The sequence below is a fragment of the Microcoleus sp. AT8-B5 genome (assembly GCF_036705565.1).
In the GTDB taxonomy this organism is placed as follows: Bacteria; Cyanobacteriota; Cyanobacteriia; order Cyanobacteriales; family Microcoleaceae; genus Microcoleus.
Window position 1 is genome coordinate 57,672 of sequence record NZ_JAUBUY010000019.1, and the last position, 57,671, is coordinate 115,342.

Genomic DNA, 57,671 nt, shown 5'->3' on the forward strand with positions numbered 1-57,671 from the left:
TTGCTTCTTTTCGTTGCTTGTCGATCAGTTCATTGACCCGATCGTTATAATAGAACGAACCCTGACCTTGGCTAGCACCCTTTTCACAGCCCCCAGCCGCCGAACCCGTCGCACAATCTAAAAACGGCTGAATGTAATTATCGGCATCGAAAAAGTCGGCGTACCAATCCACTAAAACCGCAGGATAAATTCCCTTCTCTATGTTTTGAAACAAAGTCGGAGATTCAACGCTGTTAATTTCTACCTGCATTATCCCGTCCATTTTGAGTTTAGTTTGCGCCTCGATCAGACTCGCGACTAAAGCTCGTTTTGTGGAAGCTGAAGGATACCAAAGTTGCAGAACAAAAGGATTGGTGGCTGAGTATCCAGCTTTCGTTAAAAGTTCCTTAGCCTTTGTCGTGTTGGCATCTCCGTACAGTTCTTTAAAAACCGGTTTTTGAACGTCGAAGGTTGTAGGGATCAGACTGTAAAGCGGTTGTGCTTGTCCGCGCAGTACGCGCTCATTAATCAGGGGGCGATCCATCGCTGCTGCGATCGCCTGTCTCACTTCTAACTTATCCAACGGTTTAGACTTAGTATTCAGCGTCATGTAACTAACCGTACTGCTTTCCCCCGCAATTTCCTGCCATTTCCCTTGTTTTGCTCCCTCGCCCAAGCTTTGAACTTGGTCTGCATCCAGAGACAAATAAGCCACATCAACTGCACCAGTCCGAAAACTATTGAACAAATTTGACGAACTAGAAAGCAGCAAAAGGTCAATTCCTTGATTAACTGGTTTTTCGCCCCAATACTTGTCAAACACATCAAACTTGAGAGAATCGCTGCCGTAAGTTGCCAACTTGTAGCGTCCCGTTCCCACAAACGTATCGGGTTTAAATTTACCCTCCCCAATCTCGTAAGCTTTTGGAGAAACTGCACAACTACCAGCGAATGTCAAGAGAGAAGGAAAAGCAGCAAAAGGCTTTTTGAGTTGAAAAGTTAATTCGTATTCGCCCGTCGCTTTCACAGATTCTACGGCATCGCTCAACAAGAAAGCCGGACGACCGCCATTTTTGATAAACCGCTGCAAGGAGAACTCCATTGCTGCGGCATTAAACGGTGTGTCATCGTGAAAAATAACTCCTTGACGCAAGGGGATGGTATATGTCAATCCGTCTTGGCTAACTTTTGGCATTGCTGTGGCTAAATGGGGGATTAACTCAGTAGTCCCCGACTTGTAAGTATAGAGAGTGTCGCCCAAATTTTGCAGCAGTTGCCCTGAGATAATTTCGTAAGCGTCCGCAGGGTCGATCGTCCGCAATTTCAAGGTTGTGCCAATAGTAACGCGGTTATTAGCATTTTCGCCGGTCGCAGTGACCGATGGACGTGTTCTTTGTCCACAACTTGCAGTTAACAAGCAGCACAGAAAGAACAGAGCTATCGCTTTAATCACTGAAGGTTTTATATGTATTCTAGGCTGCTGCTTGTTAATTCCCATCGTCTTTTTTTGACACTCCAAATTATTGATTATATTATCAGGACTTACGCACTATTAGACTAGAAACCGGATTTATTGATAGATTCTCCTGTAATATCACGTCCGAGCGATTGACCATAATATCCCGGCCGGGCGGGTTTTTGAGATTGTCAATTATTGGCAGATATGGTTGTTGAACCCGCCCCTACCTCATTTCGGGCGAAGCGAAGCGGAGGGAATCGACCGGACAGAAGATAATACAAATATCGCTCCCTAACCACAGCAACTTAAAAGCTTGGTAATGTTCGATCGGTTGGAACTCCTTCGCATCAATCCTTAGAGCTTGCTGGGCCATCAGTGTTCTTGCTAAGAAGTGCGACGATCGTCTTAATTAATTCATCCGGTTCGATCGGCTTTGCCAGATGTCGGTGAAATCCAGCTTGCAAAGCTTGCTGTTGATTAAACTCACCCGCATAAGCAGTCAGGGCGATCGCGGGAATCAGCCCACCCCGTTCTGGCGGCAGAGCTCGCACTTGTCGCAACAGCATATAGCCATCCATTCCCGGCATACCAATGTCGCTCAACAGGACATCTGGCTGGAAATTAGTCAACGCTGTGAGGACTTCTTGAGGGACAGCAAGAGTCAGTACCTCTGCACCTGCATCTTCTAGCAAAAACGAAATCAACTCTCGCATATCCGGCTCATCATCAACCACAACTATCCGCATCCCCGATAACGGTTCATCCGCAGTCGATCGTTCCGAAAGTCTTGCAAGAGAGTTTTCTTGTCTTACCTTCGGTGATAGGGGCAGTCTTACGGTAAAGGTAGCTCCTAACCCTTCACCGGCGCTATCTGCCCGAACCGTGCCACCGTGCAGTTCGACTAAATGCCGCACGATCGCCAGCCCCAATCCCAAGCCACCAAACTTGCGGGTTGTAGCGCCATCTTTTTGGCGGAAGTAGTCAAACACGTAGGGTAAAAACTCCGGTGCAATGCCAACCCCTGTATCCGCCACCGTAATTTGAGCGCGATCGCCCACACGAGTTAAGCGCACCTCAACGCGCCCCCCGGCAGAGGTGAATTTGACCGCATTGGAAACAAGATTCCAGACTATTTGCTGCAAACGGCCCGAATCTCCCAAAATTTGTCCGATCTGAGGATCTAACACAGTCCGAATGTCAATGGATTTGGCAACAGCAGCCAAATTGACAGTTTCGATCGCCGATTCCACAGTTAAAGCTAAATCAACTGGACGAATATTCAGACTGAGCTTACCTTGGAGAATTTTCGAGACATCAAGCAAATCTTCAATCAATTCAGTTTGCAGCTTGGCATTCCGTTCGATCGTCGCTAACGCCTGGGCGGTTTTCGCCGCATCCAGCTTGCCAGTTTGCAGCAGCTTTGACCAGCCCAAAATAGGATTGAGGGGCGATCGCAATTCATGGGATAGTACCGCTAAAAACTCATCCTTGATCCGATTTGCCTGTCTTAGCTGTTCCGCTTGCTGCTGCAGTGAATCGTTCAGATTTGCCCGTTCCAGAGCGATCGCGATTTGGTCACAGATAGATCCCAGCAGCTCGATTTCAGCAGGCGTGAAGTGCGTCCGAGTCAGACTGGCAAAGGAGAGCGTTCCTAATAACCGTCCTTGAGCGATTAACGGTTGACCCACGTAAGCCGTGATGCCCAGTTCATAGAGGGCTTTACCATTCGGATGAGTGGAAAGTTCGGCTTGATTCAAGACAAGTTGCTGCTGGGTTTGGGCAACCAATCCACAGAGATATTGCCCTACTTCGATCCAGGCGATCGCCTGCGCCCTTTCTTCAGAGATGCCATCATAGTTTCTCAAATGCAGCATCGGGCGGTTGTCTTTTTCTTCCACCATGAAGTTGTAGTAACAATCCAGATCGAGTAGCACTGCCAGTTTGCGGAATAGCGTGTCCATCAAAGCCAGAGGCTGTTCTGTCTTCATCAGATCGCGGGTAGTTTCATACAGCAATTGCAGGCGCTCACTTGCTTGCCGTTGTGCAGTCTTGTCCTGCATGATTTTGACAAATCCCTGCGGACAATCCGCTTCATTAAGCAGGGGCATCATCAATCCACTGGCCCAAAAGTGATTCCCATCTTTGCGGACGTGCCAGCGTTCGTCTTCGACCCGTCCTTGCAGTAGAGCCATTTGCCTCTGGTACTCGGCTTGTCCTTGTTCGTTATCTGCTGGTGTGAAAATCATCCGACTGGAGCAACCAATTGCTTCTGTCTCGGTATAGCCCAACAACCTTTCTGCCCCTGAGTTCCAACTGGCAATGATGCCGTTAAGGTCGAGGGTGAAGATGGCATAATCTTTGGCGCTTTCAAAGATCAGACGGAGGCGGGATTCATTCTCGCGCAGGGCTTCCTCAGCTTGTTTGTGGTCTTCAATATCAACACAGGAGCCGATGTAGCCCAAGAACTCACCTTCCAATCCGTAGCGAGGAACAGCTTCATCCATAATCCAACGGTATATGCCATCACAGCGTTTCAAGCGATAGTCCATCTTGAACGGTTGACGGGCATCAAAGGCAGTCACATAGGTGTCTAAACACCGCTCAAAGTCGTCGGGGTGGACTCCTTCTGTCCAACCATTGCCCCTTTCTTGCTCGATCGTCCGTCCCGTAAAGTTTAGCCACGGGACGTTGAAGTAATAACAGAGTTTATCTGTGCCCGACATCCAAATCAGCACAGGGGCGGCATCTGCCATCAGTCGGAACCTTGCCTCACTCTCCCGTAGTGTGGCTTCGGCTTGTTTGCGATCGGTGATATCGTTGACGAATGCTACAAACCCTTCAATTTTTCCCTGGCTATTGAAGCGGGGAACATAGGTGGCATTGATATAACGGGTTCCACCATCTTTGTAGGGAATTTGGCTTTCAAAGGTCACTTCCTGTCCTGCCAAGACTTGCTCAACATAACGACGAATCCCTTCATAGCCAGTTTCGCCTAAAACCTCTTGAAGGTGCTTGCCATAGATTTGCGCTGCCGAATGTCCAAACCATTCTTCATATGCTCGATTGTTGAAGCGATAACGCTGGTCTGAGTCTACAAAGGAAATCAAGGCAGGCACGGCATTGGTGACTAAACGAAGTTCTGCTTCTCGTTGTTGCAATACCTCCTCGGCCAGTTTTCGATCGGTGACATTTCGGAAATAAATGGTAATCCCGTTGGCTGCAGGGTAGGTGCGAACGTCATACCACCGATCGTGATCGGGATAAAAAGCCGTGACTGACAAAGCCACGCGCTCGTTTGCCACGCGCCGATAAACCTGCTCAAACTCGCTGCCATTAAGTCCGGGGAATTCTTCCCACACATTTTTCCCAATCAGATCGCTGGCAGTCCGGTCTAGCAGAATTTCCGCTGACCGATTCACATAAGTGAAACACCAATTCTCATCAAGGGAAAAGAATCCATCATCAATACTCTCTAGAATGTTGCGACTCTGCTCTTCGCTTTGACGCAAAGCTTCTTCTGCTTGTTTACGATCGCTGATGTCGATTAATACGCCCCGCGTCGAAATTATCATGCCCTCAGCGTTATAGGCGCAATCGCCCTTTGCCAAAATCCAACGAACGGTGCCATCTGCCCACAGCGTCCGATACTCAATTTCAGTATGCGGTTGATTCGCTTTGAGCTCATTGAGTACGGTGTGAACGAATGGACGATCGTCGTGATGCACCGCTTCTAAAAACACCTTCATGGAAATTCCCCGATCCACGGGTAAACCAAACATCCCTTTGGCTATGTCCGTCAAACTCAGGGTGTCAGTTTCCCTATCCCAATACCACAAACCCAAATTGCCGCCTTCGGAAGCCAGTCTGAGCTGTTCTTCGCTCTCGCGCAACGCCTGGAACGATCGATCGCGCTCGAAGACGATGCTGGCAACTTGGGTGCCGAACTCCGCGAGTTTATGTTCCCAATCCGTCGGCATCCGCGCCTCGCTAAAGCAAAGCATCAGCGACCCCATAGGTAGATTGTCCTGCCTGAACACGGGCTGAGAATGACACGCTAGAATGCCATGAGCCACGCATAAATTTCGCCATGCTTGCGACCAGCGATCGTCCTTGGCAATGTCGGCGCAGGTCACGGGCTGACCGCTATACACTGCTTCGCCGCACGTTCCAATGCACAAATCGTTAATCGGAGCATTTTGGAGTCCTTCAGCAAAAGACGGTGGAAAGTCTGGAGTAATCGATCTGTTAAAAGTCAGCCCCTGAGCATCCGCTAGCATGAAGCCCGCGCGGGTACCCGGATTCAGCCTGGATACTGAGTCACACACGGCTGCCAGACAGTCGTCTAGTGGCTGTCCGAAGGCGATCGACTCCAGCAGTCGTTTCTGCTCGATTAGGAGGAGTTCCGCCTGTTTGCGATCGGTAATGTCAGCAAGCAAAACGGTCAGTCCACTGGGCGAAGGGTAAATTCGATGGTCATGCCAACCTTTCAAAGGTGAGTACAGATAATCAAACTGGAGTGGCGTTTGTTCCCGCATTGCCCGATGAAACTGCACGTAAGCATCGGTGTCAACGGCTGCGGGAAATAGCTCCCAAACGTTCTCACCCAGAATCGCTGACTGCGGCATTCCAATCATTTCACAGTAGCGATCGTTGGCATAGGTGTAGCGCCAATCGCGATCGAGGATGTAAAACCCATCGTTGATGCTAGAAAGTACCGTTTCTAGCTGTTCTTTTGTCTCCCTCGCCGCAGCTTGTGCGACTTGGCCCCGAACCTGGGCTTTTTGTTCTAGGAACCTTGCCTCCTGTAAATTTTGCAAGGCTGCTTTCGCATTTTTTAGAGCATTGCGCCACGATAAACTGAGTGAAGCGCTCAATCCTGCGGCGATCGAAAACATACCCAGCCGAACAATTGTCTCTACATTAACTATCTTTAAGGAATAGAACGGCTCAATAAAAAAATAGTTGATTGCCAGCGTGGATAAAATTGTTGCCAGAAACCCAGCCCCGAAACTGCCATACCACGCACTCACCATCACCGCGATGAAAAACAGGGGCGTCGTGGTTGGGTAGAGCCACGGTAAAAGCGATCGGGTTAGCGCCAGTGCCAAAGCCACGGAGAGGGTGGCCACACCATAGGGAAGTAGTCGAATATCTCTGAAAATGCTGTTGATTTCCTCTACACTCACCCTTTGTACTCCTTATCCGAAAAATATCTTGCTCGCAGCGCCTTACTGCATTCGCCAAGCGTTGCATCTGGGGAATTACCTAACTCATCCAGCAATATCTAAATTTGCTTGAGTGCCAAGCGAGAAGGCTTAGCCTGTCCATTTTCCCAACGATTAATCGTGGGAAAGGTCATCCGTTCTGAAAAACTTACCCATAGCTACCCAAATCTTGACATAGCTGAACATGAGTGCTTGTGGTGTTAACTTCCTGTTTCACAGTAGCGACAACATGACTGCTGTCGGGTTTGTCTACTCCGCAGGCTGACGGGAGTGGAACTCACCGCCAATTCTGAACGTTCTGGAATAAATATTCCTTCAAACCAACGTTCTATATTTTTCGACGCATTCAAGTCACGGTCTTGAATATTTCCACAACTGGGACATTCAAAGGCTCGGACTCTTAATGGCATTTTATGCCGATGATTACAGCAATTTGAACAGATTTGACTGCTAGGAAAGAATCGATCTATGAGCGTCAATTTTGAGTTAAAATTTTCGGTTTTATATTCAAGTTGACGCTTGAATTCGTACATGGCGCAGTCGGCGATTGCACCAGCTAACTTGTGGTTCTTCAAAAATGCCTTAACATTCAAATCTTCAATCTTCACTTCACCGTGGTTTTTGGCGAGGTAAGTTGTTAGCTTATGAATAGCATCTTTTCGGATGTTTGACACTTTTAGGTGCAGCTTGGCTAGTTTAGCGATTGCCTTTTTGCGGTTGTTAGACCCTTTGACTCGCGCACAGACACGCCGTTGCAGACGTTTCATTTTACGGTTCATCCGACGATAGGCTTTAGGGTTGGCAAAGACTTCGCCGTTAGAACAAACAGCTAGCTGCTTGATGCCGATATCAACTCCGACAGTAGGACGGTCACGTAGAGTTGCGGGCTGCTCAATTTCGTATTTAAAAGCAATGAACCATCTGTCAGCTTTTCGACTGATTACGCAGTTGTGAACTGCCGTAATTGGTAATGGTTCGTGCAGCCTAACCCAGCCAATCTTAGGTAACTTGACACGCTTGCCGTCGTTATTAATTCCTGGCTTTGCTTTGGTTCCTTGTTCTAGGTAGAAGGAGTCCCCCGATACACCTTTCTTTTTGAATCTAGGTTGTTTAGATACCTTTTTGAAGCATCTATCCCAAGCTATTCTCAATTCAGTTAGAGCCTGTTGTGGGCTGGCTTTGGAAGATTCGTAATACCAGGGATGCTCATGTTTGACTTCTGCCACTAAACGCTTGTGTAGATCAATTGCAGAAGGGATCTTAATAGTTTTATCCGTCTTCCTGAGTGTCAATGTTTCAAGGATGATTGAATTTGCCCAGTTGTAAGCGTGTCTTGCTACTCCGCAATGCTGCCGAAATCTAGTCACCTGTTTGTTATTAGGTTTTAATTCCGTCTTGAAACTAAGTAACATTTGCTTTTACCTCATTTCTGCCTTACTCTTATTGTATGCGGAATTAATACGGAACAAGAAAATGCCTAGAAAAAAGATTTACAGCGAGCCTAAGCGTAAGGTCAACCTCAGCCTAACCGAGACTGCTACTAAGTGGCTAGAGGAAAAACGAGTTCAGCTTACCGCAAGCAGTCTTAGTGACGTTATCGAGAGACTTGCTTTCTTAGTTACCCAACAATTCCATCAATGGGTAACTTTGTCCAAGAATCACGTTACAGCTTTAAACCCTAATTCATCCGCCAACTTTTTCTGAGACAGGTTCTACCCTGGCCACCGTTCTGGCACCAAATTACCGATCGCTGGTTTTGCCGCCCTCAGCCGTTCTATTTTGAGAAGCCTCAGAAGTAACAGGTATAAAGCTATTTATATTTTACCAAAGAACTGGGTCTAAAGCCCCGTCCTTCGCTTGACGGCTTTTCCTCTTTAAGTGTATCAATCCAGTCCTCTACAAGCTGGGTCATTGTTTTTTCTTTCTGTTTGGCAATTCTCCGTAACTTTTTTAACCGACTCACGGCAATGCGAATACTTAATCTTTCTTTAATCATTTTGCTACCCAATCGCTACCCGTTATGAGATCATGGTTAGCATGAAAACATTGAAGTTTAAGCTATATCAAAGCAAGCGAAATAGACATCTCAAGCGAAGTATCAATGCTGCCGGGGTGATCTACAACCATTGCATTGCACTCCATAAACGGTACTACCGGATGTGGGGCAAGCATTTGAATTGCAGCAAGCTTCAAAGTCATATTGCTAAAATCAGAAAGCGTAAAGCGTTCTGGCAGCAGGTTGGATCTCAGGCTGTACAGGATATCTGCCAGCGAATCGAGAAAGCCTACCAACTGTTTTTTAAGCATCACCAGAAAGGAGTTAGACCTCCCGGTTTCAAGAAAGTTCGCAAATACAAATCGTTCACTCTCAAGCAAGCTGGCTATAAATTTTTAGGTGGTAATCTAATTAAAATTGGGAATCGCGTTTATCAGTATTGGAATTCCAGAGAGATAGCGGGGAAGGTCAAAACCTTAACCATTAAGCGCACTCCATTGGGAGAGTTATTCATGGTTGTGGTCGTTGACAGCGTTGAACAACCTGAAACCAAAGTCGAGACGAGTAGAATCGCTGGCGCAAGATTTCGGCTTGAAAACGTTTCTCACCTGCTCAGATGGAACGAAAATCGAATCACCACAATTCCTGAAACAATCCCTCGGCGCTATTAAGAAAGCGAATCGTCAACATTCCAAAAAACGGAAAGGCTCAGCTAACCGGGAAAGAGCAAGACTCAATCTAGTTCGCAAGCACTCCTGACGTAGTAAATCGTCGCTCTGATTGGTTCTGGAAATTGGCTCACGAATTAACTGATAAGTTTGACGTGCTGTGTTTTGAAACGTTGAATCTAAAAGGAATGCAACGGCTTTGGGGACGTAAAATCTCAGACCTTGCATTTGGCGATTTCCTCCAAATTCTCAAATGGGTTGCCAAAAAGAAAGGAAAACAATTAGTTTTTATCGACCGCTGGTATCCATCTAGTAAAACTTGTTCCCACTGTGGACACGTTCTGAAAGAATTGGATTTATCAGTTCGTGAATGGCGATGTCCGTCCTGCCAGAAGGTGAACAGCAGAGACGAGAACGCTGCAATAAATAACTTGCTTGTTTTCCTTGGTGGGGCGTCAACCGTTAAGTTAGGCGATGTTAGACAGGCTGTGCCTGCAATTGCTGTTTGAGCTTAGAATCCCCTCGCCTTGATAGCTGGGGAGTATGTCAAACCTTTGACAGATTCCAGAGGTCAGTCATCACTCTTAAGATATATATCAATCCTTACAGGAGTCGTAAATTTTTTATCCCACCCCAACCCTCCCCGAACCTGCGGGGAGAAAGTAAGAAATTCACAAGTGATGCGAGAATTGCTATATGGAGTCAATCTAAAATCTAAAATCGAGTAAGCTGCTTTAAATTCCTTTGAGGAGCGATCGCCAATCCCGACAGCGTTTCAGGTAAATGCGAGCTACATGATCGCTGGGATTTGTTCGCAAACACTCTTCAAATAATTTTCCTGCTTCTCGGAATTCTTTCCGCTCGCACAGTAACATAGCTTCATTATATACAGACAAATTTGCTAGCTTTGCCGACAAACTTTCGGGCGGATCTGCATCAAATACCTCATAGACTACGACATATTGAGATTTTCCTTTTACCTGTACTTTATCCACAATTCTAATTGCATAATCGGTGGGATTTCGCAACCGTTCCAAAGTCTGCTGAGAAATTAACAGAGGTACGCCGTAATCTTTGGTCAATCCTTCAATGCGAGATGCTAAATTAACAGCATCGCTAATCACAGTGCTGTCCATCCGGCTTTTACCCCCGACTGTCCCCAGCATCAAAGAACCCGAATTGATGCCAATGCCAATTTGAATCGGGACGTAGCCGACGCCTTGACGGTATTCGTTGTAAGTTTTGAGGATATTTAGCATTGCAATACCCGCTTTCACTGCATCATCTGCAAAGTCACTAAACAAAGCCATAATTGCATCGCCGATGTATTTGTCAATAAACCCGTTATTGCTAGTAATCGCAGGCTCCATCCGCGAAAGGTAAGCATTGATAAATTTAAAATTTTCTTGGGGAGTCATAGTTTCTGAAAGCGTCGTGAAGTCGCGAATATCCGCAAATAGCACCGACATTTCCTGCTGCACTTGGTCGCCTAAATGGACATCTATAATACTTTCATATCCCAACAAATTTAGAAATTGGTGTGGCACAAATCTACCGTAGGCATCAGTTAAGTCTGATTCGACATCCAGGGATTTTTCTAAATTTTGGTTAACGTCAAATAGTTCCTTAATAAATAAATGGCGCTGGGATTCAGCTTCTTTGCGTTCCGTGACATCTTGAAAAACTGCGATCGCAAAAGCAACTTTGCCACCATCGTCAAAAATTGGCCTTCCCCAAATTTCTAGGGGAACTTTCTTGTCGGTTCGATGAATTTCCAGATCGTCAGCAGTCGCGTTTTCGCCCCTTAAAGCTCGGACGAGTGGCAAATTCTCGAAAGGATAAATTGTCTCCGTTCCCGCGATATAAATTTGATAACTTTCTGACAAATCCTCAACAGAATTTAAGGGCAAAACTCCTTGACCGAGTAACTGCTGTCCGGCGTGATTTACGTAGTAAGGTTTGCCTTGAGAATCGAGCACTACCACGCCTACCGGAATCGCTTCGAGAAATTGAGCCAGCTTGATTTCGCCTTCGCGCACCGCCTCGAATGCGCGAGAGCGTAACTCAGTTTCAACCGTATCGGAATGTTCAGCAGTAGTTTCCAGCAAGATTTCCAGATCCGCTTTTTCCTCCTTCAAGTCTTCCACTTGCTGGCGCAATCTTTCTATCTCTAAAAGTAGCTGTTCTCTAGATGGTTGTTCTTCCAGCATAACTCGAGAATTTGCGCCTCGACTAACAAAAAATTACTTAACATTTCGCACCCTAAAAGTAATCGTGTTTTTATAGAAAATCCAACTGCAAACCAGGCATCAGGCGCTGGAAATTCCTCAAAGATTTACCATGCCAAGCTATGCTTTGAGAGCCTTGTACCGCCATTTGCACCCTGGCTGTTTTGCGGATCTCGATAATAAACTTCGATAGCATATTGATGCCAGAACTGTTCAAAAATTCTAACTGCTGCAAATTGAGGGTAATTTTCGTCGGTTCCACCTCGGCAACCTTCGTCAGCAATTGCGCTATCGGCGCGTACTCAGCAGGCCCGCTCAGCCTTAGAGATCCAATAAAACTCACGGTTGCCGTTGCTGGATCGTAACAGATCTGGTAATCTTCTGTATTAATTTCCATAGCCACAAAAAAAAGTCCCTTAGATATTATCGATCGCCAGCGTTGCTTATACTGTTAATTGCACCATAGTTGTCACCGCAATTACTTCCGGGTCTTTGTGCACGGTCTGGAATTTCCAGCCAAGTTTGGCGGTATAATCGGTGAGCATGGTCAACAAACCCAATCCCGAATTGGTACTGTTGTCGTCAGCAGCATTTTTTTCCAACCGCTGAAGGTAAAGTTCGCTTGGCTCCGAGGCCAGCAACTCCTGAATATAAGCCTGAAACTTGTCCACAGCTTGCGGAGAGATGCTGTTAGCCACTGAGACAATCACTCCCTCGCTCTCTAATTGCAGTTTAATATCGATCGGGTAGTCGGAGGTTTCATCATTAAACTTCATGGCATTTTCCAATAACTCGTTGGCAATGTAGCTAACAGCACTTTTTATTTCAGCTTGTCTTTCAATTGTCGAGGGTTCATCTTGGTTGCCCGGAAAAAAAGTCGTCAGGTAATCAGCCAGAAAATCAGCAGACAAACCGTTGTTCCGCCACCGCTGCTTGAGAGGAACCGAACTCGGAGAAAATCCAATTATTAAGTATTCTTGGCTAGCGGGCTGCTCGATGAAATCTCCGAAAATCTGAGTCATATCGATGTGAGAGCTAAAGTTTGAGATGAGGGGATCACTGAATATATTTTAAACTTTAGGAGGGATATTCAAGTAGTTATTTTTGTTTGAGTACCAGCAATGTGATGTCATCAAAAACTTTTTGTTCGCCGATGTGCGATCGCACGTCCTTAATTACAGCGTGCCTAATTTCGGCAGCAGAACGCTGCCAATGAATTTTTATTACCTCAATTAACCTATCTAAACCATAAAGCAGTTTATCCATATTTTTAGCTTCCGTAATCCCGTCAGTGTAAAGCACAACCACATCTCCTGAATGCAAATGCACAATTTTCTCAGCAACAAATTCAGCAATATCTACATCCAGCCCGATCGGGAAACCCAAATCGATTGTATCAAACCGCTCTACACAACCGTTACACCGCACAACAATCATTTCTTCGTGCTGGCCGCTCAACTTCAGCATCCCCTCCTCATAGTCTAGCAAGGCAAGGCTAGCATTTTTGTCGCATTTCATCCGCTGCACGTTATCATAAATTACACTGTTAATAGCACTTAAAAATCTTACTGGGTCTGGTTCATTGTAGGCGAGCAAAGTTCTTACTGCCGTTTGCACCATAATCATTAAAACACCGCTCTCCAATCCGTGTCCCGTCACATCTCCAATGCCAATTTTTACTCTACCTTTGTGTTGGAGTACGTCGTAATAGTCGCCCCCTACTTCCTCAGCAGCTTCCATAAATCCCGCAATATCTAACCCCACAACTTCATTGAGTTCTAAGTCTTTGGGCAGCAGCATCTGCTGAATCTTGCGAGTAACGTCTAGTTCAGCGCTCATTCGCATATTTTCTGCTTTTAGGCGATCGTTGAGAACAGTAATTTCTTGATTTGCACCAACTAAGGCATCGGCAATTTTGTTAAAAGCACCCACAACTTGCCCCAGTTCATCTCTGTTATCCAAAATAATTTTGTGGTCAAGATTGCCGCTTGCCATCTTTTTTGCAGCTTCGTCAAGGACAAACACAGTTTGCATAACGCTTCTATAAAAACTTACAAATAAATAAATAACTATGGCTAAGGTTATTAACACAACAATAGAAATTATGCGTTTCTTGGCAACGAAACTATCAATGCGTTTTTGCAGGAGAAAGTCTAATTCCTTGATAGTTTTATCCCACAGTTCAAAACTATAATTCAGAACTCGATCGCTCCCATCAAGATAGGCAGAATATTCCACTAATGCTGTGGGCTTAATCAGTTTATCTAGTTGCTCAGTTAGCTGCTCTACTACCGAGTTAAAGTTTGTTAAATACTCCCTTAATTTCGGGATCAGATTCCCGTGAGGATTATTGCTAAATCCTACCTCCATATTGATAGCTAAATCCTGATTAATTTCTCTCAATTTGCCTGCCAAAGTAATCAGTTTCGCTCTTTCTTCAGGTGTGGCATCGGAACGCAAGTTTTTTATTTGAGAGATCAGCCTAATCTCTGACAATATTTTTTGGATTTCTGGAAGTTTCAGCAAAGTAGCATCCATCAAATAATAGGTATCTAGATCCGGGTCTAAAATTAGATTAGAAGTATCGCCGACGCGAGCGCTCAGTCTATCAATGTCTGTAGCTAAACGTTGATAGAAAAAATCGTAAGTTTCTAAACTCCAATGGCTGTGGCGAAGTTTGAAATTGTGCCAATCTTGATAAATATTATTAAAATTTTTACTGGAAATTAATGTGTTTCCAAGCTGGCTATCTGTATTAGCTATCGCTTGAAATTTATGATCTATCTTGGCTTTTAAATCTGTTCTGAATTCTGAATTGCTTAAACTAGGATTTAACCTCTGATTCGGATAATTTAAGAGTTGAAGTTTCGGTATATATTCCCTCAACTGGCGCAGTCGCCGCAGGTATTCATTTCCGTAGATTTCTTTTTGGGCAAAATCAACTCTGCTGTTAATTTCGGAAATTAGCAGGTACATGACCAAGGTTAACGGTATTGCAAATAGAAAACCAATTAAGGTAAATTTTTGAGGATAGCTCAGCCGATTCATTAAATGGATTCCCAGGGATTTTCTGTTCATAATCGATAGATTTTAAGAATATTGTACTAAAAAAGTAGCGATCGCTACTAAAGTAGTTGCGGGGACGATCGCTCTAGAAAACCCGAATGCTAATATAATTAATCAGCGATAAGCTGTGGAGCATTTAAACCAGTAACGAGGCTTGTAGGTGCGTCAGGAGTAAACACTTACGCGCTTATGCGAGAAACAATTCTGTAATGACGCACCCTACTATCCTCTTTTAAATGCCGAACAGCTTAGCTGATTTAATTTCTAATGCGTTTTCGTCCAGTGGCAACAATTTTTGTGGCATCCCTGTGATATCCTTGGCTGAGCTCGCCTCCCCCAGTCTAAAACACGTTTAGCAGTTTTGGAACGAAGAATAGTAATTTGTACTGAGATTCGGGGGCAGGAGTAGAGGCTTTTAAGAATATTTACTTAAGCATAAATTTTTCTTAATACCCGGAGACAACAAGTAAAAATTAAGTAATAACTGGGTAGTGCAAGTTTCCTGAAACACAACTGCCGACAGCGAGTAGAAAATACTTGCCCCCCACGCACCAGCAGTCAAATCGGTTCTGCACAAAGGAACCAATAGCACCAGCAATAGTGTCTAAATAAGTATCTGCAGTTGAGTGTTCAGGAGCGATCGCGCATTGTGTAAAGTGAGGCAGAGGGCATATTATGAAAAGAATCTCCCAAAATAAATTTCAAAAAAATAAAAACCGAGACCAAAAGCAGCCCAATCCAGTAATCTTGGCTTTGGTGCTCACAGGAATTCTGGTATGGGAAATGTATCCGGCACTAAGACACACCGCAGCAGCTAACGCGGGCGCCATCAAAGATTCCCTTGCCCAGTTGGAAAGGCAACAGCAGCAAACCGCGCAGCAATTTTCCTCAGCCGCAGTGCCCCAAAACATCAGCTATTCGGTATTGGCACTCGATACTCTCACTTCCGAACCGGGGAATTTTGCCGAGGGTACGCGCAAAAATCCCCCGAAGCAATTGCCCGCAACCGTAGCAGAAGCAGTTCGCCGAGAGTTGTCGGACTCCACTGGCATTGCTGCTGACAAGTTGAAAGTAACTGAATCAAGCGGACAAAGTTGGCCGAATACTTGTTTAGGACTCGCGAAAGCGGATGAAATTTGCGGTCAAATGATTGTCGAAGGTTGGCGGGTTGTGGTTTCTGATGGTAGGCAAACTTGGGTTTACCGCACTAATGTTAGGGGAAATGTGTTGCGTTTGGAAAAAAAGTTACCTAGGTAAATGTACGTGAAAGGAAATATAAGTTTCCTTTTGGAACAGGCTTTTCGGCCTGTTCCACAAAGAGTGAATTTTCTTGTGGGCTTCTGGGAACAGGCTTTTCGGCCTGTTCCACAAAGAGTGAGTTTTTTTGTAGGTGGGTATCACAAGCAGGCTTTTCGGCCTGTTCCACAAAGAGTGAAGTTTCTTGTGGGCTTCTGGGAACAGGCTTTTCGGCCTGTTCCACAAAGAGTGAATTTTCTTGTGGGAAGTTTCTTGTGGGGAGTAGGGGTTGGGCTTCTAGCCCGCCCCTTGCCTTAATTTGGGACTTGGTTTCTTTCGATAATGCCACCGCCCAACAGCACATCGCCGTCATACCAAACAGCCGCTTGTCCGGGGGTAATGCTCAACTGCGGTTCGTCAAAAATCAACTTAACTCTTGTACCGCCGACTTTTTCCTCTGCTTGGGATGGTTCCACAGGAATAATTGTAGCGGGGACGGGGCGCGATCGATATCGAATCTGTACCTGAGCCCGAATCGGAGTCGTCGGTGCAGCTACAGAAACCCAATTCACTTTCTGGACTGTACATTCAGATTCTACTGCCAACTGTCGATCGCCCACAATTACCCGATTGCCAGCAGCATCAAGTTCAATCACATACAGCGGTTCCGGTGCAGCAATCCCAAGTCCTTTCCGCTGGCCGATGGTGTAGTGGTGAACACCGTCATGCTGTCCGAGCACCCGCCCTGACTTGTCCACAATGTCACCCTTTTGTGGCGCAATGTACTTATCCAGAAAAGCCCGCATCGAACCGTTACTTTCCACCAAGCACAAATCCTGACTTTCCGGCTTATCCGCAGTTGTCAAGCCAAATTCTGCCGCGATTCTGCGAGTTTCTGTCTTGGTAATTTCCCCCAAAGGAAACTCCGTACCCGCCAACAAATCCTGTGTTAGATCGTACAGGAAATAAGACTGATCTTTCGCAGGGTCGATCGCCCGCAGCAACTGATAGCGACCAGTAGCAGCATCGTAAGTAATCCTAGCGTAGTGGCCTGTAGCGATTTTTTCAATTCCGAGTTCTTCGCGAGCAAACTTAAGCATCGGCCCGAACTTCACAGTTTTATTGCACTGCGAACAAGGCAGAGGTGTAACTCCTGCACTGTAACCCTCCACCAAATAATCAATAATACTTGCCTGAAAGACCTCGCGGCTGTCAACAATGTGGTGGGGAACGCCCAAATCTTCGCAAATTTTAGCGGCATCGACCATTCCCTCAGAGCAGCACTGGCCTTTGCCCTTCATCAACCACAGCGTTAAACCCACCACTTCATATCCTTGATGGTGTAAAATTGCGGCTGCTGCGGAACTATCGACCCCGCCGGAGAGGCCTACAACAATCTTGTTCATGGTTGGGGAGAAATTGCTATTTTACTGTTACTTTGTTCGATCGAGCTAATTTATTATACCACAAGTATACTACAAATTGCCACTGCTGCTGTTAGCTGAAATTTTAGCATTAATATGACCATTCAAAAATTTGTTGTCACCGCCGACCAAATGCGGCAAATAGAAACGAGAATTTTTGCTGCGGGAATGCCAGTCGCAGCTTTAATGGAAAAAGTCGCGGGACTGATTGCTAGACGCATTCAGCAGCTTTTGAAAGCGGAAGGAAGTTCGGCAACTAGCAGTGTACGGGATTTAACGGATAGAAGGAAAAGGGAAGAAGGGAAAAAGCTTGTTAATTCTCTATTGCCAGTTATCGGCGTATTGGTTGGGCCCGGACACAACGGCGGCGATGCTTTGGTTGTTGCCCGCGAATTGCACTTTCAAGGGTTCCAAGTAGTTATTTACTGCCCGTTTTCTAAACTTAAGGAACTCACGAAAACTCACGCTGATTATGCGCGTTCTTTAAATATTCCATTTATTGATAAAGTTGAAGGGCTGAAAAACTGTGAGTTGCTCGTAGATGGTTTATTTGGATTTGGATTAGAACGAGAAATTACTAACGCTAGCGCAGCAGCTATTGACGAAATAAATAATTTAAATATACCAATTTTAAGTATAGACATTCCTTCGGGAATTCATACAGATACAGGAGAAGTTTTGGGAACGGCAATTAGGGCAAAACATACATTATGTTTGGGATTGTGGAAAATGGCATTTCTGCAAGACAGAGCGTTAGAATATATCGGCATTTCCGAATTAATTGATTTTGATATTCCCACAGCAGATATTGCAGCAATATTGGGCGAAACGCCAGCAATACAACGCATTACAAAAGCCTCGGCAACTCAGCATTTGCCGTTACCCCGATCGCCAATTTCGCACAAATATACCAACGGTAACATACTAATTATTGCAGGTTCCCGCCGCTACAGCGGAGCAGCAATTTTGGCAGCCTTGGGAGCAAGAGCAAGCGGCATCGGAATGCTATCCATTGCTGTTCCTGAGTCGCTTAAACCGATGTTGAGCTGTCAGTTGCCAGAGGCATTAGTTATAGGATGTCCCGAAACCCAAAGCGGTGCAATTAGCGAGTTACCAGTAGCAATTGATTTGAGTTCTTATGATGCGATCGCCGCAGGGCCAGGTCTGACATTGGAAGCGGCAATAGCTGTAGAATCTGTACTGGAGAGCGATCGACCTCTGGTTTTAGATGCTGACGGTTTAAATATCCTCGCTCAACTCGGCACAGTCCCGATTTTGTCCGAACGCTCAGCACTGACAATTATCACGCCTCATCCGGGCGAATTCAAGCGTTTATTTCCCGAATTAGCCGACGAAACCGGCGACGATCGAATTGCCGCAAGTCAAGCAGCAGCTCAGCTTTGCGGTGCAACGATATTGCTCAAAGGAGCCAGAGTGTGCATAAGTTGGAAGGATGAGGGCGATTCCCTACGGGATAGCTACGCTTCACGTACCATCACCTACCTCAATCCCGAAAGCACTCCAGCCCTCGCCAGAGGCGGCAGCGGCGACGTTCTCACAGGCTTGTTAGGGGGACTATTAGCAAGTGCGATCGCCCGCAAATCCCCCCCCAAATCAGTTGCTGTAACAGCAGCTTGGTGGCACGCTCAAGCCGGAATCATGGCTGCTAAAGAACGGACGGAATTAGGAGTAGATGCCTTTACTTTGACACAGTATTTAATTCCAACATTGCGAGAATTTGCTAAGGATCGTGGATTAAATAACTTCCGTAGGTTGGGTTGAGGAACGAAACCCAACAATCAAGCGTGGCGTTGGGTGGAGTGAAACGGAGGGTTCGTTCCACGGGCCCAACCTACAAAAAATGCAAGTTATTTAATTCTCATTCCTAAGTAAACAATCGACATGAGTTGGTAGAGTGCGTACCCCCCATCTTTGTATTGGGTAGGTGTGCACCGCGCACCTTAGCCCTTGGTTTGTATTGACAACGGAAGTCCTCATAAAGATATTACAACTTGCATTCCTTACGACTGACATCTTGCAGCAATATCAATAAGAGGATTTTTCGTGGGGTCGGGCGGGTTTATAGAACCTATTTGCAAGCTTTAAGGCTGTTGGCGAACCCGCCCCTACGGCTAATTGAGAATGGTGCAATATCTCAGTTACGACAAACCAACGGGTAACTCAAACGAGCGACACTCACATGAGTGACACTCTAAAAAGTGACTGTGCATCCACAAATCCCACCAGTTATACCTGAAATATCAAACACCAAAACTTAAATATTGAGAGGAACCACATTATGTACACCGAAGAAAGAAGCTTGAACAATGAAACTATGGCTCTTGTCGCCGATACTACTGCTCAATCAACTCTGGCATTTGCTGAAACCACTGGAGTAAACAAACCGACTTTGCAAAGGGGTTCAACAGGTCAAGCTGTCAAGGAACTACAACAGCTTCTATTTCATTGGGGTTATTATTTCGGGTCGATTGACGGTATTTTCGGCGTCCAAGTTTACAACGGGGTCATAGGCTATCAACACCGCGTCTTTTTAAAAGAAGATGGGATTGTCGGCCCTCTCACTTGGGAAGCACTATACTCTGGTGCACCTGTGAATATGCCGATCGTCATGAAGGGCAGTTCTGGTAATGCTGTTAAAATTGTTCAGAATGTCTTGAAAATCAATGGATACTATTTCGGATTCATTGACGGATTATTCGGGCCGATGACAAATGTAGCAGTGCGACAATTGCAACTGAGCATGGCTTTACCGCAAGATGGAATTGTCGGCTACAGAACTTGGCACGCCCTCAGCAAGTTACCGCACTAATGACTGGTTGGATTCATATCAATTCCGGTTGTACGAGCGAAATGACTGTTGACTGTTGACTCGATTTTATTATTCTGATGCAACCGGAAACGATATCACTTTCAGTAATCGCAAAAAATCTGTAGATCAATTAGGGATTTAGGCTTTGCCTAAGTCCCTAATTCTCGTTAAGGGTAAGGCAGCGCGCGGGAATGGCGATTGATTCCCTGCGGGATAGCTTCGCTTCACGCAAATTCTGTTACCGTTCCAGGCGATGAAAAATATTCTCGACTTTTCCGTGTTTTTTTGTTAGTATATCTTAGGAAATTGGGAGCCACAATCCGGTTTATTTCCCTTCTGATTTAGTTGTAAATAGTTGCACTCAGAAAAATATTATTTCGATACTTACCTAACAAGACTTACCGATGGCAGGCTTATTCCCGGTTTCTACGAAAAATTCCAGGTTGAGTAACGAGAAATCTAGAAATCAACCGGGTTTTTAAGCCAAGCGCACGCAAGTCCCGAACTAGCCTTTGATGAACTTTTCTAATTTTTGAGCCATCTTCTCGACAATTCCCTCTGAAGTATCTGCAGCCGATGATTCAGCTTCAATACGCTTGACCACATCCTCTGAAAGATTCAGCAACTGCACTAATTTTTGATAAGCTGCGGCTTCTTCAGCGTTAATTTTTGGTTCATCGGGAGTGCGAGAACTAGATGAAATCACTTCATAGCCTAGTTGCAAGACTAATTCCTTTTCATCTTGAGTTTCTAGTTGGCCGATCAACTCGTCAAGGGGGATATTTTGCATGATGTAATCCCGCAGTTCTTGTTGCATTTGTTGTCCGTCGGTATCTGGGGCAAACAAACGACAAAAGCGATCGAGCATTAAATTAACTTCTTCTGTGGCGAGTTCGCCGTCAGCCCAGGCCATAGAAGCAACAATTCTCAGCAGATTCATTTGGCGGGGCGTAATTGATGGAGGAGGTGGGGTTTGCATAATCAAAATGGGTAATTGGTAATATTAATTCCGGTGCAACCGGAATTATTGTTGACTGTTGACTGTTGACTGTTGACTGTTGACTGTTAACTGTCAGTCGAAAAACTGAATGATAGTTGAGTATTGACGGGTGATTCAATTTTACCAGGAGGATGCTAGCGGAATTGGGAATTGGGAATTGAGCTTGATTTCTTCTGGTCTTTTCTTTCCCGTTCACCTTCTGTTAGGTCACAATTTCGATAAAGGAACTCCCAGCCATCCAGTAAAGTTTTGTTTCTGAATAGCAGTGGGCTGTTCCACCGGCACGATCGAGTAACGCATCGGGCGCGGCGGGGCGAGAGTAACAGGACAAGTCCGCAGTTCGTCTTGGTGAAAAACTGTCACCGAGACGATATCCCCAGGCTTGAAATCTTTTAGTCTCTCGCCCGCTTGTTCAGAATTTACACGAAAACCTTCGATCGCCAGCAACTCGTCCCCAGCATCAATTCCGGCCAATTGTGCCGGAGATCCTACTTCGACAAATTTAACCATTTCCCGCCCGTTTTCCGTTCCCAACGTCCAACCGATGCGAGGTATTTCGCTAGTTTCAGTTGCGGTGAGTTCCAGCCCGAAAGGTTCCAGATATTTGTTGTAAGGCAACTCTTCTGTGCCGTCTATATAGCGCGCGAAAAAGTCGCTCAAATCGATGCCGGCGACGGACTCGATCGCACTTTGCAACTGTTCTGGAGTAAAGCCTATTTCTGCGGGTAGCGAAGGAGAATTTAAGTGTCCGTTTGAGGTTAAATGCGCCGATTTGCCGTCTGTTTCCGACTTCAGGTCAAAATCGCCGTTTTGGGCAGAATTAGCATTGCCAAACTTCTGCCACATCAAACGCATCACGTCGTCGAGCGATCGCTCATTGCCGTGTTTGGCGCGAATCAACAAATCGAGCAAAAACGAAACAACTTCCCCTTTCAAATAATAGGAAATCTGCGAGTTGTCGCTGTTAGAATCCCGGCGATAAAGTTTAATCCAAGCATCCCAGCTCGACTCGCTCACAGGCTGTACACTCCGCCCCGGAGTCGTCTGCAAGCGAGTAATTTCCTTAGCCATACCTTGGAAAAAACCTTTCACGCTGTAGAGACCTGAGCGAAAAGGAATCACCAAATCGTAATAACTTGTAGTGCCTTCAGAGAACCATAAAGAAGGAGTATAATTCTCTTTTTCGTAGTCAAATACTTCGAGAGCTTTCGGTCGAATGCGCTTGACATTCCACAGGTGAAAAAACTCGTGAGCTACCAACTGAATAAAGCGTTCATACTTTTCCTTAGCCCGAAAACCAAAACGCGGATAGTTGAGAGTGCAACTCTCCTTGTGTTCCAAACCGCCAAAACCAGAGCCGGACAAATGTAGGAAAAACACATAGCGTTCGTAAGGCAAACCGCCGAACATTTTTGCCTCAACTTCGATCACTTTTTGGATGTCTCGAATCGTGCGATCGGGTTCTAAATTGCCTTTCCCCCAAACAACTAGCTGGTGGGGTTTTCCCATCACTTCAAACTCGTACACTTCGTGACAGCCAATCTCAAAAGGACTATCGACAAGGGTATCAAAATCCGCAGCAGCGAAAGTAAGATTTTGGCCAGAAACAGGCGGCAAAGTAGTAACGGTGCGCCATTCCGGCTGCGGCGGCACAACGGTTACGGTGTAGCAGTTGCTCTCAAAACCGGGCAAGAAAAAGCACAAAGCCGCCGGATTGAAATAACCGTGAGTCGAGTCTAAATGATTGGTTCGCACTGTCAGTTCGTTGGCAAAAATGCGGTAGCGAACCGTGATATCTGACACCGAATCGGTCTCGATTTGCCAGTGATTTTTGCTGAGCTTGCGCCAAGGTAAAGCTCGATCGCCCGATAGCGAGCTAAAATCTTGCAGGTGGCGGGCGTACTCTCGAACCAAGTAAGAACCGGGAGTCCAGACAGGCATTTTTAAATCCAGAACCGACTCCGACCAACCTTGCACGCGCAAAGTTACTTCAAAGAGATGGGATTCAGGATTGGGCATCGCCACCGAATATTGAATTGTCGGTGCTGTTAGTTGCCCCTCACGGTTGCCGGCAGCGGACGAGGTATCCAAAGAAGTAACATCAGTCATTGACTTGCCAAATTAATCAAGTGCTTGAGGTTGAGCAAATGGATAGTTTGGTGGTCTGGATCGATTTTGATCCAACCTTTACTATCGAGTTTTTCCATAATTTTGCTGGTTTCATCTAGGGTGATATCTGTGACATCAGCTAAGTCTTCATAAGGAATATTGAAGATATCTTTGCCCTCAGCAGTTTTCTGACCGTAGTTTTCTGCCAGCTCGACTAAAGTATTTGCTAGTTTAACCGCAGGCTGGCGGTTTCGGAGTTGATAGCGGAGATTGGTTTGGCGGAGTCGCCGCACCATCAGTTGCAGCATCCGGTGGTGCAATTGCGGGTCTTTAAACAGGGTTTGGATAAATCGCTGAGCTGTGACGCTGAGAAGTCGCACGGGCGATAGAGCAAGTACGTCATTCGATCGGGGAGATTCGTCCAGAATGGCCATTTCGCCGAAGAAGGCACCCCGTCCTAAAATAGCCATTGATACAGCTCGATCGTTTGACAAGCGGCGGACTTTTACCCAGCCAGACACGACAAAGTAAATCGCGTTGCCCCAAGAATCCTCCATCACCACAGCTCGGCCCGGGGGATACTCATGCTTGACGGCATTTGATAGCAGCCCTCCCAAGGTTTCTGGGTTAGCACCCTTAAATAGAGGGAATAGCTCACTGAAAGCTTCTGTCTTCATGCAAACTCGCGGAGGTGGGAAATATGATTAGGCGACACCCAACAGCTAGGGAACGATCGATGTTTGGGAACACAAACAATCCGTTGCTCCTTTAATTGATCATAAGGGTGGACAGGCCCGGTTCACGTAAAATTGGCAGATTCTTTAATCTTAAACGGGTTTACAAGCCTGCCACTGCCTTTTGAACTTTACCCAACAGAGGTTCTATGTATTCCGGCCAGCCGATCGCGATTGACTGCCTGTGGGCCAGAGTTTCCGGCTCGATCGCATCTTTACTCCACCTCAGCGGTTGACCTTGCAAGTCGCAACAAACCAATCCGGCTGCTTTTGCTAAAGCCAAAGGGCCGGCGGTATCCCACACTTTAACTCTGCCGTTGAGATACAGGTACAAACCAGCTCGACCGAAGATAACTTCCATCACTTTTAAGCCAAAGCTGCCCAGCGAGTAAAATTCTGCGCCGGGGATGCTTTGGGCGATCGCCAGGGCGTAGTTTTTCTGGTCTTTGTCTCCGAGAATAATTTTACAATTTTCCGCTGTCGGAGCCGGGGGTTTGCATAGGGCGATCGGCTGTGGCGCTTCGGTTCCGACACTTTGGAACAATCCCCAATCTTTGCCGCCAAAATACATTTGGTCAAAAGCCGGGGCGTAGAGCCAGCCGGCCACCGGGTTCCCTTCCAGCAGCAGCCCCACCATGGAAGCGTAGTGCAGTTTTCCCCGAATAAATTCTTCAGTCCCGTCGAGGGGATCGATGCACCAGAGGCGCTGGTAATTGGCGCAGTAAGCTGTTCTGGAGGCGACGTTTTCCTCGGTGATCCTGCCGTCTTCAGGAAACAAAGCGCTAAATGCTGCCGATAGTTGTCGGTCTAGGTATTGATCGATACTCGTCACGTAGTCGTTGGGCCCTTTCTCGGAAACTTCAAAAGGTTCGGCTGCTAGCTTGTAAGCTTCTTGACCGCACTCGCGCAGGGTGTAGCGAATTTTTTGGTCTTGCTCTGGAGAAATATACATGAGGTTAAACATAAATTTTTTAGCTAACTTCAGCATAAAAGCTTAAGTCCTTGGAATCGATCGGCGCGTGTCATTCGATTTTAGATTTTAGATTTTAGATTTTGGATTGACTTGCGCGAGATCAATTCGGGGGACGCAAGGATTTGAGATTTTAGATTTTGGATTGATTTGCGCGAGATAAATCACGTGGCGGTACCATCTAGAAATTCTTGGTCACTGTTTTTGATTCGTACAGGATTTGGGCGCGGGTGTCGATAAACCCGGTTTCCTAACCGTCAGCGCGGTTGCGATACAAGCCCCAGACAGGATCGATCTGATGTGCTGCACCATTGTCAATAATCCTTTTACAAACAGGCTTTCCGGCCTGTTCCACAAGAAATTTATCTTTTGTAGAACGGGCCCCAGAGCCCGTTCTTGAGAATGGTGCAAGATGTGAGATTGATGGAAATCAAAAAAATTTACACATGAGGGAGAACCCCCCAGATTTTTCTAAAATCTAAAATCTAAAATCTAAAATCTAAAATCGACCGATCGATCGTACCAGCACTTTCAACAGCAGAGGATAGAATCTTCAGAGGTTAGATAATTTGTGCCAGCACCAGAATAAATATAAGGAGAATACTTTGAAATACCATTTGGCATTAGGTCGCAAAATAGACCTAGATGGAATTGACCGCGATGCACAACTAGGCAAATGTCCTCGCCACGTCCTGCGGGCCCTCAGAGAGAGCTTAAATGCCACCGTTCACGCCCCGGATGGCGAAGCGATCTCGTTGAGCGACAAGCTGCGATCGAAAATTTCTTCTAAACCCGAACATTGGGCCGCCGCGCGCAAATTGTCCGAGCAAGTCAGCAGCGACGACGTGATATTTTGTAACGGCGAGGACATTGGCATTCCAGTGGCGGCGGTTTGCGGGGCTAAGCCCGATCGCCCGAAAATTGTTGTACATTTCCACAATATCGATCGGCTGCGCGGCCGCGTCGCCCTGAAACTATTTGGTTTGGCTGACAAAATTGACGTGTTCATGGCTTGCGCCAGCCCTCAAACTGACTTCCTCCGCAGTTATTTAGCTTTACCTGAATCCCAGATTTTAGTGCATCTAGACCAGACAGACACTAAGTTTTTCACACCCGGCCCCGTTTCTGGCGATAAAAAGCGACAAACGATTGTTAGCGTCGGGTTAGAAAAGCGCGACTACCGACTCCTAGCAGCAGCAACTGCTGACTTAGATGTTGACGTAAAAATTAGCGGTTTTTCTAAAGATGCCAAAGCTTTATCGCAAGCTTTCCCCGATACTATGCCAGAAAATATGTCCCGCAAGTTCTACGAATGGCCGGATTTAGTGCAGCTTTATCGCGATGCAGACGTAATTGCAGTTTGTTTGGCGGAAAATAAATATGCTGCTGGAGTGCAGGGTTTGCTAGAAGCAATGGCCTGCAAGCGGCCGGTCGTCATTACTCGGACTCAAGGTATGGTCGATTATTTAGCCACCCCGGATATTGCCAAAGTGGTAGATGTGGGAGATGCAGCAGGTTTGCGCGAGGCGATCGTCCATTTGCTTTCAAATCCTCAAGAAGCTGAATCTCAAGCGCAGCGGGGGTACGAAATGGTTGTGAACCAGCACAGCAGCGAACCTTATGTCGATGTTTTAGCCCAGAAGCTGCGATCGCTTTAAACTCGTAATATCAGCAACGGGATCTCCGGCCCGTTCCACAAAACAGAAACTTGGTTGTGGAACAGACCGGAGAGCCTGTTGATTAAAAACTGGTAAAACAAGCCGGAAAGCCTGTTGATTAAAAATCACGACTCGCGTCCACTCGCCCACTTATCCCGCCATTTCACAGTCCCTTCCGAAACTAAAACCCAGCGGCGACAAACCAGGTTTTCTCGCAGCGGCGACAGTCCTTCCCGTAGCAGCGCATACTTATAAGAAATCAACTTCCCCGCACTTTCATTAAAAGGAATTTCCCCAAACCAAGTATTAGTATTGATATACTCCAAGGGGTAGCCCTTACTAATATCCCAATTCCCCAACTCAGGGCAATCTCCAATCACCACAATTCTTTCCCCAGGCTGAGTTCTAACGCTGTTAAGCTGCGCCCGCACAATAGTTTTCGCCTTAACTCGTTCTCCGACGCGACTAAAAATCATTACTTCCCGCGAACCCAACTCTAAATTATACAGCATCCCGTCTTTAACTTCAAACTTGCGGCGCGATAAAACCTCCGTATGCTCTCCATCAGGCAGCTCAGTATCAACCTCTTTAAGTGTCACAGAATTGCCGCGATTCATCGCTACAAACACCACCGAATCGCGATAGCGGCGCACGTAACAATAAACATCAGGAGTTAGATACTTTTGCCACTGACTCCCCATCGAAATAGCTGGATTCAGCCGTCGCAATCCCGACAGCAAACGCACATCTCGGTAAATCGGCGCATCATTATCCCATTTTTCCATCATCGGGCGGTTGTAAGGGTCATTCCCCCCATCTGTATCATCGTGCAGATACTGTTCAGTGCCGTAATAAATGCAGGGAATACCGCGAGTCGTCATAATTAAACATATCGCCAAATGCAGCATTTCTGGATCGGGATTCAACGACTGAAACCTCGGCATATCGTGGTTGTCAATAAAAGTAATCAACTCCGTCGCCCCGTAGTAGCGGTGATCCAAATTCAGGACATCTTGGACTAACTTAAATCCCGCGCCCGCACCCTTCCCCAATACTTCTCGAATTGCCACGCACAGACCAAAATCTAAAATAGTCATCCCCGACTCGTTGGCAAATTCCACAGAACGATCGTTTCTAGGGTCGCTGTAAATCCATTCGCCAAAAATGAAAACATCAGGTCTGTGTGTTAAAATGTCAGCATTAAATTCCTGCCAAAACCAAATAGGCATATGCTTGACTGTATCAACCCGCAAAGCATCAACACCTCTGTCTAGCCATTGTTTAATTGCTGATTTAATGTAATTGCGGTAGGCAATATTGTTTTCGTTGAAAGTTGCTAAACCCGACAGTTCGCAGTTTTGGACTTGCCATTCGTCTTCCCAGTTTGTGACTTCGCCGTAGTGGTGATACCAGTCATCTTCATCGTCGTTAAAGTCAGCTATTTTTACGCCGTCGTCGTAGAGTTCCCCTTTTTTACCGCTAAAATCTGGGTTGCTGTGATTGCAGACAATATCGAGCACGAGTTTCATGTTTCGCTGGTGCAACTCGTATACTAATTTGTCAAATACGGTATCTTTAGTTTCTTGTGTTTGGTTGATAGAAGGATTGTCGCCTGTGGCAATGAAGCGGGGATTTAGTCGCTTGAAATCTTTAGTCCAGTAGCCGTGAATTGCAGCTTGTTCGACAAATAATGCTTCAACTTGCTCGAACAGTGGAGTCAGCCAAACTGCGCTAACTCCCATATCTTTTAAGTAATCGAGTTTGTCGATAACTCCCTGCAAATCGCCGCCCCAATATCTGCCCCAATCTTTGCCTTCTGGATCGTAAAGTTCTGGGTTAGGGCCTTCGTTATTTGCGGGATCGCCGTCGTAAAAGCGATCGACTACAATAAAATAAATTGTTTCTTGTCGGAATTCAATGTCTCTGGTGTAGAGGAACTCTAAATCGATTTCGCTTTCTGGCTTAACTTCTTCTACCAGAGACTCAATTTTTTCTTCTGGTTCGCTAACTTCGTATTGAGAAGAAGTTTGATTGGGAGTGACTGATGTCATGAGATGTATTTTTTTTTATTGTAAGATTGGTCAGTTATTCGGAGCTAGAGTCGGAGATAGCTTTCCCATCTGACTGACTTTTACAGCATCATACGGAATTTACTGGTTTAATGAAATCTTCCTTTAGAGAGAGGGCAGACTCATCCTTGAACATTAAGTGGATGAGAGTTAATATTTGGCTTCATTCTCAGTCAAAGAGGCAGAGACTCAAAAACCTGTGCTACCAGGCCGATCCTAGTAGGGATAAAAGGTAGAGTAATTGTGCTATCGTACTTTTTCCCTTCCTTTCTATTCCTCCCGCAAGTTTTGGATATCTTCAACGCTCAAACCAGTAGTTTGACTGATTGTTTGATTGTCAAGTACATTGAGAAGTTGCCTAGCAATTTCCAGAGCTTTTTCTCTCATTCCTTGCTGAATTCCTTGCTGAATTCCTTCTTCAATTCCCTTTCGCAAGATTCCCTGCTGATCCAGAATATACCTTTCGCGTGCTTCTAAATCTGCCAACTCTTCTGGATTCAAGTTAGTTTCATTAGCAATAGCAAAAGCTTGCTGTATTTCCGACACTGTTTGCATTGTTTGCGGTATCACTTCCAAACTGGGAGCATTTTTCATAAAATAAACCCACTTATCAGTCAAAGTTTCTAATTCATCCAATTGTTTGTTAAATTTGGGTAACTCGATAAATATCAGTTCTATCTCAGGATCGACATAATCAAATAAACGCTTTTTCTCCTTGAACACAAAGTGAGAAATTACTTCTCGGTCATTGTCTAACATTTCAAAATCGGTAATTGTCAAAGCAATTACAGGTTTTAACTTAAAGTAACCTTCACCGCGAATTAGTTGAGTTGAGTAAGTTTTCGCAGCATTGTAAACCACCCGTTTCGCAAAAGATTCTACATTTAAAACTTGCATCTCGATAATTACAGTTTCGCCTCCTGCAAGTCTGGCTTTGACATCCAGGTAAGAGTCTTTGAGATACTGTACTCTTGATGCTAAATACGGGTCGATGATTTCTAGGTCGGCGATGGTGGGGTTGCCATCATAAATCATGGCATTGAGAAAGCTGATTAAGATTGGTTTGCTTTGATTGGAACCGAATATTTTTTTGAAGGCAAAATCGGTTTTGGGGTTAATGAATCTCATGGTGATTTTTCGTTTTCTGAGCTTTTTAACGATTCAATCTATCTGGTAATCAGGAGCAAAACATTCTTATTCTGTCAAATCGACTTGTCGAATCTCTTCTAGCGTCATATCCAAGCATTGCGCGATCTGCTCGTCGCTCAAACCGACGGCTTGCAAGCGTTTAATCGCCTCCATTTTCGCCCGCTGCTTTCCCCGCAAAAACTCAGGCTACTCTTCCTGCGATGTGCAGACATTCAGCGCTCCGATTAAATGACCACGAGCAACATGATTGCCACTAATGACGCTTCCAGTAACATTGCTAATCCTGGACTTCCGAATCAGTGCCGATCGCAAATTTAACTTATTAACCTCTTCTCCAAAAGCATCAGAGAACAACTCCCATAGCTCGTAGCCCACATCTTTAGCATAACCCTCAGTACAATTCAGCGCTTGGGCAATATCGCCATACTTTTGCCGCTTCAAAACGCCCTCAATCACACCAACTTGCATATCATCTAAATGCTTGCCAGTTTTCGCAAAGACCACTTCATCTGCAAAAGCCAGTGCTTCCTTAACGTTCACCCGCGCCTCCTCACAATATCCGAGCGATCGAACTAAAACCGTCTAGATCCGACTATTTTCGCCTTGAATACAAAAACGATTAAAGCTTTATCAAAACTTTTTATATTATACGACTTTATCCGACCTTTTTCGACTATACAAATTAATTGGCAAGCTGTAGCATTGTGAAAGTAAAACAATCGCTCAAAAAGACTAACTTATGACGACTACCCAACTCGCTCTAGACAAAAAAGCAAATCCTTTGATGATGCACCTGAGCATCTTGCCCAAGTACGGCATCACCGCCGAGGAGACTTTTAGCTACGATCCCACCACGCAGACCTCCAACATCACCTCCATGAGTGGCTCCTGGTGTAATCGCAGTGGCTCCACTGTTAGGCAGTTTGACGAGAATGATGATGACCAGCAAGAGGACGACTAGAATTTGCTCTGGCTAAGGTCGTCTTTTGCTTGCCATCTGATTTCTTGAAAGACCTGCATGAATTTTTGCATGACAGGTCTTTCACTGTCAATTTTATTTCAATTGGTTTGGTTGTGATACCCGTTTCCAAAAATAATGCAATCCCCTATAAGATCCAAACCCATACAGAATCCGTAATTTTTCATCTCAAATCTCAAATCTAAAATATAAAATAGTATGACAGACCTTTTAATCGTGACTTCCGAGACAGACATTCATGCAGATGTCGTTATCAACGAATTGCAAAAATCAAATATTCGAGCAATTCGATTGAATTCAGAAAGTTTTATAAAAAAAAGCAAATATGCTTACTCGTGGCAAGCTTCGGGCAATCCCAGTCAAAGTTTTTTGTCTTTTGAAGACTCTTTGAGAGAAGTTCAAGATGTTGGCGTGATTTGGTGGCGAAAACCAGAAGATTATCAAGTGTTTCCAGAAGTTGATGATGCTTGGGCAATCAAGTATTGTCAAGAAGAAACAGAATCTTTAATGTACTCTCTGTCTGGCTTATATCCCAAAGCGAGGTGGGTCAATAACTACTACAAAATTAGATTGCCTTCCCATCGCATCAATCAGATTCCAATTGCTCAAAAACTGGGAATTACTATCCCTCCAACACTCGTAACCAATTCCTACGATGCTGCTTGCAACTTTGTGACACAACAGGGTAAGTGCATTGTCAAACCGATGCGCTACTCTGGATTCCTACATGATGAAAAGCAGTATGCTTGCTATACTCGCCCCATTGATGTAGAAACACTTGAAGCATTTCGAGAGAGCATTCGATTAGCGCCTGTTTTTATTCAAAAACGCATTCAAAAGAAGGCAGAATATCGCGTTACATTAATCGGCAAGCATGATTTTGTCTGTCGCATTGATGCCAAACATATCAACGATTCAGATGTGACTTTAGATTGGCGCGTCACCGAACCGGATAAACTCGTTCACGTTCCCGACAATTTGCCGATCGACTATCTCAACAAACTTCATCAAATGCTTGACGAATTTGGTTTGAATTTTGGTGCATTCGATATCATTCGCGATGAGGACGACACGCTCTATTTTATCGAACTCAATCCTAACGGACAGTGGTATTGGATCGAAATTCTCACTAAAATGCCTATGGTTCGCGCAATGGTGGAACTCATCGAAGATTTAGCGCTTCAATATCAACAGGATTGCTGAATTCTGTCTTGCATAAGGATTCTTCGGTTAGATCCCCGACTTCTTGGAGAAGTCTGGGATCTGGATATTCTGTTTTTTTAGGTGGGCTTATTTATCCGAAAAAAGAACGATCGCCCTACATCTACCCCAACCCTAGCTAACTACAGCCACCGCCGACTTTGGAACCTGAGAATGCTCCACCCGAAAAACATTCGCGCTCAGATTAGCAACAACTTGTTTTCCCTGCTGCGTCAGTTCCAAATAGCCGATCGCATCCTTCACATACCGATGAACCACATTCCAATAAAACTTCGGATAACCATCCCGCAACTCCCCCGGATTCTGATAGCCCAAAACCCGATTTTGCCCAGTCTCCTCAAACTCGTAAAACAGCGCCGCAATCTTTTGCAAATATCGCGGATCGCTCAATTGACCAATTAAATCAGCAGCCCGAACTAAACCCGGATAATTTACAGTATCTTGATAATCTTCATCTGTAGGAACTGGGAAACGAGTCAGCTCAATATTATGCTTAACCAGCTCAGCGTCAATCAGTTTGTGACCGCCAAAACGCTCGTCAATAAACATTTTTCCGCGATCGACATGATAAAGCATCAAACTAGCATCCGTGGCCCCCGGAGGCAGCGTTAATTTCAGGTCGCCTATTCCCGTCGCATACAGTCCCAAATCTGTTCTATCTTGCCTGCAAACACCTTTAACATACCCGATATCGTGACATAGCAAAGCAATGTGGAAGTGCAGCCAATCTTCGCAGGAAACACCCCCTTCGCGGATGTGCTTCCCCCCCAGAATTGCTTGTCCCACCAAGGTCACTAAAATAGTGTGTTCGACATTATGGTAAAGAGCATCGCTATTAGCAATATTTTCTAAAGCCATACTCGCCACCCAAGCAATAATCTCACCATAGTCAGATTTAAACCCGCCATAAGTGTGGCGGTAGCCTTCAATCAGGCGATTGACAAAAGCCTTAATCAGCAGTTCAGTTGCGTTAAACATATTCACTTCCCTGAGCCCACGTAGATTATTAAATTATTTTTATAGTTATTGTTTTTGCTGCTACCGTTTGATGTTATTTTTGGCTTAAGCGCCACGATGGATACCCACTCCTATCGAGAGGCATCCATTGATATTATCAACAATTATGGCTTAAATTATGGCTCTCGCAACTACCAGAGCGACATACCCCATAAATAATTGATATCAAGGGGCGATCGAGGTATGACACCCCTCAATCAGTAGTACAGGGTTACATCTTCGGCGCATACCTCAGTAGATTTTAGATTTTAGATTTACTCCACAGATACATCTGGGGGCGGGAACTAATATCTAAAATTTTGGGTTGCTCACTACTGTTGTCGGAAACTTGTATCTGTTATGGCTGACCCCGCCCAACAACCAGAGCGAGCGAAAGCGTAACCCCATTAATTCCTCATGGACAGGATTAAGCTTGCACATAGGCAGTACGTGGAAAAAATAGTGTCCCAATAACTAGATATATCTCTGACAAGAACACCGTGCGAGTATAAGTTAGCACACCACTGAGTTACTGGTGGCTTTCCCACTGCAATGCTATCGAGCCACTGTCGCATTTGTTGCACGAGGATCTCGCAAAAAGTTAAGTCTTGGCACTGATTTTCCGGGAAAATACTTGTAGTCAACTTCACGATCGATCTCAGTAATCATTACTAACAAAAACTTATGAATCACCCGACTTAATCCTCAACGAAACCCACTGTTGCTCCAGTGACGTGAATAAGTTTTATGGGTGACACTCACAGTCGCAAAATGTGATGCGAAAAGCTAGCATTTGTGATTTAAAAGTCGCTAAAGTGTGAGACAGATCACGCCCTCTGTTCCCTCCAGAATGTATATTTAGATAGATGGCAATAAAATAAGACAGAATAACTAGCCGCCTCCCTCGCATATCCCCTCTCCCATCATCTGCGATCGACGACTCTGTATACTTACTAATATAAGGTTTCAGGCAATGATTAAACAAAAACATAAATATGCCGACCTTGCTCAACTCCCCCACACAGATACCGTGCTCCAAAAACTCCCTGTAGAAGTTAAAGAATGGGCCCAAAGCTTGCCTTGGAACCAACGGCGCTATGTCTTGTCTCTCTGCTACATATTGTGTGCATCTACTCCCGACTTGCAAGCAGAATTTTTAGATAATTATACAGCCGACGGTTTAGTTTCAAAAATGTTTGAAGATGTAGATACTCTACACCGAGTCAAAGAGTATTTAATCAGATTTCGGGTCAAAAAACAATTAAACGAATCAGATTTAAGAAGCTACATCAAACAATTTTATATCCACTCAGCTCAACAATCGCTCCGAGAAACTGACCAATATTTAGAATCTGCACTCCGCTTCGTCTTGAGTACAGAAGAACGCAATAATGTTTTTAACTACATTTTGGGCTTTGAATTTATTAAAATTGTGTTTCAAATGAGCTGGTTGCAACACGAAAGATTAGCGAGACTCCAAAAAAATCAGTCGCAGTTTATTGAGGCCTATATCAAGCCGATTCAACACGCACACAGAATTAATGGCATAATTCTCCCGAAAGATGAGAGAATATTTTTTGCCAGACGCACCTATTACGTTCAACTACCTAACATTTCCTATAGAAGACTTATTGAGTTAGTCATGGCAACTTTTACTACAGAAATGGTGAGTAATTGCGGATTTTCTATCAGTCGCCACTCTCAAGCTCTGCGTTTTGACTGCGATTACATTTATGATCCAGAACCAGAAGAAGAAAGATTTCCTACTGACTTGCAATTTATTCATTAACTGTACGCAGTAAGGTGTATCCTAAGTTGCTGTTTTCTATTTACTTTTATTGGCGCTTTGGGCACAGGAGAGTTTTTGAAGCATGGGACTTCTAGTCGGCCGGTTAAAATCGGATGTTGCAGCCTGATTTTATAAAATAGGATGGCTGTATCCATTAACCTTCCGCTTGCATTTCTTCAATGTCAAACCAGCTAACTATCACTCCCGCTAGCGGAATTGCTAGAAATATGCCTAAAAGTCCTGCTGATCTTGCCCCCACTAACAGTGCAAAAAATACCACTACCGGATTGAGGTTAAGGGAATTTTGCATCAGTCTGGGATGAATAAAGTTGTCTTGAATTTGCTGCAAAACAATGCAAGCTGCCAATACTTTTAAAGCTAGCCACACATTTTGAGACAATACAATAAAACAAACTAAGCTAATCCCCAGCGTGGCTCCAATCCCTGGAACTAAATCAAACAATCCGATAATAAATGCTAAAATTAAAGGAAATCTCACATCTAACAGTAGGAAAATTCCAAAACTAGCTGTTGTCAAAAATAACATTAACAGAATTTGTGCCTGAAAAAATCCTAAAAAGTTTTTCTCTATTGTTATACTTAAACGCCTGTGCAGGTGTCGAGGTATAAACTTGAGAACTAACAGCCACAGCCTCTCTCCATCAAGTAACATGAAAGAAGCTACCACCATAATTAATATTAAATTTAATAAATTGGTTAAAAATACTTGTAAGAAAGCAATACTCCAAACAACTCCAGATAAAGCTTGATTTCGCAGTTGTTCCTCAATAACTCGCAGGTTAACTTGCAGGTTTCTCGCCCGCAGGAATGCTTCGAGGCGCTCGGACAGAGGCGCCAGAGCATTCACAAATTCAGTCAGGCTGTCAATTAATTGCTGTCCTTGAGATAAAAGAGTGACGCCTACAGTGACGGTGAGACCGCCAAAAACTAAAATGGTGAGCAAGACAACGAAGGCGACAGCTAAACTTCGCGGTAAAAATCTCTGGAGAGTTCGCACCGGATAGTTGAGCAAAAAAGCCACGAGTGCAGCAATGGTGAAAACCGCGACTGCTGTTTCAAAGTAAGCTAAAAGTTGCAGTCCAGCCCAACCAGAAGCAAATAAAAGCAAAAACCGGACTAAGGCTAAATTGCTTAGCATATTCCAAAAATTGGGAGGAGTTCTGTCTTGCTCTTTCACAGGGATTTTTAGGGGTTAATATTATAGCTCAAAAATATTGCAGAGCTCTCTTTTAGAATCGCACCCAATATATATCTGCGGCTATCCCCCTCAAGGCAGAAAACAGATGTCGAACTGAGGCAGGAGTGGGTTCTATTCACCATAAGTTCGATCGTCCCCAATACCGAATCAAACACAAGCGCGATCGAACAAACAGCCTTTCTGAGTCTAAAACCGCCTCGGAAACTCGGTAGTCATGGCAGTATTTGTCGTGGCAGCCCTCCAACTAGGAAACAAACGCTTAAACAAGCTGGCGCCGAAAAACGGCGTTTCAGTGCCAGTGGCGAAAAATTTCAACTCTGCCTCGTGGGAGATAGTATGAACAGGTCAATTTTTGGGATACTAGAAACTAGCACTCAACTTAGCTGAGGAATAAACGTGCTGCTATCAAAAGGCTTTGAAGTAGAAATGTATACCGGCACTCCCGAAGGTGAGGTTGTCGGTCTCTCTGATCGCATAGTCGCCGATCTAGAGGGATTTGTCCGGGAGCCTGATAGCCGCAATGTGGAGTACACGACCGCCCCGCTGTGCAGCTACGATCGCCTGCTGTGCGCCTTAGTCAAGCCACGAGTTCGGCTGCGCGAGTATTTAAAACAATTGGGCGACTATACCTTGCTGCCGGGAAGTACCTTGTCTCTCGGAGGGAGCGATCGATTTTACCGCTCCGATCCCAACAACCCCTACCACACCTACATCGAGCAAACCTACGGCACCAAAGTCGTCACCGCCAGCATTCACATCAACATCGGCATCTCCCAACCAGAAATGCTGATGCGCGCCATCCGCCTCGCCCGCGTCGAAGCACCACTGTACCTTGCCTTGAGCGCCTCTTCCCCCTTCCTCGACGGCGAAGTGACGGGCTATCATTCGACTCGGTGGGGTTTGTTTCCCAAAACTCCCGCCATCGTCCCCCTGTTTGAAAGTCACAGACATTACATCCAGTGGACTGAAGAACAGCTAGAACTCGGTACTATGCAAAACGTCCGCCATTTGTGGTCTGCAGTGCGACCCAATGGCGATCGTCGCCCCTACTGTCTCAACCGCCTCGAACTGAGAATTTGCGACCTCGAAGTCAATCCTCTGGCTTTGTTAGCCATCACTGCCTTACTAGAAGCTCGCATTTGGCAGATGATGGAAGACCCCAGCTTAGACCCCTTAGAACTCAGCACCTTACCGGAGGCCACGCGCAACCAAGACTTAGTTGCCCTCACAGACGCCAACGAAATTGCTGCATCCGAGCAAAGTTTGGATGCCGAACTTACCCACTGGCAAGACGGCAGAACTATTCTGGCACGAGATTGGATTGAGGAAATTTACCGAGAAGTCTGGCCTATAGCCAAAAAACGCGGCTTTAGTTGCTTTCTCTCGCCACTCAAAAAGATTCTCCGGGAAGGCAACACGGCCCAGCAGTGGTTGAAACTGCACGAGGGAGGTTCGGACACCCGCAGTATTATTCTGCAAGGGATTGATGGCATGGCTCACCAAGAATTGGAGCTAGAAGACAACTTGTGCGCCCAGTTAGTTGCCTGAAGTACCCGCCGTTATGATAACGGGGGCTTTCACTAGCCCCCTGGCTATGCGTACTCAGCGAATACAAATAGCCCGAACCTCCCGGTCAATCGATTTTAGATTTGAGATTTTAGATTTTAGATTGACTTGCGCGAGATAAATACGTTCGGCAAGTTTCATCGGATACAGGTTTTTTATTTCACCGGTCCTGAGTCTGCTTTTGGAATGAATCACGTGGCGGGTATCCTGGATGCGGGAATTGTCAAAAGTTGCAGAGCACCTCCCAAAAACCAATCAGAATATTTAATCAATGGATCTCGACAAAGGTTATAAATAAAAGCTATAAGGTATATCTACCTGTGGGTAGTTTTATAAATTTCCCAATAGCTGTATTTTTCGCTTTTAATTAGCTTCATGCCCCAACTTGTCTTGATTCACCCGCAAATCCCCCCGAATACTGGCAATATCGCCCGCACTTGCGCTGCCACAGGCACGGAACTGCATTTAGTCGGCCCGCTGGGGTTTGAAATTAGCGATCGCTACCTGAAACGGGCCGGCTTAGATTACTGGCCCTACGTCAACCTCCAGTGCCACGAAGACTTAGCGGCTTTTTTGGCCTATCGGGAGCAGCGGGGGGGACGCTCGATCGGATTCAGCACTGGCGGGCGATACAATTACGCGCAATTCCAATTTCAGCCCAGCGACTGGCTGATGTTTGGCTCGGAAACTGTAGGCATTCCCCAATACGTCTTGGATGCCTGCGACGCCACAGTTTTCATTCCGATGAGCCAGCCTGGAGTCAGGAGTTTGAACCTCTCCGTCAGTGCCGCTGTAGGTTTATTTGAGGCTAAACGACAGTTGGGGGAGCTGGGATAAATCATTATCAACACATAAATATATAGATATTTAATAGCTGGTGGAGGCTGCCAAGTCTCCATTTTCATATAAGAAATTTGTATCAAAGGGGTGAAAATCTCGATAGCCGACATTAATATATTTTATTCATTCAAAAACAGATTGTTATCAGCAACACCAAATTACTCCCAAGATGATTCAGCAACAAAAACAGAGGATTTTAGCGATTTAGGGCGCGAGCGAGTACCAGCTTGGGTCTGAACACTATATCTAGTAAATATACGGTTGTAGGCTGTCCGGAAATTAGCCTAAAGTCAGATAATAGGTAAGAGTTCAGAGCCTGTGCGGGAACGAAGATTTTATCTATTCGTTCCAGCTATTGCGGTGTAAGGCTTGTGGGGTTAATTGCAGCAGGTTTGACCGAGAATTTTAAAATTTCTGACGGTTTGAGCTTGTCTAAATTAAAAAAGCAAGGTAATCTGGCCTAAGCATGATAGCTGTCAACAATCAGAATATTTTTGCTTGTTGATTTAAACTCAGCTTCATGCGATCCCCTTGAGTGTTTCCAAGGACAGTTAGCGCTTCTCAGTAGGAGGTCGTTTTTTTGAAACGAACATATCCCCAAATTAAGCCTGTTCAGGCTAGTGAAATCGACAGAGAGGGTTCTGCGGAACCATCCAAACAGACAACGCTCAGCACAGGCAGAGTTCGCTCTCTCGCCACGATCGGGCTGGCAATATCGGTAGGTGCTTCTGGCATCCTGCTACCGAGAAATGGAGACAGCGCTCGCGCGTCTGAACTCGCACCGACATCAGAATCCACCGCTGTACAGCCAGTATCGGCCAACGGGCCGGCTACGTCCGCACAAGTTGACGGTTCCAGGGCCCAACAGCCCGGAACACCTTCTGAGTCGGTGACGGTTAAGGTGCAGGAAGGGCAAAGCCTTTGGGAGCTTTCTCGGGATTATCAAGTTGAACCGTTGGTACTAGCAACTGCCAACGAGATCCAACCCGATACCATACTCCAAGTTGGCCAACAGCTCAGAATTCCGACTGCGACGGAAGCCACACCACAACAGAACGCCGGCTATAGCACATCGGCTTCGCTAGATATCGCAGCGACGGTCAATCCAGAACAAGAGTTAAATCTGACTGGCTCCGAGCCATTGGATAGTGCAGCCATGACAGGGCTGCCATCAACCGCAGCGACCCCGCTGGTCACGACGGTACCGGAACAAAGTTCGATCGAGATCCCGAATGCAGACGGGGCGATCGACAGTTTGAAGAAACAGGAAAACCGCACCACAGAATCGGGTCGAACGATGTTCGGGTCGGAGGGGGGAGCAAATTTATCTACATCTGCGGCATTTTTGCCCGAGTCAGCACCGACGCTGACCTCCCCCGAATATGCAACTGGGACAACTATTCCTGACCTCGATGCCACACCTGTAATTCCCAATTCCGGGGGAGGTCAAGCAGCATCGCCCGATCGAGCATTCGAGTCAATTGAACAGTCTTTAGCAACACCCAGTTTGCCCACGGCTGTGCTAGTCCCCCCTGCAGGAAGTACCGCCGCGCCGGCTGAGGTTCTCTACAGCGTGCGTCCGGGAGATACAGTAGATGCGATCGCCAAAGGTCACGGCGTATCGCCCAAAGATCTGATCTCCGTCAACAAGCTCGGCAACCCCAACTTGCTGAATGTCAATCAACGGCTCAAAATACCCCAAGTTGGGTTTAAAAATCCAGGGGTGCAGGCGGCAGCCTCTTATTCTGCCTCCAACTCTACATCTGTCTGGGCGGCGAATTCGGTTCCCGCATCTTTGAACCCCAGTTCGTCTACTTCGGAAATAATAGTCGGTGCTGGCGTTGCAGCACCGGCGGCCACAGTGCCTCTTGTCTCTCCCCTGGAGAACCTGGAAGGTCTGAACAATATTTCAGCGCCGATGGTTCCCCAAATTAACAGCATTTCGCTGACTCAAGTTTCCCAAACCATTAGCGATCCACGGAAGCTGGATCTTCAAGGGGAACCAACATTTACAGGTGCTGTTGACACCAGTTCCCTGCCCTCGCCAGCCAGTGCAACTGCTACCGCCATCGCTACGGGAGAATACCCGCAGCCGATCGGGTTCGTGCCAAATACTAGCGCCCAGGGTTCAAATGCCGATCCAACTAGCGCTTTACCAGAATCGAATTCGGAGGCTCGGACTACCGCAGAAGCTCTCAACCCTTATTCCGAACGCTTGAGGGCAGAAGTTGTCAGACTGCGAGAGGAATATCGTGCCTCGCGCAATTCGATCGGCGCCAATGCGGTGTCCCTGGCTCCAAATGACGGGCCCTCGGTCAACCAGTCTGAGGATATGCCAAGTGTCAATCCATATCTCTACACCCCCGACTATACTGAGGCGGTGCAGAATGAAATCAGCAGACCGCCATCAAGAGCTTGGTCTGAGCAGGTTCAGAAGCAGCAGCAAGAGCGTTTAGACCCCGCTCGCGCAGCGGAACTGCAACCGATCAACCTGACGCCAAAAAGCACTCAGGATCAGCCGGTCGTGGCAACTGCTCCTTTGGGATCTGAGGCTTACGACCCCCTAAGCAACCCGTCTTTGGGACGCATGGTTTCTCCAGAACTGCCTCCGCTGTCGAGCCCTGACACTTATCTGCCTAACGGCAAACAACAGTCTGCTAGCCGGTTTATTTGGCCGTCTAAGGGCGTTCTGACTTCTGGCTACGGCTGGCGGTGGGGACGGATGCACAGGGGAATTGATATTGCAGGGCCGATCGGCACGCCAATTGTGGCAGCATCAGACGGGGTGGTTACCTATGCTCAGTGGAACGACGGCGGCTACGGGTATCTGGTGGAAATTACCCATCCTGACGGCACTGAGACTATCTATGCCCACAACAGCCGGATTTTGGTGCAAAAGGGTCAGAGAGTCGCTCAAGGGGAACAGATTTCAGAAATGGGGAGTACCGGCTTTAGTACCGGGCCGCACTTGCACTTTGAAATTCATCCCGCCGGACAGGGTGCTATCAACCCAATGGCTTTACTGCCCGACGATGCGTCCAGCGCTTCTCGGTAACGACTGGTCGAAAGTTATGGGTTTTGAATGATTACCAAAACTCATAACTTTTACTAGAAGTCATTAGAAATAGTGTTGTTTCAAAAGCAGACATAGCTAGCCCTACCGTGCTACGATAGTAAATCGTGAAGTAGATTTGGCTCAGTGGCGCAGTGGTTAGCGCAGGGGACTCATAAGCCCAAGGTCGCAGGTTCAAATCCCGCCTGAGCCATTATTTAATCAAAAAAACTGCGCTCTCAAATTTGAGAGCGTATTTTTTTGATCGATCGAGAAGATACTTGTAGTCGTTATGAGTATGATATATTTGTAACAGTTCGTAAAAAAGGAAACAAAATCTATGACCAGTGAATGCCTCCGGGTTGGTCAAGCTGCACCCGACTTCGCAGCAACAGCCGTAGTGGATCAGGAATTCAAGACAGTGAAACTGTCCGACTATAAAGGCAAAAAGTATGTAGTCCTGTTCTTCTACCCCTTGGACTTCACCTTTGTGTGCCCGACTGAGATTACAGCATTTAGCGATCGCTTCGAGGACTTCAAGAAAATCGATACCGAAATCCTCGGCGTATCCGTGGACAGTGAATTCTCTCACCTCGCTTGGATACAAACAGACCGTAAATCTGGCGGTGTTGGCGACCTCAACTATCCCTTAGTTGCTGACCTCAAAAAAACAATTAGTTCGGCCTACAACGTCCTCGACCCAGAAGCAGGCATTGCCCTCAGAGGTCTGTTCATCATCGACAAAGAAGGCATCATCCAACACTCTACTATCAACAATCTTGCCTTCGGCCGCAACGTGGACGAAACTCTCCGTACTCTGCAAGCTATCCAACACGTCCAGTCTCATCCCGATGAAGTTTGTCCCGCCGGCTGGCAGCCCGGTGACAAGACCATGACTCCCGATCCTGTCAAGTCTAAGGTATTCTTTGCTGCGGTTTAAGCAGATTATATTGGTAGGGACACGGCAGTGTCGTGTCCCTACCCGCAGAGGTATTCCTTTAACCTGACATCTTGCAGCAATATCAATAAGAGGATTTTTCGTGGGGTCGGGCGGGTTTATAGAACCTATTTGCAAGCTTTAAGGCTGTTGGCGAACCCGCCCCTACGGCTAATTGAGAATGCTGCAATATCTCAGTTTAACCGGATTTTTAAATTAGCAATTAGCAATTACCCAATTAGGAAATATGCTGACTTCTACTAATTTTAGCGGCTTGTTAAATGAGCGGTTTTTCCAAAATTTATTGCCTGTTCCGGCGAGTAATGTTCTGAAGCTGGGACAGATGACGCCAGATTTTGAATTGCCGGATATTAATAATGGCAAATTAGTGCGGCTGTCGAATTATCGGGGCGATAGACCGGTGGTTCTGGCTTTTACGCGGATTTTTACAGAAAAGCAATATTGCCCTTTCTGTTTTCCTCACATTAAAGCTTTGAATGAAAACTGGGAAAAATTTGCCGATCGCAATATAGAATTATTGATGGTTGCCAGTACCGACGATCGCCAAAGCCAAATTGTGGTTAGAGATTTAGGCTTGAAAATGCCTCTGCTTTCCGATCCGGGCTGTCAAGTTTTTCGGGCTTATCAAGTCGGTCAGGCTTTAGGTGCTCCTTTGCCCGCTCAGTTTGTTTTGGCTGCAGATGGAAAACTCCTCTTCAAACATTTGTTTTCTTTCATAGACCACAATGCTAGTGTGGACACTTTGCTGAAATATGTCGGTAAGGAAACCGCTGCTGTGTCCTAATTTGGAGTTTTTCACCGCTGATGTACGCTGGTTTAGGCTCATCAGCGGGATTTTTTCAGCGGTTGACCAAGAATTTCTTGATAGTACAAGCCCCCGGATTTATCCGTGGAATCAATCCAAAATCTAAAATCTAAAATCCTCAAGCCCCCGCCTTTATCTCGCGCAAGTCAATCTAAAATCTAAAATCTAAAATCTAAAATCGATTGACACTGGCTGCGACAGGTCTTTAGTAATAAATACTTATTGTGCCAATTTCGATGGCGGAATGTTGCCATGTTCGCTCGACATTAATCTAGGCTATAGCTTGAAGGTACTTAGTACAAGTTTAAGCCAATGTCGTCTCCCAAAGATCGATCGAGCAAAATTGAATTGAGCATCTTAGCGTCGCATCCTGAGTTGTTGACAGGTTTAGATGCGTGGCTGCGGCTAGGTTTACTTTCGCCCGCTGAAGTTGAGGAATTGTGCCGACAGTATTTAGTCTGCCCACTCAGAGATCCCGCTGTAGATTTTTCTGAAATTGAGAACCCGCGAGCTCCTATTGCCGATCCAAAAGTACCTGCCTTATCAACACAAAAAGCAGTACCTAGCAGCCGTGAAAGCGTTGCTAGACCCACAGAAACTACTCAAACCCCTAATTTTATCGCTCAAATTTTGCACTCGCTAATGGCAGAAATTAGCGTGATGTGGCTGTTGTTTTTAGGAGTGTTCATGGTAGTTGTCTCCTCTGGAGTCTTAGCTGCCAGTCAGTGGGAAAGATTTCCTGCCGCCGGACAATATGGAGTTTTATTAGCTTATACTTTAACCTTTTGGGCGATTAGCAGTTGGGCAAACAGACAGCAGAATTTGCACTTGACTGCTCAAACTTTGCAAGAAGTGACGCTGTTGCTAGTGCCGATCAATTTTTGGGCAATGGATACTTTTGGATTGTGGCGGTATCCTTGGGATTGGGCGGTAGCAATCGCAGCGGCACTTATTTTGACTTGGATAACTGCCCGGATTATCAAATATCAATATCAAAGCGGTTCAGGAAAAAACATCACTCGATCGATCGCCCTAAATCACTTGGGATTGAGTTATTTGCACTCTTGGTGGGCATTTGCAGGCTTTTCCCTCGCTGCTGTTTATTTGGGTACAGTGGGAACTGCTGCTACTACAGTTTATCAAGTTCAGCAACAACGATTGCAATCTATCCAAGGTGGGGGAAATACTGAAACATTCCCCGCTGGTTTCAGTTTTAGCAGAGATTTTCTGACTTACAAAAAAGCAGCTTTAGTAGCTTATTCGTTAGGAATTTTACTGGGTCGAGCGATATTTGTCAAGGATGTAAATATCGCTGAAATGGGTTTAGCTTTGGCGATTTGTGGCGTGCTTTTAGGATGGCTAGATTGGCAGCACCCCCTCGCCTCTGGGACTATTGAAAACAATATATCCGACCCGCCAAATCCCAGCAACTTTTTTCACTGGCAATTAGCGGGAATGGGTTTGTTGGGTTTGGGCTACCTGGTTTGTTTTCGCGACATTCCGCTACAGGCGATCGCCGTTAGCGGATTGGCTGTTTGGTTTTTTTATAACCGTTTAGTGCGGTTTTGGCAAGAGTTTGATTTGCTAATACTGGAGGCGGTGGGACTTCAGAGTATTTGGCTGTTTTGGCGACTGCTTCCTTTAGGGATTAAAACACAAGTTGTGGCATTTTTAACTCAGCTTACCAACTCTCAGGAAACTCCTTGGGGTTTTTGGGGTGTTCTGCTGTTGCCTTATTTAATTTTAATGGTAACTGCGGCGCAGTGGCTCTACCGCAAGCGAAAGTTTCAACTAGCCAGTTTTGGGGAAAAGGTTGCTCTCGGTTTGGGGAGCGTTTTAACTGTTATTAGTTTTGTCAATCCGTTTTGGCGATCGCTCAATTTATTATTCTCTACTTTAATTTTAGGTTGGATCGCTTGGAAATACGTAATTCCCGATAATTCCCGGCGAGTTGCGAGGCCGGATTCTGCGGCTGAAAAACCGGGAAATCCGGCAATTTTGGTTCCCATAACTCACATTATGGGTTTAGGCGCGATCGCATCTGCAATTGACTTATTCTTCCCAAACCTGACACCCAATATTTGGTCTGCAATATTATTAATATTCATGGCGAGTGAATGGGTATTTTTTGTGGGAATGAAAGCGGCAAATTTCCGAGAAAACTCTGCATTTTTTCGCTGCCATCCTGCATGGTTTCAAAATTCGTGGTATTTGGGCTTAGTATTAGCAGGGGTCAGCTTTGTCTTGTTGCAAAATTATTTGATTGTGGGTACTGCCACTCATCGCCCTCAGTGGAGTTTGCTCTGGCTGGCGACTCCTTTGGCTTTGACTGCTGTTGCTAAATATACTGAGGTTCCTCACAAACGAGTTGCCAGTACCTTTAGTAAGATCGCCCTAATATTTGCACAATTTCTAATTTTTAGTTTTCCGGGATATCGGTTAATTGGTTTGGGGGTTGCCGCCGGATTAATGTTGGTCAATACTTACTATTTAGTCGAGATACCAGCGGCGGCGATTGGAGTTGGATTTGGCTTGAGTTTCGTAGCTGCGGTGATTTATGAATTAGGTTTTGTTTCGGGTTGGGATTGGGGAATTGCCGGGGCGATCGCACTTTTGTCTCTGTGGTTGCTTCGCAGCATGATTGTTCGTTTTTCCAGCCGTTTACCTGAGCCTTCTCAATTAGCTGAAATTTACGATCGAGCTGTAGATGGGTGGGCAATCTTACTCACCGGCTTACTGTTAACAACTATTACTTTTTATTCCTATGAACTCTACGCAGCCAGTAGCTTGAGTTTCCCGCCCTCGGCTGAAGTTTTGGCTGCTATTTTGGTGATAATGGCTGCGATAATTTTCCGAAGTTTACGCCAACTTTCCCCTCTGGCAATTTATGCCTTGGCTTGGAGTTTGGAGTTGTTGACAGCAGTCGGTTTAAGTTTTGTCGATCGCACGACGATTAATTTGGCAGTTGCTAATATCGCTCTCGGATTGTTTACTCAATTATTGGGTGATGTGTGGCGGCGCCGTCACCGCGAGCAAACAATTTTACCGAGCATTCATGTTATACCTTTGGTTTACGGGGTATTGGGTTTAACTTTCCGATCGCACACTTTGACGAATTGGACTGGTTTAAATGTGTTGGGGGCGTCTTTAATTGCGATCGGCATTGGTAGGCGGGAACCAGAATTCAAACCTTTGGTTTATTTAGGATTAATTGGCGTTTCCGTTGCTGCTTGCGAATCGCTACTATATCAAATTTTTCAAACACCAGGAGGAGCTTTTGGCGACGGCTTAATTGTCCTGGCCACTCTCGGCACAAGTTTAACATATATCTATCGCATTTTATCTCCTTGGCTCAGCAATTATTTACATTTAACTAACGCAGAGTTAAAAATATTTGCTCACCTGCACTGGGTTTTGAGCAGTTGGCTGCTGATTTGGGCTTCTGCGAATGATATTAAGTCCGGTATAAGTTTAGGATTAGTCACTGGTGCTTTATTAGTTCAATATGCTTTCTTGCAAGGGCGAAATAATCTCGATCGCCAATGGGCAGAAATTTGGATTTACTTGGGCTGGCTAGAAGCCTTTGGCATCCGGCTTTATTGGATCAATACGCCTTTAGTTAAGTATATTTCCGGGCCGCTGGGGCCGTGGAAAGTTGCCCTCGCTTCTCTATTTGCCTATTTCATTTACATTTTGCCTTGGGAAAACTGGGGTTGGTCAAAAAAACCTTGGCAGGTAATTGCTTCGCTGATTCCAATAGTGACTATTTTGGAAAGTCCGGCTAAGTTTTATCCGATTAGCTTGCTGATAGCTGCTACCTTCTATTTTTTCCTAGCTTGGGAAAAGGAGGAAGTCCGTTTTACCTATGTGAGTGTGGCGATAATTGACTGGATAATTCTGCGGTGGTTCTGGCAAATAGGATTGACTCAGCCAGAGTTTTATGTTACTCCTTTAGGACTTTCTTTACTTTACATTACTCAGTTCGTGAAGCGTAGCTATCCCGTAGGGAATCGTACTCTCAAATTACCCGCACAAAAACCGCTGCGCCACAATCTGCGAATGCTTGCAACTGCGCTGATTTGCGGGATGCCTCTTTTGACTCAGCAAAGCCACGGTTTAGTTGCGGGGGCTTTTAGTTTGGCGGCTATTGCCGCAGGTTTGGCGCTGCGAGTTCGGGCGTTTTTGTTTGTGGGAACGGCTGTATTTTTAATCAATGTTTTCTATCAGTTGGTGGTTCTGATATTCGATTATCCGCTGATTAAATGGGCGATTGGTTTGGCTTTTGGGATTGTGTTTATCTGGATTGCTGCTACTTTTGAAACGCGGCGCGATCGCATTTCCGCTGTCGTGCAGCATTGGGTTGTACAATTGCAATCGTGGGATTAAATTTTCCCTTAATCAACTTTTGTTGGGTGGTTAGGGTGGGTTTACCAAAACCCTAACCCTATGATTATTTGTTGATGAAGTTTTGAAAAATCGCCTTTTTTTTTTTTGGTAAAAAGCTTGACACTGTTAGCTTGACAATGTATTATTTAATAATGGGAATAGTGGCAATTTTAAAATTTAAGTTACTACTCCCATTATTTAAAATATACCTTAAAAGCAAACTAAGATCAATAGGTAAAAATTCCTTTTTTTGCGCCGCGATTTGAGATTGTGAAAGCAGCAAAGGCGATGAAACAGAAAAAGGGCAACTAAAAGGAGCGCCAAATAAATAAATTATGACAACTCAGTTTATGAAGCGCCTGTTCACAGTAAAAGAATATCATCAGATGATTGAATCTGGCATCTTGACAAAAGATGATAAAGTTGAATTGATTCGAGGAGAAATCGTTCAAATGGCCGCCGTTGGTAGAAGGCATACATCTCATGTCAAGCGTCTGACAGAGTTATTCTATATCCGTTTATTATCGAGAGTAACCATTGGAGTTCAAGATCCGGTAGAATTGGACGATCGCTCGGAACCTGAACCGGATATTTCTTTACTGCGGCGGCGCGATGATTTTTACGAATCGGGACATCCTCAGTCTGAGGATATTTTACTAATTGTGGAAGTAGCGGATGCAACCGCTGAAACTGACAGAAATATCAAAATTCCTCTTTATGCGGAAGACAATATTGTAGAAGTTTGGCTGGTAGATATTAACGAGCAATGTGTAGTAGTTTATCGCGAACCTTCTCCTTCGGGATATCAAAATATTCAAAGATTTCAGCGGGGTCAGGTTTTATCTATTCTAGCTTTTCCAGACATAGAAATTGCTGTAGATAATGTGTTGGGATAATAGAGTCATAACTCATACCATTTTAGATTTTAGATTTTAGATTTTAGAATTGGGAATCATATCGTTTCCGGTTGTATCGGAATGATTTAACCGCAGAGGGCGCAGAGAACGCAGAGGGAGAGAATACAGAGAGGAATAATGTCCGATGCTACCGAATTTGATATGACTGATTATATAAGGATTTGGAGCTTGCCTAAAGTTGCTTTTTTTCAACTGGTTTCATTTAATTAAAAACCCGGTTTCTCGGAGAAACCGGGTTTTTAATTAACAGTATTTATCCGTTGGTAGAGTGCATTAATGGCTTAATGCGAATTCGGGCAATTTCGGCTCAGATGGGCCATCGGGCACTATCTTAACCTGACCGTTTTCATCCACATCAACGATCGCCTTTTGGCCGTCTTTTAGCTTCCCAGACAGCATTTCCTCAGCCAGTACATCTTCCAACAACCGCATGATTGCGCGGCGCAAAGGTCGAGCACCGTAGCTGGGATTGTAGCCTTCTGTAACTAACAAGTCCTTGAACCGGTCTGTCACCGACAAAGTAATACCCTGTTCGGTTAAGCGGCTGAAGACTTGCTGCAACATAATGTCCGCAATCTGCTTCACTTCTTCCCTGTTCAACTGGCGGAAGACGATAATCTCATCCAAGCGGTTGATAAATTCGGGACGGAAAAACTGTTTCAGTTCTTCGTTTACCAAGCTGCGAACGCGGTTGTACTGAACGTCTGCTGCACTGTCAGCAAACTCGAAACCGAGGCCGCCGCCGCCTTTTTCAATTACTCGCGAACCGATGTTTGATGTCATGATCAGCAGTGTATTCTTAAAGTCTACTGTCCGACCTTTAGCATCAGTTAAGCGGCCGTCTTCTAAGATTTGCAGCATCATGTTGAAGACATCTGGGTGAGCTTTTTCGATTTCGTCGAACAAGATGACTGTGTAAGGACGGCGCCGGACTGCTTCTGTTAGTTGGCCACCTTCGTCGTAGCCAACGTAACCCGGAGGCGAACCGATGAGTTTGGAAACCGTGTGGCGTTCCATGAATTCGGACATATCTAACCGAATCATGGCTTCTTCGGAACCGAAGAAATATGTTGCTAGGGCTTTTGTAAGTTCGGTTTTGCCGACGCCTGTGGGCCCGGAAAAGATGAAACTGGCGATCGGGCGATTCGGATTTTTCAAGCCTACCCGCGCGCGACGGATAGCCCTAGAAACTGCGCTGACAGCTTCTTCTTGACCGATCAAGCGCTGGTGCAGCGTGTCTTCCATGTGCAGCAGCAATTCCGATTCGGATTCTGTCAGCTTGCTGACTGGTACTCCCGTCCAATTAGCCACGATGTGGGCGATGTCTTCTTCGGTGACAATGGGAGAAGTTTTGAGTTGGCTTTTGTTGATCGTAGCTTCGGCGATTTCGGCTTCTATTTCTAATTCGCGATCGCGCAATTTTCCAGCTTTGTCGAAGTCTTGCTCGCGCACTGCTGCATCTTTTTCTTTTGTTACTGCGGGCAGTTGCTTTTTGAGCTCTTTAACTTCGGGCGGGGTTTGCGAATTCATCACGCGGACGCGGGAACCTGCTTCGTCAATTAAGTCGATCGCCTTGTCTGGCAAAAACCGATCGTTAATGTACCTGTCTGACAGTGTGGCCGCTGCTTCTAAAGCTGCGTCGGAAATTGTCAGTCTGTGATGCTGTTCGTAAGCCGATCGCAACCCGTACAATATTTCTATTGTTTCAGCCACGCTCGGTTCACCGACTTTTATCGGTTGGAAGCGCCGTTCTAAGGCAGCGTCGCGCTCGATGTGTTTGCGATATTCGTCCAAGGTAGTGGCGCCGACACACTGCAATTCGCCTCTAGCAAGGGCGGGTTTGAGCATATTGGAGGCGTCCATGCTACCTTGAATTGCGCCTGCACCGACTAAGGTGTGAATTTCATCGATTACCAGAATGATGTTGCCTGCAGCGCGAATTTCGGCCATGATTTTCGTCAGCCGTTCTTCAAATTCGCCTCGGAACTTTGTACCAGCAATCAGCGAACCCATATCGAGGCTGATTACTTGTTTGTCTTCTAAAATTTCCGGGACGTTTCTGTTAACAATTCGCTGGGCTAGGCCTTCGGCGAGGGCTGTTTTGCCGACTCCCGGTTCGCCTACTAACACTGGATTGTTCTTCGTGCGGCGGCCGAGCACTTGGATCACGCGCTCGATTTCATTTTCGCGGCCCACTACGGGGTCGAGTTTGCCGGCTGCGGCTAACTTGGTCAGGTTTGTGCCGAATTCTTCTAAAGTCGGGATTTTGCGATCGCCGCTATCTCCCCTGCCTCCGGGTACCGCCGCGACTTCTCCCACGGCACGAATTACCTGCGTGCGGACTCTCTGGCGATCGATCCCCAAGTTTTGCAGCACCTTCGCCGCCACCCCTTCATCGTCCTGAATCAGCCCCAGCAGGATGTGCTCGGTGCCGATGTAATTGTGGCCTAACTGCCGCGCTTCGTTCAGGGCCGTCTCAAAAATGCGCTTAACGCGGGGCGTAAAAGGAATTTCTGGCGGGAGGAACCCAGAACCTCTGCCGATGATATTTTCGATTTCATTGCGCGCCTCTTTCAAGTTGAGGCCCATATCCAGTAATACTTTTGCAGCGATGCCAGTGCCTTCGCCGACGAGTCCCAGAAGAATTTGCTCGGTGCCTACAAAATTGTGACCGAGGCGTCGCGCTTCCTCTTGGGCTAGCATGATTGCTTTAATGGCTTGTTCTGTAAAGCGTTCAAACATATTTTTTCTATCCTACTGTCTTGGCGAGGGCTGTATCGCTGCTGGTGAGGAGCGATTTGGAACACTACACAAATTATAGATGTAAATTTTTGTGTATTTCCTTCTATAACAATGTATCTTGCTAAAGGGGTAGGGACAGTGGGGAGACCCGAATACTATAGGTGTGGTTGCCGTCTCGCAGTACGATCGACAAATGGCAGTGTAAATTAACTACCAGCCGGGAAGTCCCTCGGTATATTCAAAGGGGACGCATCTGAGCGCTGCGCCCCGTACCCCGAATAAATTACTCCTTGGGATGAAAGGCTCGTCGGGTTTCGGTACCGAAACCGACAATTATTCTTTTATACCCCAAGATGATCGGGAAATACTCTGATACTAAATTAGCAAGTGGGGGTGGAACTACCTCACTATAAAAAGCATGAGAAAAAAAAGGAAAAAGAAGCCTGCGGTCTAACTGTACTCAGTTGACCGTCAGGTTTGTTCACATTTGGCTACTATGAATCAATCTTCGGGAGCATCTTGATTTTTTGATGTACCTTCCAAGTATTGAAATAGTAATTTTTGGTATGGCATTTTGGACACACATAAACTATACTATCCAAAGGTCGAAAAAAGGAAGCTTAAAAATGCAGCTAACTTATAAATACCGCCTCAAACCCACAAAAGCCCAACTAACAACAATTGTGGCTCATCTAGAGCTTTGTCGTCGGCAGTACAACTACCGACTCAGCGAAAGATTTAGATGGTGGGAAGCCACGAGAACGCCCGTCAACGCCTGCCCTTTGATTGTTTCGATAGTCCCTGTGGAGGAGATTTATCGAAATATTCCTTTGACGAGAGTGCAGACTAGGGATGGTAGGAAGAAGGATGAATTAGGCAATCCTTTAACCAGGAAAGGCGACGTTTTCTCGAACCTTGAAGGCGGATATGTACAGTGGCAGACGATACAACTTGCCGACCTGAAAAACACTAAGAAGCTGTTTCCTGATTATAAAGTGTTAGATTCTCAGGTCTTACAAGATGTCGTTAACAGAGTTGAAACTTCCTTTTCAAACTTTACCACGCCCGACAAGAATGGTAATCGTAGAGGTAAGCCCAAATTCAAGGGGCTTCATTACTACAAATCCTTCACATACCCTCAACTAGATAATTTACATATCGTTAAGGACGAGCAAAACAGGATTTGTATTGACCTAGCAAAGATAGGTCAAGTGCCGATGGTATTCCATCGTCCAATACCAACAGGGTTCAAAGTTAAGACGGGCAGTGTTATCAGAGAAGCAGATGGGTGGTATATTTCCTTGACGCTAGAAGATAAGACGGTTCCCGTAACGGTTACAGAAATTCAACCGACGGTCGAAAATACTGTTGGTATAGATATGGGGATAACCCATTACGTCTATCTTTCCAATGGCAGAAGAGTTGAGAATCCTAGATTCTTGAGGAAGTCGGCCCAGAAGTTAGCAAGGCTTCAAGCGAAGTTAGCTGGTAGAGTAAAGGGTTCTAAACCTTGGAAGATTATCAAGGGCAAGATTTCCAGACTCCATCAGTTTGTAGCTAGAACTAGATTAGATTTTCAGTTCAAAACAGCACATGAGCTATTCAGTAAATGCGATGTTTTAGTTGTTGAAGACTTGAGCGTCAAAAATCTAACTAGACGTGCCAAGCCCAAGACCGATATTGAGGATGGTAATTTGGTTTACTTGCCGAACGGTCAGTCAGCTAAGAGCGGTTTGAATAAATCAATGCTTGATGCTGCTCACGGGCAATTTGCTAGCGTCCTAAAATATGTCGCCTGGAAGCTAGGTAAAAGCGTTTTGTTTGTTGACCCGAAAGGAACTTCTCAACATTGCTGGAAATGTATCAATAAAGTCCCGAAAGAATTATCGGAACGCTGGCATTCCTGTCAGTGCGGAGAATCTTTGGATCGAGATGAAAATTCAGCTAAACTTATTAGAAAGATTGGTCTGAGTTACAAAAGTGGCGGGGGAACTCCGTCACTCAAAAAAGCCTTTGCAAAAAAGGAAAAAGAAGCCTGCGGTCTAACTGTACCCAGTTGACCGTCAGGTTAGTTCACAGCCATCGTGAAAGCAACTGTTCAATTACTTCCACAAAGCCGATCGCAATTTGGATCAATGGCCAACCCACCAAACAAATTAACACCGCCCAGCGAGTTTTAATATCCAAACCTTGGCGAACCGCCACAATTACAGCTAGCAAACTCCACACAGCTAATATCCGCTCAATTCCTTCTCCCAGCAAAGGAATCAACGTTAAGAAATTCAGCACTTGGGGGGCGTAGGCAAAGCCGATCGGAACCAGCAACTCCCCATAAGTTACGTGTCCCGGCTTCAGCCACTCCCCGATTTTAAAGATAGTGAAAGTCCAAAAATAATAACCCCCCGCGACTGCCAAACCCTCTATCAAAAGTCCTAGAAATAATACTGATGGCTCAGTTCGGTTGATTAACAATATCGCAGCACTGCCCAACACGCGGGACAGCGCAGCTAAAATTACAATTGTTAAAGCTATTCGCTTAGTTCTGCGAGTGTAGGGAGTTTTTTCGTAAAAATTGCCGTTCAATGAAAGTGCGTTCCAAAGGGTTGCCCCCAAACTTGCAATTGAATCTTCTCCCTTCACGTTGAACTCCTGCTCCTCAAGATAGTTGACAACTTTTACAAAATAAGCTCTAATACAGCAGAATCACCGAAGTATTTCTAGGTAATTAAGTAATTAATTGGCATTCTACCAGATTTTATTAAATGCTAAGATTGATTTTACGGATACTTGCATGGCTGCGCGGGGGAAGTTTAAATTTGTTGCTCATCGCAGGTGTAATCCTGATAATTTGGGGCATTCTTTCGCCGGTGGGAACTGTTATATGGTGGCTGAATCAAAGTGCTGAAACTTTTGGTATCAAGAAAAATCCGCCGGAGATACTGCCCTCAAACAAGGGCAATCTAGAAGCCCGCAAGTCTTCGCCACTCAATTGTTATATCATCTTTTTATCGGGAGTTGGCGATTTTTCCGGGGACGAATTAACCCCAGGTGAAGAGTTGTTTCTCAAGCGTTTAGTTAAAAGTCACCCGCAGTGCGTAGCAGTGGGCGATGTTTTTCCTTATTCAGCTTCTAACAAAAGTTTAGGAGGAGAGCGCTGGCTAGCTCCTTTTTGGCGGTTTGCAGAACAGGCAAAAAGCGGGCCGATTGCGGGAGATATATTAATTAAAATTCGCAATCTCTGGAGATTTGCAATTTCTCTAGATTATCGCTACGGCTTTGCATATAATCAGGGATTGGCTAAGGCAATTATCGATCGCATGAATGCTCAATCTCCCATTTCAGTTAATTCTCAAAAACCTGTGAAAGTTATTTTAATTGGCACTAGCGGCGGAGCACAAGTTGCTTTGGGTGCTACTCGCTATCTTAAAGAATGGCTGAAGGCAGAAATTACGGTTGTTTCGGTTGGGGGCGTGTTTTCGGGAGAAAATGGTTTTGCAGAAGCCGATCGCATTTTCCACTTTCGCGGCACTCGCGATTCAGTTGAGGATATTGGCGGCATAGTTTTTCCCAGTCGCTGGTACTGGTACGCGACTTCTCCTTTCAACCAAGCTCGTTTGCAAGGCCGCTATGCAGCAGCTTTGAGCGGCCCTCACAAGCACGACGGCGATGAGGGATATTTTGGGGAAAATCTGGCGGCGGACGGCAAAAAGTATGTAGATATAACCCTGGACAAGATTAATCAATTGCCTGTTTGGTCTGAGGGCGCGTCTGATTGATAAATTCTTGCGTATTCGATAGTCATTAGTTATTAATTGTGTCATTGTTGGTTGTGCGTTGCTTGAAGCTTGGCCTTGTTGCCTTCCAGTCTCTACATCCAATGCCCAATGCCCAATGCCCAATTCCTAATTCCTAATTCCCCATTCCCTATTATCAATGTCTAGACCAACATTATATATTGCCATCACGAATCACGGATTCGGTCACGCTGTCCGAGTTGCGTCCGTAGCTGCAAAAATTCAAGAATTAAATCCAGATATTTTACTAATTATCACAACAACAGCACCTCGCTGGCTGCTAGAATCTTACATTGGTGGCGACTTTATCCACCGTCCCCGCGCTTTTGATGTGGGTGTGGTGCAAGCTGACAGTTTGAATATGGATAAAGACGCGACGCTGGAAAAATTGCGGGAAATTCGGAAAAAGCAAAATTCCCTAATTGCCAGCGAAGTTACTTTTATCAAGCAAAATCGGGTGGGCTTGGTGCTGGCAGATATTCCTCCTTTGGCAACGCGAATGGCGGCAGCGGCTGGGGTTCCTTGCTGGATGATGAGCAATTTTGGGTGGGATTTTATCTATCGCGATTGGGGCGGGGAATTTGTAGAAATGGCAGATTGGATTGGTGAGTGTTTCGGAATGTGCGATCGGCTTTTTCGTCTTCCTTTGCACGAACCGATGGCAGCTTTCCCAAATATTCAAGATGTGGGCTTGACTGGCGGCAATCCTCGCTACAGTAACGATAAAGTTCGGGAAGCATTCGGCATCGAAACACCGCTGGAAAAAACTGTATTGCTGACGTTCGGCGGATTGGGTTTAGAGGAAATTCCTTATCAAAATTTACAGCAATTTAGCGACTGGCAATTTATTACTTTTGATGCGGGAGCACCCGATTTGCCAAATTTGATTTATGTCAAAAATGAAGAGTTTACACAATCTTTCCCGATTTTACCGCGTCCGGTTGATATTATGCCTGTCTGCGGGCGCTTAGTTTCTAAACCCGGATACAGCACTTTTGCGGAAGCTTTTCGCTTGGAAATACCTGTTGTTTCTATCATGAGAGAAGGTTTTGCAGAAGCTGCGGTGTTGCTGGAATGGCTTCAAAATTATGCGGAACATCAAATTGTGACGGCGGCGGAGTTTTTTGAGGGGGATTGGGAGTTTTTGCGACAACCGCTGCATCCGCCGCGTTTGTCGGATAAATTGGATAAAAATGGTACGGAGGCGATCGCCCAAGCTGTTGTAGACTATTTTTCATAAGTCCGATTAGAAATCGATCTTACACAAACAAAGTCTACCTCCGCCAACAGAAGAGTTTGGCATCAGTCTCATCCAAAATCTAAAATCTAAAATCTAAAATCTAAAATCGAATGAATCACTATCAACAGATACTCAAGATTCAAACTACCGGGAAATCTCTGTCCAAAATCACTCCTAAGATAGAAGATGCGGTGGCGAATTCAGGTATTAAAACGGGACTTTGCAGCTTATTTTTGCGCCATACTTCTGCTAGTTTGGTGATTCAAGAAAATGCTGACCCGGATGTACTTAAGGATTTGGCTAACTTTTTGGCTAAACTGGTACCGGAGGACGATCGCTACATTCACGATGCCGAAGGCCCAGACGATATGCCGGCGCACATTCGCACTGCGCTGACTCATACTTCTGAACAAATCCCGATCGATCGCGGCAGGTTGCTGTTAGGAACTTGGCAGGGAATTTACCTGTGGGAACACCGCCAGCGGGGTCACATTCGCGAATTAGTTGTTCACGTCAGCGGCACTTGATCGGAATTTGTACCTCGCTGATTTTAGTTGCTTCCGGCGTCATCGGGGAATTGTAAAAAAAACGGCGCGGCGGCCCGACTATTTCGTATTCAGGATGTTCTTGAAGCCAATCTTTGAGTTTCTGGAGGTTATTTTCGTAGCTTTCCCAAGTGTAGGCCCCGCCCACGCCAATGCTGACAACCGTCATCGGCGAAGTATCCGTGATTTCTACAGCGGAGTTAACGCTGCTGGGGGCGATATTTGGTGTGGGATAGAGGAACGAAACTTCAGCTTGGGGAACAGCATCGATTGCCTCGGAAGTTTCCGTATAGCGCGCTTCTACTGGCGTTGTCATCGCAATTTGGTTGTTGCTGATGTGTTGAAATAAGGGATTGAAGGCGATGCCAGTTGCTTGTCGCAAATCGCCCGCGTGGGTGTAGGTGACAGCGCGGTACTGAGGATATTGCTTCACTTCTATCACCCCAATCTGTGCGGGTTCAGGGAATCCAGTAGGTAATACCATTTGAGATTTAAAAGTTGAGATTTTACATTGAAGAATGGGGAAAGACTGACTCCGCAAGGGTTTGGAACTTGCTTGCAGTTGCATGGTTTTTGGCAACTGATATAAATAGGCTGAGATTGTTTGCAGACAATCGTTCAGGTGGCACAATTAGTTTAGCAGTTATTTAAGGCGCTGCTAACTATCGATCGCCTAGAATTAGTTGAGAGATTATTAATTAACCTCGTAATAATACGGACGGCACTGACTAAGCAGAGAAACATTAATCTAGTTGTGCTTGAAAAATTAGCGTTTTTCAGGTGTTTGCTATTTGTGTCGGAAAATATTCGGCTGTTGGGCCC

General features: G+C 45.6%; 45 protein-coding genes and 1 tRNA gene (1 of these 46 only partly in view). 22 read left to right on the forward strand and 24 right to left on the reverse strand.

Going from position 1 to position 57,671, the window contains the following annotated elements; translation table 11 throughout:
* The 3 genes from QUB39_RS15015 to QUB39_RS15025 all read right to left on the reverse strand — a co-directional run.
* Positions 1 to 1,477 carry the 5' portion of an ABC transporter substrate-binding protein gene (locus tag QUB39_RS15015; protein WP_333054005.1) on the reverse strand. The gene continues 173 nt to the left of window position 1, outside the view, so the window shows 1,477 of its 1,650 coding nt (coding positions 1–1,477); the start codon lies at positions 1,475 to 1,477; its stop codon lies off the left edge, out of view.
* A 308-nt stretch (positions 1,478 to 1,785) separates the two neighbouring features.
* Positions 1,786 to 6,624: a PAS domain S-box protein gene (locus QUB39_RS15020; RefSeq protein WP_333209424.1), complete on the reverse strand. Its 4,839-nt coding sequence runs from the start codon at positions 6,622 to 6,624 to the stop codon at positions 1,786 to 1,788.
* A 239-nt stretch (positions 6,625 to 6,863) separates the two neighbouring features.
* Positions 6,864 to 8,075, reverse strand: a complete 1,212-nt coding sequence (locus tag QUB39_RS15025; RefSeq protein WP_333209427.1) for an RNA-guided endonuclease TnpB family protein — start codon at positions 8,073 to 8,075, stop codon at positions 6,864 to 6,866.
* 61 nt (positions 8,076 to 8,136) lie between these two features.
* Here QUB39_RS15025 and QUB39_RS15030 point away from each other — a divergent pair, with 61 nt between their 5' ends.
* Positions 8,137 to 8,367, forward strand: a complete 231-nt coding sequence (locus QUB39_RS15030; protein ID WP_333209429.1) for a hypothetical protein — start codon at positions 8,137 to 8,139, stop codon at positions 8,365 to 8,367.
* Positions 8,368 to 8,473: 106 nt separating this feature from the next.
* On the opposite strand, the gene QUB39_RS15035 is transcribed toward QUB39_RS15030, so the two are convergent.
* Both QUB39_RS15035 and QUB39_RS15040 read right to left on the reverse strand, forming a co-directional pair.
* Complete coding sequence (locus QUB39_RS15035) at positions 8,474 to 8,659, reverse strand: hypothetical protein (RefSeq protein WP_333485084.1); 186 nt, start codon at positions 8,657 to 8,659, stop codon at positions 8,474 to 8,476.
* 62 nt (positions 8,660 to 8,721) lie between these two features.
* The gene (locus tag QUB39_RS15040; protein WP_333199875.1) at positions 8,722 to 8,970 is read right to left on the reverse strand and encodes a hypothetical protein; all 249 of its coding nucleotides are present in this window, start codon (positions 8,968 to 8,970) and stop codon (positions 8,722 to 8,724) included.
* Between the two features lie 280 nt (positions 8,971 to 9,250).
* Between QUB39_RS15040 and QUB39_RS15045 the strand changes: the two genes are divergently transcribed.
* Positions 9,251 to 9,418, forward strand: a complete 168-nt coding sequence (locus QUB39_RS15045) for a transposase (protein WP_333054091.1) — start codon at positions 9,251 to 9,253, stop codon at positions 9,416 to 9,418.
* Positions 9,419 to 9,452: 34 nt separating this feature from the next.
* The gene (locus tag QUB39_RS15050; protein ID WP_333054008.1) at positions 9,453 to 9,836 is read left to right on the forward strand and encodes a transposase; all 384 of its coding nucleotides are present in this window, start codon (positions 9,453 to 9,455) and stop codon (positions 9,834 to 9,836) included.
* Positions 9,837 to 10,061: 225 nt separating this feature from the next.
* Here the strand turns inward: QUB39_RS15050 and QUB39_RS15055 are convergent, their stop codons facing one another.
* The 4 genes from QUB39_RS15055 to QUB39_RS15070 form a co-directional block, all read right to left on the reverse strand.
* Complete coding sequence (locus QUB39_RS15055) at positions 10,062 to 11,537, reverse strand: adenylate/guanylate cyclase domain-containing protein (RefSeq protein WP_333054009.1); 1,476 nt, start codon at positions 11,535 to 11,537, stop codon at positions 10,062 to 10,064.
* Between the two features lie 70 nt (positions 11,538 to 11,607).
* Entirely contained in the window at positions 11,608 to 11,952 is a 345-nt protein-coding gene (locus QUB39_RS15060) for a slr1659 superfamily regulator (protein ID WP_333209470.1), read from the reverse strand.
* 46 nt (positions 11,953 to 11,998) lie between these two features.
* Positions 11,999 to 12,577 carry a DUF6272 family protein gene (locus tag QUB39_RS15065; protein WP_333054011.1) on the reverse strand — a complete coding sequence of 193 codons (579 nt, stop codon included), beginning with the start codon at positions 12,575 to 12,577 and terminating at the stop codon, positions 11,999 to 12,001.
* A gap of 76 nt (positions 12,578 to 12,653) precedes the next feature.
* Positions 12,654 to 14,633, reverse strand: a complete 1,980-nt coding sequence (locus tag QUB39_RS15070) for a SpoIIE family protein phosphatase (protein WP_333209431.1) — start codon at positions 14,631 to 14,633, stop codon at positions 12,654 to 12,656.
* A 663-nt stretch (positions 14,634 to 15,296) separates the two neighbouring features.
* On the opposite strand from QUB39_RS15070, the gene QUB39_RS15075 reads away from it, so the two are divergent.
* Positions 15,297 to 15,878 (forward strand): hypothetical protein, encoded by a 582-nt coding sequence (locus QUB39_RS15075; protein WP_333054013.1) that lies wholly within the window; start codon positions 15,297 to 15,299, stop codon positions 15,876 to 15,878.
* Here the strand turns inward: QUB39_RS15075 and QUB39_RS15080 are convergent.
* Both QUB39_RS15080 and mnmA read right to left on the reverse strand, forming a co-directional pair.
* Positions 15,871 to 16,101, reverse strand: a complete 231-nt coding sequence (locus QUB39_RS15080) for a hypothetical protein (protein WP_333209433.1) — start codon at positions 16,099 to 16,101, stop codon at positions 15,871 to 15,873. The genes QUB39_RS15075 and QUB39_RS15080 overlap by 8 nt on opposite strands.
* A gap of 70 nt (positions 16,102 to 16,171) precedes the next feature.
* Positions 16,172 to 17,263 carry a tRNA 2-thiouridine(34) synthase MnmA gene (gene mnmA, locus QUB39_RS15085; RefSeq protein ID WP_333054014.1) on the reverse strand — a complete coding sequence of 364 codons (1,092 nt, stop codon included), beginning with the start codon at positions 17,261 to 17,263 and terminating at the stop codon, positions 16,172 to 16,174.
* 114 nt (positions 17,264 to 17,377) lie between these two features.
* On the opposite strand from mnmA, the gene QUB39_RS15090 reads away from it, so the two are divergent.
* Both QUB39_RS15090 and QUB39_RS15095 read left to right on the forward strand, forming a co-directional pair.
* A complete protein-coding gene (locus QUB39_RS15090) occupies positions 17,378 to 19,063 on the forward strand; it encodes an NAD(P)H-hydrate dehydratase (RefSeq protein WP_333209436.1) in 1,686 nt (561 codons plus the stop codon).
* Positions 19,064 to 19,580: 517 nt separating this feature from the next.
* Complete coding sequence (locus QUB39_RS15095) at positions 19,581 to 20,111, forward strand: peptidoglycan-binding protein (protein WP_333209438.1); 531 nt, start codon at positions 19,581 to 19,583, stop codon at positions 20,109 to 20,111.
* A gap of 505 nt (positions 20,112 to 20,616) precedes the next feature.
* On the opposite strand, the gene QUB39_RS15100 is transcribed toward QUB39_RS15095, so the two are convergent.
* The 4 genes from QUB39_RS15100 to QUB39_RS15115 all read right to left on the reverse strand — a co-directional run bounded on the left by QUB39_RS15100 (position 20,617) and on the right by QUB39_RS15115 (position 24,918).
* The gene (locus QUB39_RS15100) at positions 20,617 to 21,090 is read right to left on the reverse strand and encodes a TerB family tellurite resistance protein (protein WP_333209439.1); all 474 of its coding nucleotides are present in this window, start codon (positions 21,088 to 21,090) and stop codon (positions 20,617 to 20,619) included.
* A 228-nt stretch (positions 21,091 to 21,318) separates the two neighbouring features.
* Positions 21,319 to 23,220, reverse strand: a complete 1,902-nt coding sequence (locus QUB39_RS15105) for a M61 family metallopeptidase (RefSeq protein ID WP_333054018.1) — start codon at positions 23,218 to 23,220, stop codon at positions 21,319 to 21,321.
* Complete coding sequence (locus QUB39_RS15110) at positions 23,217 to 23,897, reverse strand: Crp/Fnr family transcriptional regulator (RefSeq protein WP_333054019.1); 681 nt, start codon at positions 23,895 to 23,897, stop codon at positions 23,217 to 23,219. The genes QUB39_RS15105 and QUB39_RS15110 overlap by 4 nt, the downstream gene beginning before the upstream one ends.
* 160 nt (positions 23,898 to 24,057) lie before the next feature.
* Positions 24,058 to 24,918, reverse strand: coding sequence for an inositol monophosphatase family protein (locus QUB39_RS15115; RefSeq protein ID WP_333054020.1), 861 nt, complete (start codon positions 24,916 to 24,918; stop codon positions 24,058 to 24,060).
* 611 nt (positions 24,919 to 25,529) lie between these two features.
* Here QUB39_RS15115 and QUB39_RS15120 point away from each other — a divergent pair.
* A complete protein-coding gene (locus QUB39_RS15120; protein WP_333054021.1) occupies positions 25,530 to 26,582 on the forward strand; it encodes a glycosyltransferase family 4 protein in 1,053 nt (350 codons plus the stop codon).
* Positions 26,583 to 26,707: 125 nt separating this feature from the next.
* Here QUB39_RS15120 and QUB39_RS15125 read toward each other — a convergent pair whose 3' ends face one another.
* From QUB39_RS15125 to QUB39_RS15135, 3 genes are all read right to left on the reverse strand, one after another.
* A complete protein-coding gene (locus tag QUB39_RS15125; protein ID WP_333209442.1) occupies positions 26,708 to 28,633 on the reverse strand; it encodes an alpha-amylase family glycosyl hydrolase in 1,926 nt (641 codons plus the stop codon).
* A 288-nt stretch (positions 28,634 to 28,921) separates the two neighbouring features.
* A complete protein-coding gene (locus QUB39_RS15130) occupies positions 28,922 to 29,779 on the reverse strand; it encodes an Rpn family recombination-promoting nuclease/putative transposase (RefSeq protein WP_333209444.1) in 858 nt (285 codons plus the stop codon).
* Between the two features lie 207 nt (positions 29,780 to 29,986).
* Positions 29,987 to 30,340, reverse strand: coding sequence for a hypothetical protein (locus QUB39_RS15135; protein ID WP_333209446.1), 354 nt, complete (start codon positions 30,338 to 30,340; stop codon positions 29,987 to 29,989).
* A 199-nt stretch (positions 30,341 to 30,539) separates the two neighbouring features.
* Here QUB39_RS15135 and QUB39_RS15140 point away from each other — a divergent pair, with 199 nt between their 5' ends.
* Positions 30,540 to 30,761, forward strand: coding sequence for a hypothetical protein (locus QUB39_RS15140; protein WP_333054024.1), 222 nt, complete (start codon positions 30,540 to 30,542; stop codon positions 30,759 to 30,761).
* A gap of 216 nt (positions 30,762 to 30,977) precedes the next feature.
* Positions 30,978 to 31,982, forward strand: a complete 1,005-nt coding sequence (locus tag QUB39_RS15145) for an MvdC/MvdD family ATP grasp protein (RefSeq protein WP_333054025.1) — start codon at positions 30,978 to 30,980, stop codon at positions 31,980 to 31,982.
* A 132-nt stretch (positions 31,983 to 32,114) separates the two neighbouring features.
* Here the strand turns inward: QUB39_RS15145 and QUB39_RS15150 are convergent, their stop codons facing one another.
* Complete coding sequence (locus QUB39_RS15150; protein ID WP_333209448.1) at positions 32,115 to 32,978, reverse strand: Npun_R2479 family HD domain-containing metalloprotein; 864 nt, start codon at positions 32,976 to 32,978, stop codon at positions 32,115 to 32,117.
* 330 nt (positions 32,979 to 33,308) lie between these two features.
* Positions 33,309 to 33,467 (reverse strand): Mo-dependent nitrogenase C-terminal domain-containing protein, encoded by a 159-nt coding sequence (locus QUB39_RS30625; RefSeq protein WP_445243025.1) that lies wholly within the window; start codon positions 33,465 to 33,467, stop codon positions 33,309 to 33,311.
* Between the two features lie 502 nt (positions 33,468 to 33,969).
* Between QUB39_RS30625 and QUB39_RS15155 the strand changes: the two genes are divergently transcribed.
* On the forward strand, positions 33,970 to 34,785 hold the full coding sequence (locus QUB39_RS15155) for a cobyrinic acid a,c-diamide synthase (protein ID WP_333054027.1): 816 nt from the start codon (positions 33,970 to 33,972) through the stop codon (positions 34,783 to 34,785).
* A 154-nt stretch (positions 34,786 to 34,939) separates the two neighbouring features.
* Here the strand turns inward: QUB39_RS15155 and QUB39_RS15160 are convergent, their stop codons facing one another.
* On the reverse strand, positions 34,940 to 35,983 hold the full coding sequence (locus QUB39_RS15160; RefSeq protein ID WP_333054028.1) for an AI-2E family transporter: 1,044 nt from the start codon (positions 35,981 to 35,983) through the stop codon (positions 34,940 to 34,942).
* 417 nt (positions 35,984 to 36,400) lie between these two features.
* Between QUB39_RS15160 and gshA the strand changes: the two genes are divergently transcribed.
* The 8 genes from gshA to QUB39_RS15200 all read left to right on the forward strand — a co-directional run bounded on the left by gshA (position 36,401) and on the right by QUB39_RS15200 (position 48,507).
* Entirely contained in the window at positions 36,401 to 37,552 is a 1,152-nt protein-coding gene (gene gshA, locus QUB39_RS15165) for a glutamate--cysteine ligase (protein WP_333054029.1), read from the forward strand.
* Positions 37,553 to 37,945: 393 nt separating this feature from the next.
* Positions 37,946 to 38,407, forward strand: coding sequence for a tRNA (cytidine(34)-2'-O)-methyltransferase (locus QUB39_RS15170; protein ID WP_333054030.1), 462 nt, complete (start codon positions 37,946 to 37,948; stop codon positions 38,405 to 38,407).
* Between the two features lie 583 nt (positions 38,408 to 38,990).
* Complete coding sequence (locus tag QUB39_RS15175) at positions 38,991 to 41,465, forward strand: peptidoglycan DD-metalloendopeptidase family protein (protein WP_333209450.1); 2,475 nt, start codon at positions 38,991 to 38,993, stop codon at positions 41,463 to 41,465.
* A gap of 138 nt (positions 41,466 to 41,603) precedes the next feature.
* Positions 41,604 to 41,676, forward strand: a tRNA-Met gene (locus QUB39_RS15180).
* Between the two features lie 126 nt (positions 41,677 to 41,802).
* Entirely contained in the window at positions 41,803 to 42,402 is a 600-nt protein-coding gene (locus QUB39_RS15185) for a peroxiredoxin (RefSeq protein ID WP_015178160.1), read from the forward strand.
* A gap of 244 nt (positions 42,403 to 42,646) precedes the next feature.
* Positions 42,647 to 43,204, forward strand: coding sequence for a redoxin domain-containing protein (locus QUB39_RS15190; protein WP_333054032.1), 558 nt, complete (start codon positions 42,647 to 42,649; stop codon positions 43,202 to 43,204).
* 333 nt (positions 43,205 to 43,537) lie between these two features.
* A complete protein-coding gene (locus tag QUB39_RS15195; RefSeq protein ID WP_333209452.1) occupies positions 43,538 to 47,611 on the forward strand; it encodes a hypothetical protein in 4,074 nt (1,357 codons plus the stop codon).
* 335 nt (positions 47,612 to 47,946) lie between these two features.
* Entirely contained in the window at positions 47,947 to 48,507 is a 561-nt protein-coding gene (locus QUB39_RS15200) for a Uma2 family endonuclease (RefSeq protein WP_333054034.1), read from the forward strand.
* A gap of 294 nt (positions 48,508 to 48,801) precedes the next feature.
* On the opposite strand, the gene QUB39_RS15205 is transcribed toward QUB39_RS15200, so the two are convergent.
* Positions 48,802 to 51,270, reverse strand: a complete 2,469-nt coding sequence (locus QUB39_RS15205) for an ATP-dependent Clp protease ATP-binding subunit (RefSeq protein ID WP_333054035.1) — start codon at positions 51,268 to 51,270, stop codon at positions 48,802 to 48,804.
* Positions 51,271 to 51,896: 626 nt separating this feature from the next.
* On the opposite strand from QUB39_RS15205, the gene QUB39_RS15210 reads away from it, so the two are divergent.
* Positions 51,897 to 53,330 carry a transposase gene (locus tag QUB39_RS15210; protein ID WP_333209454.1) on the forward strand — a complete coding sequence of 478 codons (1,434 nt, stop codon included), beginning with the start codon at positions 51,897 to 51,899 and terminating at the stop codon, positions 53,328 to 53,330.
* 13 nt (positions 53,331 to 53,343) lie between these two features.
* Here the strand turns inward: QUB39_RS15210 and QUB39_RS15215 are convergent, their stop codons facing one another.
* Positions 53,344 to 53,910 carry a hypothetical protein gene (locus tag QUB39_RS15215; RefSeq protein WP_333054037.1) on the reverse strand — a complete coding sequence of 189 codons (567 nt, stop codon included), beginning with the start codon at positions 53,908 to 53,910 and terminating at the stop codon, positions 53,344 to 53,346.
* Positions 53,911 to 54,032: 122 nt separating this feature from the next.
* Between QUB39_RS15215 and QUB39_RS15220 the strand changes: the two genes are divergently transcribed.
* The 3 genes from QUB39_RS15220 (at position 54,033) to QUB39_RS15230 (ending at position 56,831) form a co-directional block, all read left to right on the forward strand.
* Complete coding sequence (locus QUB39_RS15220; RefSeq protein ID WP_333054038.1) at positions 54,033 to 55,046, forward strand: hypothetical protein; 1,014 nt, start codon at positions 54,033 to 54,035, stop codon at positions 55,044 to 55,046.
* 157 nt (positions 55,047 to 55,203) lie between these two features.
* The gene (locus QUB39_RS15225) at positions 55,204 to 56,304 is read left to right on the forward strand and encodes a glycosyl transferase (protein WP_333209456.1); all 1,101 of its coding nucleotides are present in this window, start codon (positions 55,204 to 55,206) and stop codon (positions 56,302 to 56,304) included.
* Positions 56,305 to 56,414: 110 nt separating this feature from the next.
* Positions 56,415 to 56,831 (forward strand): secondary thiamine-phosphate synthase enzyme YjbQ, encoded by a 417-nt coding sequence (locus tag QUB39_RS15230; protein ID WP_006631723.1) that lies wholly within the window; start codon positions 56,415 to 56,417, stop codon positions 56,829 to 56,831.
* Here QUB39_RS15230 and QUB39_RS15235 read toward each other — a convergent pair.
* Positions 56,818 to 57,333 carry a heme-binding protein gene (locus QUB39_RS15235; RefSeq protein WP_333054040.1) on the reverse strand — a complete coding sequence of 172 codons (516 nt, stop codon included), beginning with the start codon at positions 57,331 to 57,333 and terminating at the stop codon, positions 56,818 to 56,820. The two genes, QUB39_RS15230 and QUB39_RS15235, sit on opposite strands and share 14 nt — an antisense overlap.
* Positions 57,334 to 57,671: the final 338 nt, after the last annotated feature.

What these genes read in the sequence shown, in the direction of transcription:
- QUB39_RS15025 (WP_333209427.1), bottom strand. Translation starts at nt 8,075, where the DNA reads ATGTTACTTAGTTTCAAGACGGAATTAAAACCTAATAACAAACAGGTG.
- QUB39_RS15030 (WP_333209429.1), top strand. Translation starts at nt 8,137, where the DNA reads ATGCCTAGAAAAAAGATTTACAGCGAGCCTAAGCGTAAGGTCAACCTC.
- QUB39_RS15035 (WP_333485084.1), bottom strand. Translation starts at nt 8,659, where the DNA reads ATGATTAAAGAAAGATTAAGTATTCGCATTGCCGTGAGTCGGTTAAAA.
- QUB39_RS15040 (WP_333199875.1), bottom strand. Translation starts at nt 8,970, where the DNA reads ATGCTTAAAAAACAGTTGGTAGGCTTTCTCGATTCGCTGGCAGATATC.
- QUB39_RS15055 (WP_333054009.1), bottom strand. Translation starts at nt 11,537, where the DNA reads ATGCTGGAAGAACAACCATCTAGAGAACAGCTACTTTTAGAGATAGAA.
- QUB39_RS15060 (WP_333209470.1), bottom strand. Translation starts at nt 11,952, where the DNA reads ATGGAAATTAATACAGAAGATTACCAGATCTGTTACGATCCAGCAACG.
- QUB39_RS15065 (WP_333054011.1), bottom strand. Translation starts at nt 12,577, where the DNA reads ATGACTCAGATTTTCGGAGATTTCATCGAGCAGCCCGCTAGCCAAGAA.
- QUB39_RS15070 (WP_333209431.1), bottom strand. Translation starts at nt 14,633, where the DNA reads ATGAACAGAAAATCCCTGGGAATCCATTTAATGAATCGGCTGAGCTAT.
- QUB39_RS15075 (WP_333054013.1), top strand. Translation starts at nt 15,297, where the DNA reads ATGAAAAGAATCTCCCAAAATAAATTTCAAAAAAATAAAAACCGAGAC.
- mnmA (WP_333054014.1), bottom strand. Translation starts at nt 17,263, where the DNA reads ATGAACAAGATTGTTGTAGGCCTCTCCGGCGGGGTCGATAGTTCCGCA.
- QUB39_RS15090 (WP_333209436.1), top strand. Translation starts at nt 17,378, where the DNA reads ATGACCATTCAAAAATTTGTTGTCACCGCCGACCAAATGCGGCAAATA.
- QUB39_RS15095 (WP_333209438.1), top strand. Translation starts at nt 19,581, where the DNA reads ATGTACACCGAAGAAAGAAGCTTGAACAATGAAACTATGGCTCTTGTC.
- QUB39_RS15100 (WP_333209439.1), bottom strand. Translation starts at nt 21,090, where the DNA reads ATGCAAACCCCACCTCCTCCATCAATTACGCCCCGCCAAATGAATCTG.
- QUB39_RS15105 (WP_333054018.1), bottom strand. Translation starts at nt 23,220, where the DNA reads ATGACTGATGTTACTTCTTTGGATACCTCGTCCGCTGCCGGCAACCGT.
- QUB39_RS15110 (WP_333054019.1), bottom strand. Translation starts at nt 23,897, where the DNA reads ATGAAGACAGAAGCTTTCAGTGAGCTATTCCCTCTATTTAAGGGTGCT.
- QUB39_RS15115 (WP_333054020.1), bottom strand. Translation starts at nt 24,918, where the DNA reads ATGTTTAACCTCATGTATATTTCTCCAGAGCAAGACCAAAAAATTCGC.
- QUB39_RS15125 (WP_333209442.1), bottom strand. Translation starts at nt 28,633, where the DNA reads ATGACATCAGTCACTCCCAATCAAACTTCTTCTCAATACGAAGTTAGC.
- QUB39_RS15130 (WP_333209444.1), bottom strand. Translation starts at nt 29,779, where the DNA reads ATGAGATTCATTAACCCCAAAACCGATTTTGCCTTCAAAAAAATATTC.
- QUB39_RS15140 (WP_333054024.1), top strand. Translation starts at nt 30,540, where the DNA reads ATGACGACTACCCAACTCGCTCTAGACAAAAAAGCAAATCCTTTGATG.
- QUB39_RS15145 (WP_333054025.1), top strand. Translation starts at nt 30,978, where the DNA reads ATGACAGACCTTTTAATCGTGACTTCCGAGACAGACATTCATGCAGAT.
- QUB39_RS15150 (WP_333209448.1), bottom strand. Translation starts at nt 32,978, where the DNA reads ATGTTTAACGCAACTGAACTGCTGATTAAGGCTTTTGTCAATCGCCTG.
- QUB39_RS15155 (WP_333054027.1), top strand. Translation starts at nt 33,970, where the DNA reads ATGATTAAACAAAAACATAAATATGCCGACCTTGCTCAACTCCCCCAC.
- QUB39_RS15170 (WP_333054030.1), top strand. Translation starts at nt 37,946, where the DNA reads ATGCCCCAACTTGTCTTGATTCACCCGCAAATCCCCCCGAATACTGGC.
- QUB39_RS15185 (WP_015178160.1), top strand. Translation starts at nt 41,803, where the DNA reads ATGACCAGTGAATGCCTCCGGGTTGGTCAAGCTGCACCCGACTTCGCA.
- QUB39_RS15190 (WP_333054032.1), top strand. Translation starts at nt 42,647, where the DNA reads ATGCTGACTTCTACTAATTTTAGCGGCTTGTTAAATGAGCGGTTTTTC.
- QUB39_RS15195 (WP_333209452.1), top strand. Translation starts at nt 43,538, where the DNA reads ATGTCGTCTCCCAAAGATCGATCGAGCAAAATTGAATTGAGCATCTTA.
- QUB39_RS15200 (WP_333054034.1), top strand. Translation starts at nt 47,947, where the DNA reads ATGACAACTCAGTTTATGAAGCGCCTGTTCACAGTAAAAGAATATCAT.
- QUB39_RS15205 (WP_333054035.1), bottom strand. Translation starts at nt 51,270, where the DNA reads ATGTTTGAACGCTTTACAGAACAAGCCATTAAAGCAATCATGCTAGCC.
- QUB39_RS15210 (WP_333209454.1), top strand. Translation starts at nt 51,897, where the DNA reads ATGCAGCTAACTTATAAATACCGCCTCAAACCCACAAAAGCCCAACTA.
- QUB39_RS15220 (WP_333054038.1), top strand. Translation starts at nt 54,033, where the DNA reads ATGCTAAGATTGATTTTACGGATACTTGCATGGCTGCGCGGGGGAAGT.
- QUB39_RS15225 (WP_333209456.1), top strand. Translation starts at nt 55,204, where the DNA reads ATGTCTAGACCAACATTATATATTGCCATCACGAATCACGGATTCGGT.
- QUB39_RS15230 (WP_006631723.1), top strand. Translation starts at nt 56,415, where the DNA reads ATGAATCACTATCAACAGATACTCAAGATTCAAACTACCGGGAAATCT.
- QUB39_RS15235 (WP_333054040.1), bottom strand. Translation starts at nt 57,333, where the DNA reads ATGGTATTACCTACTGGATTCCCTGAACCCGCACAGATTGGGGTGATA.